46 protein-coding genes (1 of these 46 running past the window's edge) are annotated in these 57,671 nt (G+C 70.0%); 24 read left to right on the top strand and 22 right to left on the bottom strand.

The window, feature by feature from the left end; translation table 11 throughout:
• On the top strand, positions 1–1,401 hold the 3' portion of the coding sequence (locus H5398_RS14755; RefSeq protein ID WP_182800560.1) for a cation-translocating P-type ATPase. Its footprint begins 465 nt before the window's first position; the window shows 1,401 of its 1,866 coding nt (coding positions 466–1,866); the start codon falls outside the window, past its left edge; the stop codon is at positions 1,399–1,401.
• Here H5398_RS14755 and H5398_RS14750 read toward each other — a convergent pair.
• The 3 genes from H5398_RS14750 to H5398_RS14740 all read right to left on the bottom strand — a co-directional run bounded on the left by H5398_RS14750 (position 1,398) and on the right by H5398_RS14740 (position 8,660).
• Positions 1,398–1,667, bottom strand: coding sequence for a hypothetical protein (locus tag H5398_RS14750; RefSeq protein ID WP_182800559.1), 270 nt, complete (start codon positions 1,665–1,667; stop codon positions 1,398–1,400). The genes H5398_RS14755 and H5398_RS14750 overlap by 4 nt on opposite strands.
• 269 nt (positions 1,668–1,936) lie before the next feature.
• Entirely contained in the window at positions 1,937–7,456 is a 5,520-nt protein-coding gene (locus H5398_RS17915; RefSeq protein ID WP_182800558.1) for a carboxyl transferase domain-containing protein, read from the bottom strand.
• 634 nt (positions 7,457–8,090) lie between these two features.
• Positions 8,091–8,660, bottom strand: a complete 570-nt coding sequence (locus H5398_RS14740) for a hypothetical protein (protein WP_182800557.1) — start codon at positions 8,658–8,660, stop codon at positions 8,091–8,093.
• A 304-nt stretch (positions 8,661–8,964) separates the two neighbouring features.
• On the opposite strand from H5398_RS14740, the gene H5398_RS14735 reads away from it, so the two are divergent.
• Both H5398_RS14735 and H5398_RS14730 read left to right on the top strand, forming a co-directional pair.
• Entirely contained in the window at positions 8,965–10,419 is a 1,455-nt protein-coding gene (locus H5398_RS14735; protein WP_182800556.1) for a cell wall metabolism sensor histidine kinase WalK, read from the top strand.
• Entirely contained in the window at positions 10,416–11,081 is a 666-nt protein-coding gene (locus H5398_RS14730) for a response regulator transcription factor (protein WP_182783496.1), read from the top strand. Before H5398_RS14735 ends, H5398_RS14730 begins: the two co-directional genes overlap by 4 nt.
• Positions 11,082–11,093: 12 nt before the next feature.
• Here H5398_RS14730 and H5398_RS14725 read toward each other — a convergent pair whose 3' ends face one another.
• Positions 11,094–11,459, bottom strand: a complete 366-nt coding sequence (locus H5398_RS14725; RefSeq protein ID WP_182800555.1) for a hypothetical protein — start codon at positions 11,457–11,459, stop codon at positions 11,094–11,096.
• A gap of 478 nt (positions 11,460–11,937) precedes the next feature.
• The gene (locus H5398_RS14720; RefSeq protein ID WP_182800554.1) at positions 11,938–13,659 is read right to left on the bottom strand and encodes a fumarate hydratase; all 1,722 of its coding nucleotides are present in this window, start codon (positions 13,657–13,659) and stop codon (positions 11,938–11,940) included.
• Positions 13,660–13,771: 112 nt separating this feature from the next.
• Between H5398_RS14720 and H5398_RS14715 the strand changes: the two genes are divergently transcribed.
• From H5398_RS14715 to H5398_RS14685, 7 genes are all read left to right on the top strand, one after another.
• The gene (locus H5398_RS14715; protein WP_182800553.1) at positions 13,772–14,500 is read left to right on the top strand and encodes an SDR family oxidoreductase; all 729 of its coding nucleotides are present in this window, start codon (positions 13,772–13,774) and stop codon (positions 14,498–14,500) included.
• Positions 14,501–14,528: 28 nt separating this feature from the next.
• On the top strand, positions 14,529–14,945 hold the full coding sequence (locus H5398_RS14710; protein ID WP_182783488.1) for a hypothetical protein: 417 nt from the start codon (positions 14,529–14,531) through the stop codon (positions 14,943–14,945).
• A 188-nt stretch (positions 14,946–15,133) separates the two neighbouring features.
• Positions 15,134–16,813 (top strand): ATP-binding cassette domain-containing protein, encoded by a 1,680-nt coding sequence (locus H5398_RS14705; protein WP_182800552.1) that lies wholly within the window; start codon positions 15,134–15,136, stop codon positions 16,811–16,813.
• Positions 16,814–16,815: 2 nt separating this feature from the next.
• Positions 16,816–17,892 (top strand): branched-chain amino acid aminotransferase, encoded by a 1,077-nt coding sequence (locus H5398_RS14700; protein WP_182783485.1) that lies wholly within the window; start codon positions 16,816–16,818, stop codon positions 17,890–17,892.
• Between the two features lie 281 nt (positions 17,893–18,173).
• The gene (locus H5398_RS14695) at positions 18,174–18,638 is read left to right on the top strand and encodes a hypothetical protein (protein ID WP_182800551.1); all 465 of its coding nucleotides are present in this window, start codon (positions 18,174–18,176) and stop codon (positions 18,636–18,638) included.
• A 66-nt stretch (positions 18,639–18,704) separates the two neighbouring features.
• Positions 18,705–19,859, top strand: coding sequence for an LLM class flavin-dependent oxidoreductase (locus tag H5398_RS14690; protein ID WP_182800550.1), 1,155 nt, complete (start codon positions 18,705–18,707; stop codon positions 19,857–19,859).
• A 150-nt stretch (positions 19,860–20,009) separates the two neighbouring features.
• The gene (locus H5398_RS14685; RefSeq protein ID WP_182783479.1) at positions 20,010–20,603 is read left to right on the top strand and encodes a CE1759 family FMN reductase; all 594 of its coding nucleotides are present in this window, start codon (positions 20,010–20,012) and stop codon (positions 20,601–20,603) included.
• 57 nt (positions 20,604–20,660) lie between these two features.
• Here the strand turns inward: H5398_RS14685 and mshB are convergent, their stop codons facing one another.
• From mshB to H5398_RS14665, 4 genes are all read right to left on the bottom strand, one after another.
• Positions 20,661–21,563: an N-acetyl-1-D-myo-inositol-2-amino-2-deoxy-alpha-D-glucopyranoside deacetylase gene (gene mshB / locus H5398_RS14680; protein ID WP_370586146.1), complete on the bottom strand. Its 903-nt coding sequence runs from the start codon at positions 21,561–21,563 to the stop codon at positions 20,661–20,663.
• 174 nt (positions 21,564–21,737) lie between these two features.
• Entirely contained in the window at positions 21,738–22,370 is a 633-nt protein-coding gene (locus tag H5398_RS14675; RefSeq protein ID WP_182800549.1) for an HAD-IA family hydrolase, read from the bottom strand.
• A 101-nt stretch (positions 22,371–22,471) separates the two neighbouring features.
• On the bottom strand, positions 22,472–23,476 hold the full coding sequence (locus H5398_RS14670) for a Gfo/Idh/MocA family protein (protein WP_182800548.1): 1,005 nt from the start codon (positions 23,474–23,476) through the stop codon (positions 22,472–22,474).
• On the bottom strand, positions 23,473–24,468 hold the full coding sequence (locus H5398_RS14665; RefSeq protein WP_182800547.1) for a Gfo/Idh/MocA family oxidoreductase: 996 nt from the start codon (positions 24,466–24,468) through the stop codon (positions 23,473–23,475). Before H5398_RS14665 ends, H5398_RS14670 begins: the two co-directional genes overlap by 4 nt.
• A 265-nt stretch (positions 24,469–24,733) precedes the next feature.
• Here H5398_RS14665 and H5398_RS14660 point away from each other — a divergent pair, with 265 nt between their 5' ends.
• Positions 24,734–25,363: a cation transporter gene (locus H5398_RS14660; RefSeq protein ID WP_370585769.1), complete on the top strand. Its 630-nt coding sequence runs from the start codon at positions 24,734–24,736 to the stop codon at positions 25,361–25,363.
• An 88-nt stretch (positions 25,364–25,451) separates the two neighbouring features.
• Here H5398_RS14660 and H5398_RS14655 read toward each other — a convergent pair whose 3' ends face one another.
• Together H5398_RS14655 and H5398_RS14650 are read right to left on the bottom strand one after the other, a co-directional pair.
• On the bottom strand, positions 25,452–27,176 hold the full coding sequence (locus H5398_RS14655; protein ID WP_255443790.1) for a DUF5671 domain-containing protein: 1,725 nt from the start codon (positions 27,174–27,176) through the stop codon (positions 25,452–25,454).
• Between the two features lie 16 nt (positions 27,177–27,192).
• Positions 27,193–27,618, bottom strand: a complete 426-nt coding sequence (locus H5398_RS14650) for a hypothetical protein (RefSeq protein WP_182783469.1) — start codon at positions 27,616–27,618, stop codon at positions 27,193–27,195.
• A 91-nt stretch (positions 27,619–27,709) separates the two neighbouring features.
• Here H5398_RS14650 and H5398_RS14645 point away from each other — a divergent pair, with 91 nt between their 5' ends.
• The 3 genes from H5398_RS14645 (at position 27,710) to H5398_RS14635 (ending at position 31,767) form a co-directional block, all read left to right on the top strand.
• Positions 27,710–30,070, top strand: coding sequence for a glycogen-debranching protein (locus H5398_RS14645; protein ID WP_182800545.1), 2,361 nt, complete (start codon positions 27,710–27,712; stop codon positions 30,068–30,070).
• 5 nt (positions 30,071–30,075) lie between these two features.
• Positions 30,076–31,089: a diacylglycerol kinase family protein gene (locus tag H5398_RS14640; RefSeq protein ID WP_182800544.1), complete on the top strand. Its 1,014-nt coding sequence runs from the start codon at positions 30,076–30,078 to the stop codon at positions 31,087–31,089.
• 84 nt (positions 31,090–31,173) lie between these two features.
• The gene (locus H5398_RS14635) at positions 31,174–31,767 is read left to right on the top strand and encodes a DUF4126 domain-containing protein (protein WP_182800543.1); all 594 of its coding nucleotides are present in this window, start codon (positions 31,174–31,176) and stop codon (positions 31,765–31,767) included.
• On the opposite strand, the gene H5398_RS14630 is transcribed toward H5398_RS14635, so the two are convergent.
• From H5398_RS14630 to H5398_RS14600, 7 genes are all read right to left on the bottom strand, one after another.
• A complete protein-coding gene (locus H5398_RS14630; RefSeq protein ID WP_182800542.1) occupies positions 31,764–32,345 on the bottom strand; it encodes a hypothetical protein in 582 nt (193 codons plus the stop codon). The two genes, H5398_RS14635 and H5398_RS14630, sit on opposite strands and share 4 nt — an antisense overlap.
• Before the next feature lie 75 nt (positions 32,346–32,420).
• Positions 32,421–33,416 (bottom strand): phosphotransferase, encoded by a 996-nt coding sequence (locus tag H5398_RS14625; RefSeq protein ID WP_182783459.1) that lies wholly within the window; start codon positions 33,414–33,416, stop codon positions 32,421–32,423.
• Complete coding sequence (locus H5398_RS14620) at positions 33,413–34,534, bottom strand: phosphotransferase family protein (protein ID WP_182800541.1); 1,122 nt, start codon at positions 34,532–34,534, stop codon at positions 33,413–33,415. Before H5398_RS14620 ends, H5398_RS14625 begins: the two co-directional genes overlap by 4 nt.
• A complete protein-coding gene (locus H5398_RS14615) occupies positions 34,531–36,345 on the bottom strand; it encodes an ABC transporter ATP-binding protein (RefSeq protein ID WP_220489527.1) in 1,815 nt (604 codons plus the stop codon). The genes H5398_RS14620 and H5398_RS14615 overlap by 4 nt, the downstream gene beginning before the upstream one ends.
• Positions 36,338–37,462, bottom strand: coding sequence for a glycosyltransferase family 4 protein (locus H5398_RS14610; protein ID WP_182800540.1), 1,125 nt, complete (start codon positions 37,460–37,462; stop codon positions 36,338–36,340). The genes H5398_RS14615 and H5398_RS14610 overlap by 8 nt, the downstream gene beginning before the upstream one ends.
• Positions 37,459–38,664, bottom strand: a complete 1,206-nt coding sequence (locus H5398_RS14605) for a glycosyltransferase (protein WP_182800539.1) — start codon at positions 38,662–38,664, stop codon at positions 37,459–37,461. The genes H5398_RS14610 and H5398_RS14605 overlap by 4 nt, the downstream gene beginning before the upstream one ends.
• A complete protein-coding gene (locus tag H5398_RS14600; RefSeq protein ID WP_220489525.1) occupies positions 38,661–39,860 on the bottom strand; it encodes a glycosyltransferase family protein in 1,200 nt (399 codons plus the stop codon). Before H5398_RS14600 ends, H5398_RS14605 begins: the two co-directional genes overlap by 4 nt.
• Before the next feature lie 154 nt (positions 39,861–40,014).
• Here H5398_RS14600 and H5398_RS14595 point away from each other — a divergent pair, with 154 nt between their 5' ends.
• A complete protein-coding gene (locus H5398_RS14595; RefSeq protein ID WP_182800538.1) occupies positions 40,015–42,084 on the top strand; it encodes an NAD(+) synthase in 2,070 nt (689 codons plus the stop codon).
• Positions 42,085–43,018: 934 nt separating this feature from the next.
• Here the strand turns inward: H5398_RS14595 and H5398_RS14590 are convergent.
• Positions 43,019–43,858, bottom strand: coding sequence for a TM2 domain-containing protein (locus tag H5398_RS14590; RefSeq protein WP_182800537.1), 840 nt, complete (start codon positions 43,856–43,858; stop codon positions 43,019–43,021).
• Positions 43,859–44,001: 143 nt separating this feature from the next.
• Here H5398_RS14590 and H5398_RS14585 point away from each other — a divergent pair, with 143 nt between their 5' ends.
• From H5398_RS14585 to H5398_RS14565, 5 genes are read left to right on the top strand one after another with little or no spacing between them, the layout of a single operon-like run.
• A complete protein-coding gene (locus H5398_RS14585) occupies positions 44,002–45,864 on the top strand; it encodes a hypothetical protein (RefSeq protein WP_182800536.1) in 1,863 nt (620 codons plus the stop codon).
• A gap of 2 nt (positions 45,865–45,866) precedes the next feature.
• Positions 45,867–47,447 carry a class I SAM-dependent DNA methyltransferase gene (locus H5398_RS14580; protein ID WP_182800535.1) on the top strand — a complete coding sequence of 527 codons (1,581 nt, stop codon included), beginning with the start codon at positions 45,867–45,869 and terminating at the stop codon, positions 47,445–47,447.
• Positions 47,444–48,586, top strand: coding sequence for a restriction endonuclease subunit S (locus H5398_RS14575; RefSeq protein ID WP_182800534.1), 1,143 nt, complete (start codon positions 47,444–47,446; stop codon positions 48,584–48,586). The genes H5398_RS14580 and H5398_RS14575 overlap by 4 nt, the downstream gene beginning before the upstream one ends.
• Positions 48,583–49,221, top strand: a complete 639-nt coding sequence (locus H5398_RS14570; protein ID WP_182800533.1) for a DUF4433 domain-containing protein — start codon at positions 48,583–48,585, stop codon at positions 49,219–49,221. Before H5398_RS14575 ends, H5398_RS14570 begins: the two co-directional genes overlap by 4 nt.
• A 3-nt stretch (positions 49,222–49,224) precedes the next feature.
• On the top strand, positions 49,225–50,319 hold the full coding sequence (locus tag H5398_RS14565) for a macro domain-containing protein (RefSeq protein ID WP_220489523.1): 1,095 nt from the start codon (positions 49,225–49,227) through the stop codon (positions 50,317–50,319).
• A 68-nt stretch (positions 50,320–50,387) separates the two neighbouring features.
• Here H5398_RS14565 and H5398_RS14560 read toward each other — a convergent pair whose 3' ends face one another.
• Complete coding sequence (locus H5398_RS14560) at positions 50,388–50,708, bottom strand: hypothetical protein (RefSeq protein ID WP_182800532.1); 321 nt, start codon at positions 50,706–50,708, stop codon at positions 50,388–50,390.
• A 4-nt stretch (positions 50,709–50,712) separates the two neighbouring features.
• On the bottom strand, positions 50,713–51,003 hold the full coding sequence (locus H5398_RS14555; RefSeq protein ID WP_182800531.1) for a hypothetical protein: 291 nt from the start codon (positions 51,001–51,003) through the stop codon (positions 50,713–50,715).
• Between the two features lie 521 nt (positions 51,004–51,524).
• Here H5398_RS14555 and H5398_RS17910 point away from each other — a divergent pair.
• Complete coding sequence (locus tag H5398_RS17910) at positions 51,525–53,264, top strand: ATP-binding protein (protein ID WP_182800530.1); 1,740 nt, start codon at positions 51,525–51,527, stop codon at positions 53,262–53,264.
• Between the two features lie 6 nt (positions 53,265–53,270).
• On the opposite strand, the gene H5398_RS14545 is transcribed toward H5398_RS17910, so the two are convergent.
• Positions 53,271–53,948, bottom strand: coding sequence for a hemolysin III family protein (locus H5398_RS14545; RefSeq protein WP_182800529.1), 678 nt, complete (start codon positions 53,946–53,948; stop codon positions 53,271–53,273).
• A 142-nt stretch (positions 53,949–54,090) separates the two neighbouring features.
• Between H5398_RS14545 and H5398_RS14540 the strand changes: the two genes are divergently transcribed.
• The 3 genes from H5398_RS14540 to H5398_RS14530 all read left to right on the top strand — a co-directional run.
• Positions 54,091–54,558: a hypothetical protein gene (locus tag H5398_RS14540; RefSeq protein ID WP_182800528.1), complete on the top strand. Its 468-nt coding sequence runs from the start codon at positions 54,091–54,093 to the stop codon at positions 54,556–54,558.
• Positions 54,559–54,971: 413 nt separating this feature from the next.
• A complete protein-coding gene (locus H5398_RS14535) occupies positions 54,972–55,397 on the top strand; it encodes a hypothetical protein (protein ID WP_182800527.1) in 426 nt (141 codons plus the stop codon).
• Between the two features lie 169 nt (positions 55,398–55,566).
• A partial coding sequence (locus tag H5398_RS14530) for a type I restriction endonuclease subunit R (RefSeq protein WP_182800526.1) occupies positions 55,567–57,671 on the top strand: 2,105 nt, incomplete at its 3' end.

Below are 57,671 nucleotides of genomic sequence, written 5' to 3'. Positions count from 1 at the left end.
TCCGGGCGGGCGGCGATCGACGAGGCCGCGATCACCGGCGAGTCCATCCCCGCCGAGAAGTCCCCCGGGGACCCACTGTTCGCCGGCACGATTGTCGCGGACGGATTCGTCACCCTGGATGCCACGGGCGTCGGCGCCGACACCACCCTCGCGCGCATCGTCCACCGGGTGGAGGAGGCGCAGGACGCCAAGGCCCGCACCCAACAGTTCATGGAGCGGTTCTCACGCTGGTACACCCCGGGGATCATCGTGCTGGCCGTCGTGGTGGGCCTGCTCACCCGCGACCTCGAACTGGCCCTCACCCTCCTGGTCATCGGCTGCCCCGGCGCCCTGGTCATCTCGGTGCCGGTGGCGCTGGTGGCGGGCATCGGCCGCGCGGCCCGTGACGGCATCCTCATCAAGGGCGGCGAGTTCCTCGAGACGGCCGCCCGCGTCGACACCGTCGCGCTGGACAAGACCGGCACGCTCACCGTCGGCCGGCCCGCGCTGACCGACGTGGTGGCCCGAGGTGACTGGACCGCCGACGAGGTGCTCGGCTGGGCCGCGCGCGCGGAGGCGGGCTCGGATCATCCGCTGGCCCTCCCCATCGTCGAGGAGGCGCTGGCCCGCGGTCTGGACGTGCCTGCCGTCCCCGACGGCGTGCGCACGGTGCCCGGGCACGGCGTGGTCGCGATGGTCGGCGGGCGTGAGGTGGCTGTGGGCACGGTGGCGTTGGTCGCACCGCAGGGCGACGCGTGGGCGGCCCAGGCGGCCGCGACCCTCGCCGACGCGGGCCACACCCCGCTCATGGTGGCCGTGGACGGCGACGTGGTGGGCGCCATCGGCGTGGCCGACGCCGTGCGGCCCGAGGCGGCCGCGCTCGTGGCGGCGCTGCACCGGGTGGGCGTGACACGCGTCCTCATGCTCACCGGCGACCAGGCGAGGGTCGCCGCGGCGGTCGCGGGGACGGTCGGGATCGCCGACGCCCGCTCCGGTCTCCTGCCCGAGCAGAAGCTCGACGTGGTGCGGGCACTCCAGGCCGAGGGCCGCGTCGTCGCGATGGTCGGCGACGGCGTCAACGACGCCCCGGCGCTCGCCCTGGCCGACGTCGGGATCGCGATGGGCGCAGCTGGCTCGGCTGTCGCGGTGGAGACGGCGGACATCGCGCTGATGACCAGCCGGCTGGACCGGATCCCGCAGGCCATCGGCCTGGCGAAGCGCACCGTGAGGGTCATGAGGCAGAACATCGTCATTGCGCTCCTCACCGTCGGAACGCTGCTGGCGGGTGTGTTGTTCGGTGGGGTGACGATGTCGATCGGGATGCTCGTCCACGAGGCGTCCGTGCTGATCGTGATCGTCAACGGGATGCGCCTGCTGCGCCCGGCGCGCGGGAATGGCCGCGCGGTCGCTCACCCGGCTTAGCGGTCGAGCAGGCGGCGGATGTCGCCGACGGTCGATCCGTGGCCGTCGGCCCAGCGGGGTTCGTCGTCGGAGAGCAGCGCCAACATGCCCGTCAACTCATCTGTGGCTAGCTGGTGGAGGCGTTGGAGGGCGGAATGGGACGGCGGACGGGTGGGGAGGGCGGCCTCGACGGTCGCGGCCCCGTCCTCGGTGGTCACGCCGTTGGCGAGGATCCCGGCCCAGAACAGTCTGGTCCGGGTGAGGTCCCAGAGGTCGTCGTCGGTCACGTACAGAGCGTAACGCGGTTGCCGGCCCGCATTCCGACGGCTGAGGTGCCGCGGTGCGCCCCTCGCTCTACCGCTGGCTGAGGTGAGCGCTGCGCCCCTCGCTTAACCGCTGGCTGAGGTGCCGCGCAGCGGCCTCGAAGCCTCAGAAACGTGGGCCGACAAGGTCACTCTTCTGAGGCTTCGAGGCTCGTCGCTGCGCTCCTCGCTCCTCAGCCAGCGGGCGTGGGCTCTTCGCCCTCGCCCGCAGCTGGCTCACCGAACGGGGGAGGTCAGCGGCGGTAGGCCTCGATCACCCCGACGATCGACGGCCGCAGCTCGGCGGCCGTGATCACCCGATCCACCGAACCCACCTCGACGGCCCTGTGGATGTTGTGCACCCCGTCGAACTCCGCCGCGACCTCCGAGATCTTCTCCGCCCGCACCGCAGACCGGACCTCGGCCAACTCCACCTGGATCTCGGCCCGCTGCTCCGGGGAGGCGTCCCGGAGGCTCGCCTCCAACGCCGCGACCCTCGAGTCCGCACCGGTCCGCTTCGCCACGTCACCGGCGAACACCACCGCGGCCGCCGGCGCCCCACCCAGCACCGAGGCGTAGGACCCCTCGAGCGCCAGCACCGTCATGTTCTCGTTCAACCGCTTGGAGAACACCACGAACGCGCCGCCGTGGTAGCGCGAGATGACCACGAACACGATGGGGCCGTCGAAGTTGACGATGCCCCGCCCGATCTCCGCGCCGTACTCCAGTTGCAGGTTGCGCATCGACTCCGGCGAGCCGTCGAAGCCCGACAGGTTCGCGAGCACCACCAGCGGCCGGTTGCCGGATGCCGAGTTGATGGCACGAGCCACCTTCTTCGACGACCGCGGGAACAACGTGCCACCGGTGAACGTGTCCGGGCCGTCGGTGGGGGGGAACCCCGCGCGCGGCACAGGCTTGGACTCGATCCCGACGACGCATACCGAGTGCCCGCCGACACGCGCGTCGATCACCACCGCCGTCTCGGCCTCCGCCATGCCCGCCCAGCGCTCGACGCGCGGGTGGTCCTGGTCGCAGACCGCCGCGATGACGGTGCGGATGTCGAACGGCTTCTTCCGGTCCGGGTTGTGGGTGGCCGAGAAGATCTGCCCGACGGTGGCGAAATCCGTGCCGATGTTGTGTGGGTACTCCGAGACGTCGCGATCCACGGCATCGCCCGTCACCGCACGGCGGGGGCCGGACTCGCCCTCGGGCGAATAGGTGTGGTCGTAGTGCGACATCAGGATGCCCATGGCCGCACCCAGATCCTTCGCCCAGTACTGCGCCTGGCCGTTGGGGCCCATCACGCGGTCGTAGCCGCCGATGCCGAAGTTGTCCTCCGCCGACACGCCGCCCGAGAAGTCCAGCGACTGCTTGCCCGTCAGCACCATGGCCGAATCAGGCGTCATCACGAGGATGCCCTTGGTGTGCATCAGCATGGTCGCCTCGGCGTTCCAGTACGGCTGGGCGCCCACGTTGATCCCCGCGACGACCACGTTGATCTCGCCGCCTCCTTGGGTGAACTCGACGATCCGGCGCAACGCGGCGGCCACCCAGTCCATGTTCTCGGTGCCCGACTCCATCGAGATCCGGGCCCCGGAGCTGAGCGTGAACCACTCCACCGGCACCCCCATCTCCTCGGCCAGGTCGATGGCGGCCATGATCCGCGAGCACTCCGGCTCCGAGACGGCGCCCAGACCCTTCGTCGGATCGCCCGACAGCACGATCCTGGTCACGCCCTCCGGGTGCAGCGCCGTCGGTGTGGTGACCCGAGCGACGATGATGCCCGCCTTGTTGCGGCCAGGGGCACGGTCCACCTCGACGAGGCGGCCCTCGCCGTCGAGATCGAGCTCGACCAGCGAGCCGCCGGGACCGGCCAGGGTCGCGGAGAGCTCGTACGGGTAGACCAGCCCGCGACGGCGGGCGCGCAGCACCTTGGCCGTGTAGTCGTCGAGCGGCTTGAGCGGCTCGGTGGGCGGCGGGGTGACCGTGGTGGTGACGCCCGCGCCCGGCTGCGCGTGGAAGCGGACGGCCAGCGGGATGAGGCGGTCGCCGCGGACGAAGCGGCCCTGGCAGAGGACCTCCTCGATGCCCGCGCCGTCGGACAGGGGGGTGATCCGGTCCTGGAGCGGCTCGACGTCGGAGACATCCAGGTCGATCTCCGGCCAGACGTGCACCCAGACGTGGTTCATGTCCAGCTTCGAGCCGGCCTTGCCTCGGGCGGAACGGGTCCGACGGATGGCCTCCAGGCAGTTGGCGACCGCGCGCTCGGCGTGCGGCAGGCCGATCAGGCCGCCGTCGGCGTCGCGCACCACGGCCAGCTGCCGCACCTGCGCCATCGCCACGAGGCGGCGGTCGTCCGCGTTGGACTTCGCCACGCACTCGAACAGCAGCACGTCGTCGGGGGCGGGCAGGCGCGTGGTGTCGAAGTCGCGCAACCGCCACAGGTCCAGGCGGCGCCCCACCATCGGAGGCAGGCCACGGATCTTCTCGTCCTCGTAGAGCTCACCGTCAGTGAACCGGAACGTGCGGTACTCCACCGCGCCGTCGGCGGTGCACACCGCCACCGCGACCCTCTGCACGGCCGGGTCCCAGGCCCAGGACCGCAGGCGCTCCAGCAGTTCGGCGCCCAGCGCCTCGGCATCCGGGCGCTCCGGCCACAGCACATACATCTCGACCACGGCGTCATGGCCCGGCGTCCGCCCCGCGACCTGCGCGGCAATCAGCGACTCCAGCGGCCCGCCCGCGGCGAGCTCGTCGGCCAGGCCCACCGTCGTCACGAAGCGGCGCGGCCGCCCGTTGAGGGTGTAATCGCCGAGCACGACGGAGCGGTCGGCCACCGTGACGCTGGAGACGTCCGAGAGCCCGTAATCCGTGTAGTACTTCCGCAGCAGCACCTCGAGCATCGGCTCGTGCGCCGGCACCCCGCGACCCAACCGCGTCGCGAGGAAGTTGGCCGTCCACTCCGGGATGTCGGCCAGCCTGGCGATCCGTTCGTCGTAGTCGGGCGCGTCAGGGGTGGCGGCGAGTGCCTCCACCTCGTCACCCACGCCGGCGACGATGGCCGCCCGCTCGGCGTCCACCTGCGGCTGGTCGAACCAGCGGAAGCGGACCGAACGCGCGAGGTCTCCGACGGCGGGGAACCGCAGCTGCGTGGCGCGCACCAGGCGCTCCAGCTGCGCCCGGGCGATCACCGCACGGTCAGCGTCAGGGGCCGGCTCGGCGATCCAGCGGTCCAGGATGCCCAGCACCAGCGGCACGTCTGCGGCCACCCGCTTCTGCGCCAGGAAGATGCGGAACACGGCCGCCTCCAGCTCGGGCGTGCGGTCCAGCGAGTCCACGCCGTAGTGCCGCAGCGCGGCCGCCAGGCGGTCGACGAAGTGGCCGGGCAACCCGGCGCGCTCCACGTCGAGGGTGGTCAGGTAGCGGTGCAGGTGCTCGCGGTCCGAGTGGACGCGCAGCTCGGTGTTGGCCTGCTCGCCCATGGGGCGGTTGCGGCTGAGCTCGGCGAGATCGGCGAACAGGGTGAGCAGCTCGATCTCCGCGGCCACCACATCGACGCCCGCGGACCGTGCCTCCTCGCGCGCCACGAGGTAGCGCGGAAGCGTCTTGGCCGAGGGGTCCACGTCGAAGCCCATGAGGATGGCCGACAGATCCGCCAGCAGGCGGCCGGCGCGGACGGAAGGATCCGCCGCGGGCGGGCAGACAGGAATGTCGATCGGCGCGGACTCCACGATCACCGCGGCGGCGCCGTTGCCGAGCGGCTCCAGGCGCACCAGCGGAGCCATGGACTCCACCTGCGAGCCGGTGGTCACCAGCATCTCCTTCACGCGCGCGGCGAACGGCGCGTAGACGGCGGTCTCCATCTTCATGGATTCGAGGACCACGACGGGGGCGCCGGCCTCCACCTCGTCACCCACCTTCACGGGCGTCGCCACCACGAGCGCGGGGGCGGGGGAGCGCAGGACGCCGCCCTCATCCCGAGACACCCGGTGGGTCACGCCGTCGACCTCGATGAGGTGGATGGGCCCGTGGGTCGCGGTGATGATCCGGTGCCGGTCGCCGCCGACGGTGACCCGCCCGTGTACGTCGTCCAAGCGCTGCAGCTCGGCCTCGGTGGCCTGGTCTCCGACGACGACCCGATAGCGCCCCGGGGCGATCGCGAACGCGGTGACGCTGTGCACGGACCCGCGCAGCTTCAGGTCGACGGCGGCGCCGGACTTGTGCTGGGTCTGCGGCCGGCCGCCGTGCGCGGTGGTGAGCAGCCGGTCGGTCTCGATGGCCGTGGTCTCCTCGTAGGCCTCGATGGCCGCCACCACGAGCGCGACGCCGGCATGCTCGTCGGCGATCAGCCCACCGTCGGCGCGGGTGCGGTCGATCCAGCCGGTGTCGGCCCACGGGATGTCCGCGTCCTGGGGCCCCGCGGCGCGGCGCGCGCCCGCCTGCTTCGGCTGGCGGCCGGTCACCTCGGGCTGGCGGAGCAGCTCGAGGACGAAGCTCTTGTTGGTGGCGCCGCCCTCGATGACGACGGTGGTCTCCGCCATCGCGCGGCGCAGGCGGCCCAGCGCCTCGTCGCGGGTGCGGCCGTAGGCGATGATCTTGGCGATCATCGAGTCGAAGTCCGCGGGGATCGAGTCGCCCTCCGCCACGCCGGTGTCGACGCGGATGCCCGGGCCGGCGGGCAGGTCCAGCCTGGTGATCAGGCCAGGGGCGGGGGCGAAGTCGCGGTCAGGGTCCTCGGCATTGAGGCGGGCCTCCACGGCGTGGCCGAACTCGATGGGGCGCTCGGTGAGGGTGCCCCCGGCGGCGACGTGGATCTGCGCCTTGACAAGGTCAAACTCGTTGGTGACCTCGGTGATCGGGTGCTCCACCTGAAGGCGGGTGTTGACCTCCAGGAACGCGAACATCTTGTCGCCCGGGTGGTAGAGGAACTCCACGGTGCCCGCGCCGCGGTAGTCGACGGCCAGCGCCAACCGTTCGGCGGCGGCCTTCAGCTCGTCGGTCTGCGCGGAGGTCAGAAGGGGGGAGGCGGACTCCTCGATGATCTTCTGGTTGCGGCGCTGGATGGTGCAGTCGCGCACGCCGATGGCCCAGGCGGTGCCCTGGCCGTCGGCGATCACCTGCACCTCGACGTGCCGGGCGCCCGTGACGAGCGACTCGAGGAACACAACGCCGGAGCCGAACGCCCGCTGGGCCTCGTCGCGGGTGCGCTGATAGGCGTCGGTCAACTCCTCGGGGGTGGTGACCTTGCGGATGCCGCGGCCACCGCCGCCCGCCGTCGCCTTCAACATCAGCGGGTAGCCGATGGACTCGGCGGACGCGAGGGCGTCGTCGAGGGTGTCGACGCCGCCGCGCGACCACGGCGCCACCGGCACGCCCACCTCCTCGGCGATGAGCTTGGAGCCGATCTTGTCGCCCAGCTTGCGCATGGCGTCGCCGGAGGGGCCGATGAAGGTGATGCCGAGGCTCTCGACGAGGTCCGCAAAGGACGCGTCCTCGGCGACGAAGCCCCAGCCCACCCAGACGGCGTCGGCCCTGGCGTCGGTGAGGACGCGGGCGAGAAGGTCGTGGTTGAGGTAGGGGCGCTCCGACGCCGGGCCCAGCGGGTAGGCCTCGTCGGCCTCGCGGGCGAACATGGCGGAGCGCTCGGCGTCCGTGTACAGCGCGATCGTCGCGATGGGGTCGCGGTCAGGATGTTCAGCGTTCAGGTCCCGCACAGCGTGGATGAGCCGCATGGCGGCCTCTCCGCGGTTGACGATGGCGATGCGTTGGAACACCTTGCCTCCTCAGGGGTCGACGGCAGCCCGTGGGGGGCTGAGTGTCAATGTCGCACCCTTTAGGCGGCTGCGCGAGTCGGCGCGACGGTTGGCCCCCGATTGGCGGTAGTGAAGGGGTTGCGGCTCAATGTCGCGGGGAAAACATTGTGAGGTTCCCACAAGCTGTGGGCGTCCCCCGCCATTGGGTGGGTCTTGGGTGTTGTGGTCGGGTCCGGCTGCGTGTGGTGGGGGCCGGGCCGCCCATGATGCCGGCCTCGGTCTCGGGTGTTGTGGTCAGGTTCGGCGGCGTGTGGTGGGGGCCGGGCCGCCCATGATGCCGGCGGCGGCGCTTCGCGCGTGGCGCCGTCATCAACGCCCACCCAACCTGCCCCGGCCCCCACCACCCACCGCCTTTCTGGCGCGGTCACCGGCCTCCCGGTGGGTGAGCCGGTCGGGCGCGGAGCGCCGCCGACCGCGTCGAAGCCTCTCTTACACGGTGGCTCTCCGGAGGCGTGGTCGCAGGCCTCCCGGTGGGTGAGCCAGCCGGCGCGAAGCGCCAGCTGCGTCGAAGCCAATTGCGCCCGATGCAGGGACCTGACAAGCGGAACGCCCCGCCGCTGGGGGAGTGCGACGGGGCGTTCGGGTTCAGGTGAGATCAGTCGTCGTCACCGTCATCGTCGTCCGAGTCATCATCATCATCGTCCGAGTCATCATCGTCGTCGTCATCGTCCGAGTCGTCGTCATCCCAATCGTCGTCGTCACGGTCGTCGGAGTCGTCGTCATCGTCATCGCGGCCGTCCGAGTCGTCGTAGCCGTCGTCCGAGTCGTCGCCGCGACCGTCGTCGTCCCGATCATCCCAACGGTCGTCCGAGTCGTCTCGGCCATCGTCGTCATCGTCGTCGTCCCAGCGGGAGTCGCGGTCGTCGCCCAGTTCGACGCGATCATCCCGATCGCGCTCGCCGCCCCTGTCATCGTCACCGGCGGACCGGGTCGAGGGAGCGGCGGAGGAGCTGGGCGTGCTGTCCGCGGTGGCCGAGGGGCTCGCGGAGCCGGCCGGGACCAGAATCGGGGTCGTGTCGTCGTCTCCGGACTGAGCGGGGGCCGAGATGGTCGTCGCCGGGCGGGCGACCTCGGGCTGGCTGACCGCGGAGGCGAAGAGGCCGCCTCCGACGGCGGTCACGCCGAGTGCAGCGGCGGCGAACCAGGTGAGGGGTGAGAGTGCCATGATGGGCTCCTTCGTCGTTGTCGTTGGCACCATTCGACAGCGACAACATGAGGGCGAGAAGTAGTTCGGCGTGAGACCTCTCTCATCCGCGTCGTTCGCGGGCCGGTAGCGGCCCGGGCTCTGCCCACCCACGCGGCTACCGTTCCTCCAGATCGGTTCCCGAGGCCCTGAGGGGCCCGAGACCACGCCTGGAGGAACAGCAACCGCGCACCCCCGAGGCGACCGTCTCCTGCTCCGTCCAGATGAGACGTTTCTCACGCGGCCACGCCCGGCAGATGGCACCGGAGCGGGCAGACTGGAGCCCATGACCGACCCCGACCCCCAGGGCGCCACCCGGGTGACCATCCGGGCCCGCATCATGTGGGCGATGGTGCTGCTGGCCGGGCTGTCCCTCCTTACATCCGGCGCCATCGTCGCCGGGGTGCAGGACCGCGTGATCTCCGCGAACCTGGACGCCCAGCTGGAGCGCTCACGTGACGAGCTCAGGGTCCTGGCCACCCGGGGTGTCGACCCAGCGACTGGCGCTCCCTTCGCTGGCCCCTCAGAACTGCTGCGCACCTACCTCGAACGCACCGTCGTCGGCCCGGGCGAGGGCGAGGTGGCGTTCGTGGGATCACAGGTGCGGTGGGTGGCCTCGGAGGATGTGCCGCTGCGGCCGGAGGACGACGCCGAGTTGATCGCCATCGCCACTCCGTGGGCGACGGGCGACGAGATCATCCTGGAGCGGCTCCGCACGCCCACGGGGGACTATCACCTGCTCCTGGTGCCCGTGAAGTTCCCGACTGAGACCGGGGCCCTGCTTCACGTCGTGGACCGTGGCCTGGCCGAGGCCGAACTCCGCCGCACCATGACCGTGTACGCCGCCGTCGCGCTGGCCACCATGGCGCTCGTGGTCTTCCTGGCCTGGCTCGTGGTCGGCAGGTTGCTGCGCCCGATCGAGGAACTGCGCGAGGCTGCCGAGTCCATCGACGAACGCGACCTCACCTCCCGCGTCCCGCTCCGCGGCAACGACGACCTCACCGCTCTGTCCGCGACCATCAACCGCATGCTCGACCGGGTGCAGCACTCCGTCGAGGGGCAGCGGCAGCTGCTCGACGATGTGGGCCACGAACTGCGCACGCCCATCACCGTCGTCCGAGGCCACATGGAACTCATCGACGTCCACGACCCCACCGACGTCCGGCAGACCCGAGATCTGGTGCTGGAGGAGGTGGACCGGATGGGGGTCCTCGTCAACGACCTCCTCATGCTCGCCCGGGCCGGCGAGAGCGACTTCGTCCAGCCGCGGTGGGTGGACCTGGCCGCCCTGACCGACCAGACGCTGGAGAAGTCGCGCGCCCTGGGGGACAGGGTGTGGCGCCTGGAGCGCATCGCGTCCGCCGAGGCGTGGCTGGACCCGTCACGGATCACCCAGGCCTGGCTTCAGTTGGCGGCCAACGCGGTGAAGTACTCCTCGCCGGGCTCGGCGATCGCGTTGGGGTCGCAGCTCCACCGCGGCGAGGTGCAGCTGTGGGTGCGCGACGAGGGGATCGGGATCGCGCCGGATCAGCTGGCATCCGTGCGGGAACGGTTCGGGCGGACCCGGGAAGCCGAGAGCCACGCGGCCGGCGCCGGGCTGGGGCTCAGCATCGTCGAGACCATCCTCGCCGCACACGGCGGCCGGCTGGACATCGAGTCCGAGCCCGGCGTCGGGTCCACGTTCACCATCAATCTGCCGCTCGGGCCCGAGCGTGCCGTCGAGGAGGCCGACGTCTCATGAGCACGATTCTGATCATCGAGGACGAGGCGCGGATCGCGTCGTTCATTGCGAAGGGGTTGAAGTCCGCCGGGTTCACCTCGCACTCGACGGCGAGCGGCGCGGAAGGGGCATCGCTGGCGATCCACGGCGGCTTCGATCTCGTGGTGCTGGACGTCGGACTGCCGGACATCGACGGCTTCGAGGTGCTCGAACAGATCCGTGGCCAAGGGGTCGCGGTCCCGGTGATCCTGCTCACCGCGCGGTCATCGGTGGCGGACCGGGTAGCTGGCCTCGAGGGTGGCGCGGACGATTACATGCCCAAGCCGTTCTCGTTCGAGGAGCTGCTGGCGCGGATCCGGCTGCGGTTGCGCACGGACGCGGGGTCGACGGCGGGGGACCCGACGCAGCTCAGTCACAACGGGTTGTCCCTCGATCTGCGAACCCGTCGCGCGACGGTGGGAGAGAAGTCGGTGGACCTGTCGGCCCGGGAGTTCGCGCTCGCGGAGACGTTCCTGCGCAACCCCGGTCAGGTGTTGAGCCGGGAGCAGCTGCTGAGCAATGTGTGGGGGTTCGACTTCGACCCCGGCTCCAACGTCGTCGACGTGTACGTGAGATACCTGCGGGGAAAGCTGGGCAGGGAGCGGTTCGAGACCGTGCGGGGCATGGGCTACCGGCTGGTATGACGTGACTGCGCGTCAGTCATCGTCATCGTCCCGGTCGTCGTCATCATCATCATCATCGTCGTCGTCGTCGTCGTAGTAGCTCGGCTTCGGGGCCGCGACGGTCTGGGGCGCCTCGGCCTCGTGGGCGGTCTGGGTCGCGGACGGCGAAGGCGTCGTCGTCGATCCGGACGTGGCGCCCGGGTAAGCCGAGTCGGACGGGGACGGTGTGGGGATGGTCGGAGTGATGGTCGATTCCGGCGACGGCGACCCCGCGGCGGGCACCATCAGGGCCGGCTCGCGAACCGGGGTGCCCGCCGGTGGGACCATGCTCGCCACCGCCCACACCCCTGCGGCTGCCACGGCGACGATCAGCGCCAACCCGGCCAGCGTCCGTTTCATGTCAGACCTCCTCGACCACACCAGTCAACACCGCCAGCATGAGCCGGGAGCGACGCGCGCATGAGAGAACTCTCATCTCCCCGTCGACTATTGGGTAGGTCTGGTGTGGTGTTGGCCACGATTCCTACCGAGTAGGCATTCGGGGAAGGGACGGGCTTTGAGTTGCGAGCGAGGGTGCGGGACGGCAGGGCGGCTGCGCGCGTGCACGCCCAACCCGACCATCACTCGACGGAACACGCCTGAGCAGACCCGGCCCAAGGCCGCCGTGACGGCACGCGCCCGGAAGGGACCACGCCACTGGAAGACGAGTGCAGGGAGACCTGACACGAGGCCCGGGCGGCTTCACTTCCCGACCACAGCCAGGCTGGCAGCAAAACGGCCGACGGTGGACCATGGCCGCCCGGGGTCGTGTCGGGGCTCCCTGCACCGGGCGCAAGGGGCTTCGACTCAGCGGCGGGCGCTGCGCGCCGCGGCTGGCTCACCCAGCGGGCGTTAAGGGTGCCATTCCTTCGCGCTTCGGGATGGTCAGGGCGATGGGCTTGTTGACCTCGGCGAAGAAATCGTTGCCCTTGTCGTCGACGATGATGAACGCCGGGAAGTCCACCACGTCGATCTTCCAGATCGCCTCCATGCCCAGCTCCGCGTATTCCACCACCTCGACGTGCTTGATGCAGTCCTGCGCCAGACGCGCCGCCGGGCCGCCGATGGAGCCGAGGTAGAACCCGCCGTGCTTGTGGCACGCGTCGGTCACCGACTGCGAGCGGTTGCCCTTCGCCAACATGATCATCGACCCACCCGCGCCCTGGAACTGGTCCACGTAGGAGTCCATGCGGCCCGCCGTCGTGGGCCCGAACGAACCGGACGCCATGCCCTCGGGCGTCTTGGCGGGGCCGGCGTAGTAGACGGGGTGGTCCTTCAGGTACTGCGGCATCGGCTCGCCGGCGTCGAGGCGCTCCTTGATCTTGGCGTGTGCGATGTCGCGGCCGACGATGAGCGGTCCGTTGAGCATGACGCGCGTCTTGACGGGGTGCTTGCGCAGCTCGTCGAGGATCTCGGGCATGGGGCGGTTGAGGTCGATGCGGACGGCCGCGCCCTGGCCGGTGCCGGTGATGCCGTCGGTCTGGGCGTCCAGCTCCTCGTCGACGTGCTCGGGCATGAAGCGGGCGGGGTCGAACTCGAGCTGCTCGATGAACACACCCTCGGGGGTGATCTTGCCGAGGCACTGGCGGTCGGCGGAGCAGCTGACCGCGATCGCGATGGGCAGCGACGCCCCGTGGCGGGGCAGCCGGATGACGCGGACGTCGTGGCAGAAGTACTTACCGCCGAACTGGGCGCCGATCCCGAGCTTGCGGGTGAGCTCGAGGACCTCGTTCTCCAGTTCGACGTCGCGGAAGCCGTGCGCCGCCATCGATCCCTCGGTGGGCAGTGTGTCGAGGTACTTCGCGGAGGCGTACTTGGCCGTCTTCATCGCGAACTCGGCCGACGTGCCGCCCACCACGATGGCCAGGTGGTACGGCGGGCACGCTGCGGTGCCGAGCGAGCGGAGCTTCTCCTCGAGGAACTTCATCATCGACGCGGGGTTGAGGACCGCCTTCGTCTCCTGGTACAGGTAGCTCTTGTTGGCCGAGCCGCCGCCCTTGGCCATGAACAGGAACTTGTAGGAGTTCTCATGCCCGACGGCGGTGTCGGCGTACAGCTCGATCTGCGCGGGCAGGTTGGAGCCTGTGTTCTTCTCCTCCCACATCGTCAGGGGCGCGTTCTGCGAGTAGCGCAGGTTGAGCTTGGTGTAGGCGTTGAACACGCCCATCGACAGGGGGCGCTCGTCGGTGCCCTCGCTGAGGACCTGTTGGCCGCGCTTGCCCATGATGATCGCGGTGCCGGTGTCCTGGCACATGGGCAGCACCCCGCCGGCGGCGATGTTGGCGTTCTTCATGAGGTCCAGCGCCACGAACTTGTCATTGGGGGAGGCTTCCTCGTCGTCGAGGATGTTGCGCAGCTGCTGCAGGTGCGCGGGGCGCAGGTAGTGGGCGATGTCGTGCATCGCGGTCTCCGAGAGCAGCGTCAGGGCCTCGGCCGCCACCTTGAGGAATCGTCGCCCCTCGGGTCCCTCCACCGTCTCCACACCTTCGGTGGTGAGCAGTCGGTAGGGCGTCTCGTCATGCCCGATCGGCAGCATGTCAACGTAGCGAAACTCCGGCATGGGACCTCCTAGAGAGCGGTCCGACCAGTTTCTCAGACGGGGTTGCCGCGGCAGGAGTGGGGTCGGCGTTTGGGTCTACTGCTGGGCGCACGGGCGGAGTAGCGTCGTCACCATGGCCATGTTCAGGATCGACGGGAAGCGCGCCCTCGTGACGGGCGCCAGCAGGGGGATCGGGTTCGCGACGGCGAAGGCGCTGCGCGAGATGGGGGCGGAGGTCACCATCGCGGCGCGCAACGGGGCGGAGCTGAAGGCGGCGGCCGAGCGGATCGGCGCCTCCTGGGTGCCCGCCGACGTGAGCCGTGAGGCAGACGTGCTGCGCCTCGTCGACCGGGCAGGCGACGTCGACATCCTCGTCAGCAACGCAGGAGGCCCACCGCCCGGGCTCCCGAGCGAGGTGTCTCAGGAGGCGTGGGCGGCCGGATTTGAGACCACCTTCATGTCCACGGTGCGGCTCGTCGACGGCGTGCTGGCCGGGATGCGGGAGCGGGGCTGGGGCCGGATCGTCGCGATCACCAGCCTCACCGTGCGGCGGCCGGCGCTGAACCTGCCGGTGAGCAACGCCATGCGGGCCGCGGTGACCAACCATCTGCGGACCCTGGCGATGGAGGTCGCCAAGGACGGGGTCACCTGCAACACCGTGGCCCCCGGCTACACCGCGACAGAGCGGCTCAAGCGCCTCCACACTGACGCGGCGGACGCGCAGCGCCTTCAGGCCTCGATCCCGGCGCGGCGGTTCGGCGACCCTGGGGAGGTCGCGGCGGCGGTCGCGTTCCTGGTCACAGAGGAGGCGGCCTACATCACCGGCCAGGAGATCGTCGTCGACGGCGGCTTCACCATCTGAGGGCGGCGTCGTCGTCTAGCCTGGGGGTGTGGCAGAGGAACTCACGGAGCGCCAGAAGGCGGCCAAGATCAGGCACGAGCTCACCGAGGGGCACGCGCGGGCCGAGGCTGCCCGTGCGAAGGTGCTGATCGACGAGTTCATTGTCGCCGCGCGCGCCCAGGGGCTCGAGCCCCGACCCCTGCAGGCGCGGACGCTGAGCGGTCACCCTGTCAAGACGGACAAGGTGGGCTGGTACCTGCGCACCAACCACTCCGTCGGCATCGACACCGAAGGCAACTACTACTCCCTGACCGTCCCCGGCGGGCTGATGGAGCGCCTCCGCGGGGTGAAGCTGGAGCCGACTTTGGCGCCGCTGGTGATCGGGCGCGGGGGTCGCGACGGCGAGACGGGCGACCTGAGGGAGTTCCTGGCGTGGGCGTTGGAGGGTCGCATTCCGCAGGACTGAACGCTCCTCGCGCCTCAGCCCGCTGTGGGTCGGTTGGCCAACGACGGGACGCGTGGCATCATATTTCTGACGTATTCCCTCACGAGGAGAACTCCAGTGACAGATCTGATCGGCACCGCGCCCCTGCGCTGACCCGTCGAGCTGTCCGCTCCGGTCTCAGCGCGTCCCGCTGATCGATCGGAGTTCTTTTGTTTTCAGTCACGTTCAACCGCGTCCGCCTCACCTGGCCCGACGGCACTCCCTGCCTCGATGACGTCACGCTCGCCTTCTCCCCCGGTGTCACGGGGGTCGTCGGCGACAACGGCTCCGGCAAGTCCACCCTCCTGAAGCTCATCACCGGCGAGATCGCCCCGACGGCGGGCACCGTTGTCGTCGGCGGGAGCGTGGGCGTCCTTCCCCAGAACCTGACCCTCCGCACCGACGACACGGTTGCCGACCTCCTGGGCATCCGGGCGCAGGTCGACGCCGTGCGCGCCATCGTCGCCGGGGACCCCGACCCGGCGCACTTCGACGCCGTCGGCGACGACTGGGACATCGAGGCCCGCGCCGCCGAGGAACTGGGCGCCGTCGGCCTGGACCTGGGCCTGGACCGGCCCGTCGGCACCCTCTCCGGAGGCGAGGCGATGCTGGTGGCGCTGGTGGGACTGAGCGTGTGTCGACTCGATGTGGTCCTCCTCGACGAGCCCACCAACAACCTGGACCGCAACACCCGCGTCCGCGTCTACTCGCTGCTCGAACGCTGGCGCGGCACCGCGGTGGTGGTCAGCCACGACGTCGAGCTGCTGCGTCGCGTCGGCTCGATCGTCGAGGTGCGCGACGGCGAGGTCGAGGCGTTCGGCGGCAACTGGGAGGTGTACCGCGAGGCGGTGGGCATCTCGCAGGAGGCCGCCGAGCGCGCACTTCGCGCCGCCGAGCAGCAGCTGCGCACCGAGAGGCGCCAGAAGGTCGAGGCGGAGAAACGCCTGGCCAGGCGCGAGAACGCGGGCAAGCCGGCCGCCGCCCGCGGGGTCAGCAAGGCCGCCCGCGACTTCTACGCCAACCGCTCCGAGAAGGCCGTGGCGAAGGCGCGCGGGGAGTCCGACGACAAGATCGCCGCCGCGCGCTCCGCCGTCGACGACGCCGAGGCCCGGCTTCGCGACGACGAGCGGGTGAGGATCGACCTGCCAGACCCGGGTGTCGGGACGGGCCGCCGGCTGGCGGAGATCGTCGACGCCGCTGGCGCGGTTCACGTCATCCAGGGCCCGGAGCGGGTCGCGCTGGTGGGCCCCAACGGCGTCGGGAAGACGCTACTGATCGAGTCGATGGTGGCGCCGGCTGTTGTCGCGGGTCACGACCCTTCGAGACGGGCCACGCCGCTCCGCGGGTGGGCCCCCTCAGGGAGCGGAGCAGCCGGCTCGATCACCGCCCGCGTCGGGTACCTGCCGCAGCGGCTCGACCACCTCGACGACGCCCGCGCCGTCCTCGACTGCATCCGCGACGCCGCCCCCACCGTCGAGCCTGGCGCCATCCGCAACCGCCTCGCCCGTTTCGGCCTCCGCGGCGACGCGGCCCTCCGCCCCCTGGGCACCCTCTCCGGGGGCGAGAGGTTCCGCGCCTCACTGGCCGCGCTCCTCCTCGCGGAGCCGCCCGCGCAGCTGCTCATCCTCGACGAACCCACCAACAACCTCGACCTCGCCACCGTTGAGGTCCTCGTCGACGCCCTGCGGCAGTACCGCGGCGGCCTCCTCGTCGTCTCGCACGACGACGATTTCCTCGCTCGCCTCGCCGTCGGGAGGCGCCTGGAGCTACACCACGACGGCTCGATCTCGGACGTCGTCGAACCTGTGGACAGGGCGGACGGCGGAAAATCTGGGGTCTACCATCAATGACCATGGCCACGTTCTCGCTTACCCGCACCACCACCCCCACAGCGGACGCCGCTCGCCTGGCGGCTCTCGCGGACCCGGGCTTCGGCCGCTATTACGTGGACCACATGGCGGTCATCGACTACCAGGGCGGCGACGGCTGGCAGGAGCCACGCCTCGTGCCCATGACGGAGTGGGCGCTGCACCCCGCGGCCGCCGTCCTGCACTACGGGCAGGAGATCTTCGAGGGCCTCAAGGCGTACCGCCGCGACGACGACTCCATCTGGCTGTTCCGCCCCGAGCGCAACGCCGCGCGCTTCGTCCAGTCCGCGAAGCGGATGGGCATGGCGGTGCTGCCGGAGGAACTGTTCCTGGACTCGGTCACCCAGCTCGTCGAGCTGGAGCGGGACTGGGTGCCTGTGGGCGAGAACGAGCAGAGCCTGTACCTGCGCCCGTTCATGATCGCCTCTGAGCCGTACCTCGGCGTCCGCGAAGCCCACACCTACCGCTTCGCCGTCATCGCCACGCCGGCCGGCCCGTACTACTCGGAGCCGGTGAAGCTGTGGATCACGCCCAACTACACCCGAGCCGCCCCCGGCGGCACCGGCACTGCGAAGTGCGGCGGCAACTACGCCGCCAGCCTCGTCGCCACGCAGGAGGCTGCGGCCAACGGCTGCGGACAGGTGCTGTGGACCGACGGCGCCGAGCACAAGTGGGTGGAGGAGTGCGGCACGATGAACATCATGTTCGTCACCGCCGACGACGAACTGGTGACCCCGTCGCTGGGCTCCATCCTCGCCGGCGTGACCCGCGAATCCATCCTGGCGCTCGCGGCCGAGCACGGGCTCGAGCCGGTGGAGCGCCCCATCTCGGTCGACGAGGTGCTCGACGGCGTGGAATCGGGTCAGATCCCGGAGGTGTTCGCCTGCGGGACCGCCGCCGTCGTCACGCCCATCACCGGGTTCAACTCGCCGGCTCGGGGCGTGCAGACCGTGGCCGACGGCGTCCCGGGACGCAAGACCCGCGAGATCCGCCAGCACCTTGTCGACATCCAGTTCGGCCGCGCCGAGGACAAGTTCGGCTGGACCCGAAAGGTCTGCTGAGGCGGTGGCATAGTGGCGGCATGAGCGCACCCCAGCCGCCGTCGAACCCTCAGCCTCCGTGGGGCGGCGGGCCTGGTCAGCCGCCCTATGGGCCTGGTCAACCGCCCTACGGTCAGGGCCAGCCTCCTTACGGCCAGGCTCAGCCGCCCTATGGTCAAGCCCAGCCTCCTTACGGTCAGTCCCAGCCATCCGCTCAGTGGCCCGGGCAGCCCGGGGCTTGGCAGCAGCCGGCGAAGCCTCGCAGCAAGCTGGGGCCCATCCTGACCGCCGTCGGCGCGGTGATGCTGGTGGCCGGTGTGGTGCTGGGGTTCTCCGTCGGGCGGAGCTTCATGCAGATCATTCCGTCGGCCAGCCAGAGCACGCCGGTGATGGGAGAGACAGTCGTCACCGTCACAGGTGGTGACTCGCTGGTGCTCTACGCGCCCAGCGGGATCATGCCGGTCTGCGACATCATCGGCCCCACCGAGGCCGTGCCCAACATCGACCTCGGGGGCGCGAGCTATCAGTTCTCGGTCAACAACGTGAGTTACGAATCGATGGCCAGGATCGGCGGTCCGGGCGAGCCCGAGGGCGAGTACACCGTCAGTTGCGAACAGACCGGCCTCCTCATCGCGCCGCCGCTCGACGTGGGGGACATCGTCGGCTCCGTGGGCGGCCTGCTCGGGGTGATCGCGCTGCTCGGCATCGGATTCACACTGCTCGTCGTGGGGTTCATCATGTGGCTGTTCGGGCGACGCCGTCCCTGATCGGGAATAGTTTCATTTTCAACTTGTTTGGTCTATTGTAGAGGTAGCAAACAGTTTGGAGCAGTCATGCAGTTCGGCATCTTCACCATCGGGGACATCACCACAGACCCCACCACGGGGCGCACGCCCACCGAGCACGAGCGCATCCGCGCGACGGTGGAGCTGGCGAAGAAGGCCGAGGAGGTGGGGCTGGATGTCTTCGCCACCGGCGAGCACCACAACCCGCCGTTCGTAGCACCGGCCAACCCGACGGTGCTGATGGCTTACCTGGCGGCCCAGACCGAGCGGCTGATCCTCTCGACGGCCACCACGCTGATCACCACCAACGACCCGGTCCGCCTCGCGGAGGACTACGCCTACGTGTCCCACCTGGCCGAGGGTCGCGTGGATCTCATCCTGGGCCGCGGTAACACCGGGCCGGTCTACCCGTGGTTCGGCAAGGACATCCGCGACGGCATCGCGCTCGCGGTGGAGAATTACGCCCTGCTGCACCAGCTCTGGCGCGAGGAATCGGTCGACTGGGAGGGCAGGTACCGCACCCCGCTGCACGGCTTCACCTCCACCCCCCGCCCGCTCGACGGTGTGGCGCCGTTCGTGTGGCACGGCTCCATCCGCTCGCCCGAGATCGCCGAACAGGCCGCCTATTACGGCGACGGCTTCTTCCACAACAACATCTTCTGGCCCCCGAGCCACACCCGGCGCATGGTGGAGCTGTACCGTCGTCGGTTCGAGCACTACGGCCACGGACGGGCTGACCAGGCCATCGTCGGGCTCGGCGGGCAGGTGTTCATGCGGAAGAACTCGCAGGACGCCATCCGCGAGTTCCGCCCCTACTTCGACCACGCGCCGGTCTACGGCGGTGGGCCGTCGTTGGAGGAGTTCACGCGGGAGACGCCGCTGACGGTGGGCTCGCCGCAGCAGGTGATCGAGCGGGTCCTCGGCTTCCGGGAGTACGCGGGCGACTACCAGCGCCAGCTGTTCCTGATGGATCACGCGGGCCTGCCGCAGAAGACGGTGCTGGAGCAGATCGACATGCTCGGCGAGGAGGTGGTGCCAGTGCTTCGGAAGGAGTTCGCGGCGCTGAAGCCCGCCCACGTGCCCGATGCGCCCACCCACGCCTCGCTCCTGGCCGCCCGCGCCCCCGTCGAGGAGCCGGAGCGCACCGAGCCCTCCGTCGACCGGTGGACCGGAACCCGGGCCGAGGACGACAACCGCCTCTGAGTTGCGCTCGGCGCGGGTCGGGGTTTGAGCAAATGGCACGGGTCAAACCGCGAAACCGGCCTTCTTGAACGATCAAACCGCATCGACTCGTGCCATTTGCTCAAACCCCCTCCAGCCCAGCACGCCCCTTCTGCGAAAGGAACGATCCCCATGTCCCGCATCGTCGTCATCTCCGGCGGCCTCGGCACGCCGTCGTCCACCCGCGTCCTCGGTGACGCCGTGGTGGCGCGCCTCCGCGAGAACCTCCTGGAGCGCGGCGAGAGCGCAGAGGTGACGGTCGCCGAGCTGCGCGAGCTGGCCCACCCCATCGTCGACGCCATGCTCACCGGATTCCCGACCGGTGAGCTCGCCACGGTGGTCGACGCCGTGGCCCGGGCGGACGCGCTGGTCGTGGTGTCGCCCACCTTCTCCGCGTCCATGAGCGGGCTCGTCAAGAGCTTCTTCGACATCCTGGAGCCGGGCACGCTCGCCGGGAAGCCCGTGCTGATGGCCGCCACCGGAGGCACCGAGCGGCACTCGCTGATGCTTGAGTTCGCGATGCGCCCGCTGTTCAGCTATCTGGGCGCGCTGCCAGTGCGCACCGCCGTGTTCGCCGCGACCTCCGATTTCGGCGGTCCCGGCGCCGCATCGCTCGCCAGGCGGGTGAAGGAGGGGGCCGACGAGCTGGCCGCCGCCCTCGTGGCGGCGCCCCGTCAGGCCACAGACGACGGTTTCGTCGAGTTCGCCGCGCTGCTGGCGAGCTAGCACTCCACAAGAAGGGGCCCGCGATGAGCGTCATCGAGGGCCCTTTTCCTGTCCCGGTCAGCCGGCGACGTCGTCGCTCCGCAGGCCGGCGAACAGGCAGCTGGCTAGCCCGTCGCCCTTCGGGAACGGCTCCCCGGCGCCCATGAGGTACGCCTCGCCGGAGCCCGGGAGTTCCTGCATGATCCGGTAGAACTGCCAGAACGGGTGCTCGATGTCCACCTGGCTACGGTGAGAGCCCAGCGCCCGCCGGCACACGTCCAGCCACGGCGCGGTCTCGATCAGCGCCACGATCTGCGCCGGGTCCGGCCCGAAGCTGTCGGCGTCGCGCTCCTGCTCCGGCCACAACTCCAGCCCGCGCTCCTTCGCGATCAAGTACGCCTCTACCCACTTGTCCGTGTTGTGGGTGTTCCAGAGGATGCGGCGGATCTGCCACGGTGCGCCGAGGTCTGGGCGGTGCGACGGCGAGGCCGCCAGCACGCTCGCATACATGAGCACCCGGTGCGCCTGGATGTGATCGGGGTGGCCGTAGTTGCCGTGCGGATCGTAGGTGACGGCCACCTGGGGGCGGCGGCTGCGGATCACCTCGACTAGGTGGTTGGCCGCCTCGAGGAGGTCGGCGCGCCAGAACGCGTTGGCGGGCATCTCGTCCGGCACGGCCGCCTTGCCGTCGGGTCCGGTGGTCATGCCGGAGTCGTGATAGCGGCCCGCGCCGCCGAGGTAGACGTGATCCGTCACGCCCACCTCGCGCAGCGCGGCGTCGATCTCCATCCGACGGTGGTCGCCGAGCTGGGCGGGGGTGAAGTGCTGCCACTCGGGCAGCATGATCTCGCCGAGCTCGCCGAGCGTGCAGGTGACCAACGTGACCTGGGCGCCCTCGTCGAGGTACCGCGCCATGGTCGCGACGGACTGGCTGGACTCGTCGTCGGGGTGGGCGTGGACGAGGAGGAGGCGATGGTTCACGGCCGACAGTCTACGCCGCGCCGCAAGGTAATCCAATCTTCAACTAGAGTGGCCGGGTTCCGGTCGGGGCTCCCCGGGGTCGTGCGGTAGATGTTCCTCCAGGCGGGCGCTCGGGACCCACAGGGCCCCGAGGACCGCTCTGGAGGAACAGCAACCGCGCCGGGCCCCCGACCCTCAGCCTTCCGACAGCCCGAGGAGAGGGCGGAGCTCGTCCAGAGTGGCGACGGAGTGGTCCGCGCGGTCTTCCACCGGCGCCTCCGGCGACTCGAGGGTCGCCGTGGCCAGCCCCGCCGCTGCGGCGGCGTCCGCGTCGATCGGACGGTCGCCCACGGCGAGGCACCCCGCCGGGTCCAGCCCGTGCCGCTGCAGCATCGCGAGGTACATCGCAGGGTCCGGCTTGCGCGGGTACCCGTCGGTGGTGGAAATGAGATCGTCCGCCTCCAGCCCGAGGCCGTCGAGCAGTGACTGCGCGCTTGCACGGTCGCGGTGGGTGACGACGAGGTTGAGTCCGCCGGCCGCCCGCACGTCATGCAGCAGCTGGCGCGCGCCCGGCATCGCCGGAGCCGGATCCAGCCGCCACTGGGCCTTCAGCTCATCCTCCGCCGCCTCGAACTCGGCCTCCGGTACCCCGAACCGAGCGGCGAGTGTCGCGACGGCGTGCCCCGTCGACACCCGGGTCAGCCGCGGCACCTCCCGCACTTCAAGGGCGCCGCCGTGGGCGCGGACCACCGCAGCCAGGGCAGAATCCAGGGCCGGGTAGGTGTCTACCAGGGTGCCGCCCATGTCCCAGAACACGTGTTGGTACATGGGGAGAGCTTACGACCCAGCTGGTTGAGCCGGCTGCGGCGCGCGAGCGGCCCGGTGCCGCGTCGACGCCCCCAGCGGGTGGGGCGAGCCCCACGGGTGGGTCAGGGGAGGGGGTCGCCCATGAGATCGCGGGCCCGCTCCATCAGAGTGATTGTGGACAGCGTCGCGTCCAAGGGCCGGATCGGCGATTCCGTCAGCCCCGCGCCGATGCACCGCGCCACCTCGAGCGCCTCGTGGTAGAGCCCCACGTGCGCCACCCGCTCCTCCTCCCAGCGGAGCAGCTCGCCGTCACGGAACCGCACCTCCACGGGGCCAGGATGGTAGAACGGTCCGTCGAGGACGAGGGTGGCCTCGGACCCCGCGACCACCGCCGTCGTCGGCGTGTCCGCGACCATCGACGCGTGCACCACCGCCTGCCTCGACTCGCCATCAACCAGCAGCGCCGCGAACTGCCCGACGGCGCCCGTCGCGTGCCGCTGCCCGGTGGCCGCCGCGACACTCAAGCCCGGCAGAACCCAGTCCACGAACATCAGCGGGTAGGTGCCCAGGTCGTTCATGGCGCCGCCGGCCTGCGCCGGGTCCATGGCTCGGTGATGGTCGACGAGGTACTCGCCCATGTCGGCGGCCACGGACCGGACCTCGCCCAGCATTCCGCTCTCGAGGATCTGCCGGACGACGTCGTAACGCGGCAGCGCCAGCGACCACACGCCCTCCATGCAGAACAGCCCACGGCTGCGGGCCACCCCCACCAGCTCCTCCGTGTCCGCGAGCTTCGGCGTCATCGGCTTCTCCACCAGCACCGGCTTGCCGGCCTCCAGCGCGAGCCGCGCGTGGGCGAGGTGGTCGAGGTGCCCCGTCGCGACGTAGATGACATCGACGTCAGAGTTCACCAACTCCTCGTAGGAGCCGAACGCGTGCTCGATACCGAACCCGTCGGCGAACTCCCGCGACCGCTGAGTCGTCCGCGACCCCACCGCCACCACCCGCTGGCCCGTGTTGGCCAGCAGCGTGGAGACGAACTGGTGCGCGATCCAGCCGGTGCCGAGGATGCCCCAGCGCAGGCTGGGGACATCGCCGACGGGGCGTGGCTGGGGCAGTGCCCTCACCGATCAACCTCGACGAACCTGCCGCCGGTGTACATCGACTCGACCACGGCCTCCCCCACGAGGGTGGCCCGCTCGGCGTCCTCCAGCGTGGCCACCGTCGACGGCCGACCCTCGCGCACGGAGTCCACCCACTCCTGCAGCTCCAGCCGGTAGGCGTCCGCGAAGCGCGGACGCCAGTCCATGGCGATGGGCGACGAGGTGGCGAAGTTGGCGTTGACCAGCAGCTTCGCTGGCTCGGTGACGGTGAGCACGCCGGTCTCGCAGACAGCGTCGCAGCGGATGTCGTAGCCGTACCGGGCGTTGAGGAAGACCTCGACGGTGCTGAGGGACCCGTCGGCGGTGCGGACCAGGATGAGGAATGGGTCCGCGAGGTTGTTGGCGGTGGAGCTCGGGTGGCCGGCATGCCAGCTGACCTCGGTGACGGGAGCGTCCAGCAGCCACGGAATGAGGTCGAGGTCGTGGATGGCGGAGTTGAAGACCACCGACTCGTTGGTGGCGCCCGGCCCGGAGGACACGCCGCGACCCACGGAGTGGATCATCAGCGGCCGGCCGTGCTGTCGGGACGTGATGGCCGCCTTCATGGCCACGTAGCCGGGGTCGAATCGGCGCATGAATCCGACGGCGGCGCGGGCGTTTCCGCCACCGACGGCGATGCGGTGGGCCGCGACCACCTCGGCGCAGGTTGCCGAGTCGTAGGCCAGCGGCTTCTCGACCAGCACATGCTTGCCGGCCTCGAGGCAGGCCTTGACCTGTTCCGCGTGCAGGAAGTCCGGTGAGGCGATGACGACGGCGTCCACATCGTCGGCCGTGAAGAGGTGGCTCGGGTCCGTGAGGACGCGGGCGCCGGGGATTCCGGCGATGGCCGCTTCGGCGCGGTCTTTGTCCGGATCAGCGATGGCGACGACGTCGGCGCCTGCGATGAAGCGATGGATGTTCTGAGCGTGATCGGCGCCTATGATGCCTGCGCCGATGACCCCGATGGAGAGACTCATTTGTCCTGACCTTTCTTGGGTGATTCCAGCCTACGCGATGCGCGGGTGTCGCGGAAGGACTTCCCCCGGGCTGAGGAGTGAGGAGCGCAGCGACGAGCCTCGAGGCCTCACTGACGTTTGCTGACAGGGTCACTTCTGTGAGGCTTCGAGGCCGCTGCGCGGCACCTCAGCCAGCGGGGGGCGCTGCGCGGCCCTCCGAGAGTGGGGATCCGGGGAGGGTAGACCGGCCCTGGATCCCCACTCTGCGAGGGGTACCCTGTCGGCCGTGCACGAAATCGACCCCACCCGCGTCCGCGCCCTCAAACGGACCGTCCTCATCGTCGCCCTGCTGAACCTGGGCTACTTCTTCGTTGAGAACGCGGTGGCGCTGGCCATCGGGTCGGTGTCGCTGTTCGCGGACTCGGTGGACTTCCTCGAGGACACGGCAGTCAACCTGCTGATCTTCGCCGCACTTGGCTGGCCGCTGGCGCACCGCTCCGTGGCGGGCAAGGTGATGGCCGGGATCATCCTGGTGCCCGCCGTGGCCGCGCTGTGGATGGCGATCGCCAAGTTCCAGAACCCAGACGCACCAGACCCTCTCTCGCTGATCCTCACCGCCGGCGGCGCCGTCGTCATCAACACCATCTGCGCGATTCTGCTTCTGCGGCAGCGTGACCACGGCGGCTCCCTGACCCGCGCTGCGTGGCTCGCCGCCCGCAACGACGTGATCATCAACCTCGGCATCATCGCGATGGGCATCGTCACGCTCACGCTGGTGCCCAACGGCTGGCCGGACCTGCTACTCGGGATCGGCATCCTGGCGCTGAACCTACGGGCAGCCAAGGAGGTGTGGGAGGTCGCGGAGGAGGAGAACCTCGCCGCGAAGGCGCTCGCCGGCGAGGTCGACGACGACTGATCCGCCCCCGGGCGTCGGCGCTGCGCCCCTGCCCCCTGCGCGGCTGTGCCCGGCTCAATCCGGGAGGGCTCAATCAGCGTCGGGAAGGTCAGTCAGGATCGGGGCTCGCGGCGCGACGACCGCTCGGGTCAACCACCACGACCCGATGCCCACCGCCCTCGGCGAGCACCATCACGTCCAGGCCCGGATACAGGGCCAACTCGTCGGCCAACCCCGCGACATTCCAGTCCGCGGACGGGTGGTCCAACCGCCCCCACACCTCGACGTGGGCCCCCGTCGCGCGGGAGACCTCGCGGTCAACCTCCGGCCCGACTGCGCCGATGAGCACCACGGTCCTCGGCCCCCGCGGGCGCGCCGAGGCCCCGGCCACGCGATCGGCCCGGAACACCGCCCCGTGATAGGCCGACACCGCGGCCGCCCCAACCAGGGTCCCCAGCGCGTAGCGCATCGACCGCACGGTGGCCGCCCCGAGGGACCCAGCCACCACGTCCTGCAGCAGGGTGACGGCGGCCGTGATGAGCGCGATCACCGCCGCGACACCAGCCAGCCCGAAGAGCACCACCAGGTAGACCCGACGCGCGGGTGAGGCAGCCTCCGCGGTGGGATCGACGGCGGCGCCCAGGCCGACCCGCCGCCAGAACACCCACCACACGGGTGCTCCCACGACGAGCAGCGTCACCGCAGCCCAAAGCGTGTTGACCACCGGCATGCCCGCGTCGATGCCGGGGGTGAGGGCCTCGATGAGGGTCACCAGCAGGGTGCCGACGCCGACGGCGGCAGCCACCAGCCCGATGCCGGCCACCAGGTATTCGTAGACCCGCTGCGGCTCTGTGCGCGCCAGGCCTTCCTGGCCGGAGGCCAGAACGGAGCGGTGGTACCACCAGATCAGGACCCCTACCAGCAGCGCGGCCAGCTCGAGCGAGGCGCTGTCGAAGTGCACCGACGCCGTCAGATCCTGCCGGTCACCGAAGAACCACACCAGCACGCTCCACAGCAGCCGGCTGCCGGCCACCAGCGCCATCACCAATCCGCCGCCCACCCCGAGCGGCAGCACGAAGGCCAGCCACAGCGGCCGTCGGGGCAACGCAATGGCCCGCGTGGCCCAGTAGCGCACCCAGATCAGCGCCCCGACGAGCAGTGTCGCGGCTCCCTCGCCGAGCATACCCAGCGGGCGGCCGACCGTCTCGGGGCGCAGCAGCAGATCCAGCGAGGTGCCCAACGTGATGACCAGCCCGGCGGTCCCGAAGGAGAGGCCCACCAGCGATCCGAGCAGCAGATGCGCGGTCTGGCGGGGCTCGTCGAGGGTCCGTCGTGCGATCTCCCAGTGGACCCACCAGACGGCAGCCCAAGGGACGAAGGTCGCGGCGGACTCCGCGTCGAGGCGCCCGTCCGAGACCAGCAGGTAGCCCACGTTCTGCACCGACGACGCCGCGACGACCGCTCCGGTGAGCGCGGCCAGCGTCACGTAGGCCACCCACATCGGGGACTCGGCCTCGGAGGGGTCCGCCCTGTGCATGCGGCGCGTCCACCAGGCCAGCAGCAGCGCCAGGGCGCCGCCGACGAACGTGAAGGCCAGCCCCCGCGCGAGTTCAGCCGACGGATCCTGCCACTGGGGCACCTCGGCGCCCAGCAGCCTCCCCAGCAGCTCGTCCACCCCCAATGCCACGACGATCACGAGGGCATACAGCACGGCGTACTGGAAGAATCGGCGCACGCTGCGCGCGTCGACGCCGGGGCCGCGGCGCCTGACTCCCGTCGCGATCAGGGCGATGAGCCCCACCACCACCGCCAGGCTGATGAACCCGGAGACCATCTCAACCACCACCGTCCTACTTGCAGCCGTAGACAGGCCAAGGGTGACCGGTCAGCATCCACTCGCCATCCCGCGCGCGAAGCTCGAACTGTTCGCGATGCTCCCACGTATCGAGCATTCCGCCCTGGGATTCGGTGATATCGGCCACGACGATGGCCTTGTCGCCATCAACGCGGGTGTCGGCGACGGTGAGGCTGGCGCGCAGCGGCCGCTGCACCCCCGGCAGGGGGGCGGAGCAGCCGAGGGACGGATCCAGGTAGCTGACCGCCTCGTCGTCGTCGCCCCTGATGAGGGCAAGGGCGTAGAGCTGGACCACGCCGTCGGGCGTCGACGGATCAAGGTCTGGCTGTTCGCGGGTGGCGGTGAAGACGCCGGCCATGACAGCCAGGAGCGCCACTGTCGCGATCACCACCGCGAGCACCACGTTCGGGCGCGTGTTCATGCCTCCAGCGTCCTCCTGCCGCGACCCGTTGGGAAGAGATCCCGGGCGCTCGTTGCGGCAATCTGGTGGGCGGCGTGTCAAAATCGTCGCCATGACACGCGTGATAGCGCTCGACCGGCGCTCCTGGTCCAAGGCCACCTGGCCGCTGGGCACACACCCCCACGCAGAGGGGGTCACCTTCGCCGTCTACGCCCCGGCCGCGACGCGGGTGCAGCTCGAGATCTACCCGGAGGCGATGGGTGCCTCCGCGCAGCGCACCTATCTCCTCGCCAAGGGCCGCGACGGCGTCTGGCGGGCCTGGTTGCAGGGCCTGCAGTTCGGGGCCCTGATCGGCTTCCGCGCCTGGGGCCGGAACTGGCGGTATGTGAAGGGCTGGAAGCCGGGGTCGGATCTGGGCTTCGTCTCCGACCTGGACAAGGACGGCAACCGGTTCAACCCCAACAAGGTGCTCTTCGATCCCTACGCCCGCGAGGTCACCCACAACGTCTTCACCGACCAGCTGCATGATTACGGCGTCAACGACGGCGTGTTCGGCACCGGCGGGGAACTGGTCGACGGCGTCCCCCGTCGCAACATCGACACCGGACCGTACGCGCCGAAGGGGGTGCTGATCGCCGACTACACGCCCGTCACGCCGAAGCCCCGCATCCCGAGCGAGAAGAACGTCATCTACGAGGTGCAGGTGGAGCAGCTGACCGGCCATCCGTCGGTGGCGCGGCTGTCCGAGCTGCTCAGCCGCGAACCGGGCTTCGAGGGCGTCGTCGACATCCCGCCGGAGTTCCAGGGCACCTACAAGGGTGCCGGGATGATGGCGCCGTACCTCAAGGCGTTGGGGGTGACCACCGTCGAGTTGCTGCCGGTGCACGAGACGAACGCGTCGGAATCCGCCCGCCACGGCGCGGTGAACGCCTGGGGTTACATGACGCTGTCCTTCTTCGCCCCGAACCGGCAGTACGCGGCGGACAAGAGCTGGTGCGGGCCCACCCGCGAGTTCAAGGAGATGGTCTCCGCGTTCCACGACGCGGGCCTCGAGGTGTACCTCGATGTGGTCTACAACCACACCGCCGAGGGCGGCAACTGGAACGGTGACGTCAACGCCACCGGCTTCACCAGCCTGGGCGGGTTCGCCTGCGCCGAGTACTACCAGATGACGCCAGACAAGATCCTGGTCGACGGCGCCACGGGCACGTCGAACCAGATGAACTACTCCTCCGAGGCGGCCAGGAAGCTGGTGCTGGACTCGCTGGAGTACTGGACGCAGGACATGCAGGTGGACGGCTTCCGGTTCGACCTGGCCACCGTGCTCGGCCGCCTGCCCGGTGAGGCCGCCGCCGACGACTGGGCCAGGCAGAAGCGGTTCTTCTCGGACCACCCGTTGCTGGTGGACATCGCGGCCATGGCGAAGGCCGAGCACATCGACGTCATCGCCGAGGCGTGGGACCTCTGGGGCTACGAGGTGGGCAACTTCCCCCGCGGCTGGGGCGAGTGGAACGGCCGCTACCGCGACGCTGTGCGCCGCTTCACCAAGGGTGACGCCAACATGGTGGCGTTCACGGACATGTTCAACGGCGACTACCACCACTTCCACGACAGCGGCGGCGCGCAGAAGACCATCAACTTCATCACCGCCCACGACGGCTTCAACATGGCGGACCTGGTGTCCTACCAGGAGAAGCAGAACCACCAGCCGCCGCCGTTCGGTCCCTCCGACGGCGGGTCGGACGACAACCTGTCGTGGGATTCGGGGGGCTCCCAGGCGCTGCGCCGCCAGCGGTTGCGCAACCTCTGGACCATCCTGTTCTTCTCCCGTGGGGTGCCGATGATCGTGGCCGGCGACGAGTTCGGCCGCACCCAGAACGGCAACAACAACCCGTGGGCGCTGGACTCGGTGGCGATGCGCAACAACTACGCCATGATCCCCACCAACGCCCCGCAGCGGGTGCCGGTGGCCGACGGCGTCGACGAGCCGTACCACGACAATCTTGGGCAGTACGAGACGCCCCCGCACGTCAACGGGCAGTTCCGCTTCGCCACCTTCCTCGCCAACCTCCGCCAGCGGCACGAGGCGCTCCAGCAGAGGCGCTGGGGGGACATGGTGGCAGACGACAAGGACGTGTCCTACCTCTTCCACACCCCGTCGGGCGAGGGGTTCCCCATGGAGGGGGACCGGGCGGTCTCCATCCAGATCGACTCCCCGGGGGACGACTTCTGGGTGATGATCAACATGGCCGACCACGAGATCGAGTTCAAGGTCCCGCCGCCCCTGGAGGGCTACGTGTGGCGGCGGCTCATCGACACGTCGACCTCCGCGGAGCCTGCCTGCAACTACTGGAACGAGGGTGAGGGCTTGATCGTGTCCGAGACCGCGACCGTTGCGGCCTGGTCGGTCATCGTGTGGCAGGAGCAGCCGAAGCCCGACGGTTCGCGGGTCATCCCCGTCTGGAAGGACTGACTGACATGGCTGAGGCAAGCGGCGGGTCTGTGGCATCGGGCGAGGCGACGGGGGCACGCGGCCGGCGCGCCGCCGTCGTGTTCAACCCCACGAAGGTTGAACGTGCGGGGCTGGAGAAGGTGGTTGGTGCGGCCGAGAAGACGGCGGGCTGGGGTCCGTCGCTGTGGCTGGAGACCTCCGCCGAGGATCCGGGCACCGGCATGGCACGGCAGGCCGTCGACGAGGGGTGCGCGGTGGTGCTCGGGGTCGGCGGTGACGGCACCATCCGGGCCGTGGCCGAGGGCCTGCGGGGTAGCGGGGTGCCGCTCGGGCTCTGTCCCCAGGGCACGGGCAATCTGCTGGCCAGAAACCTGGAACTGACGTTGGACAACCTGCCCGAATCGGTGAAGGCCGCGTTCGAGGGCGTGGCGCGGCCGGTGGACCTGGGGATCGCCGCATGGACGCGGGAGAGCGGCGATCGCGAGGAGCGCACCTTCGTCGTGATGGCCGGCATGGGCCTGGACGCCCAGATCATGTCGTCGGCGGATGAGAAGCTGAAGAAGAAGTTCGGCATGGTGGCCTACGTGAAGGCCGGTCTGGAGTCGCTGCGCAAGAACCACCGGATGCGTCTGCAGTACCGTCTCGACGACGACGCCCCCCAGCGCGCGCGGGTGCACACGGTGCTTGTCGGCAACTGCGGATCCATCGGCGGGAACGTGCTCCTCATGCCGGATGCCGCCGTCGATGACGGGGTGCTCGACGTGGTCGCCGTCGAACCGCAGGGCCGTTTCGGGTGGGTCCGCGTCGCGTGGAAGGTGCTGGTGGACAACGCCATCTTCCGCGGCAGAAAGCGCAGCCAGGGCGGGAACCGCGAACTGAGCTACCAGCAGTGCCGCCGCATCGAGGTCTGGCTGCGCGAGCCCGAGGAAATCGAGCTCGACGGCGACCACTTCGGCGAGGTGACCTCTGTGTCGGTGACCGTTGAACCGAAGGCGCTACAGGTGATGATGCCCGCCGGCTGGGAGCCCTCCGCGGCCTGACGCCGCCGTCGGCCGGGCCTGCCAACCGCATCCTCCCCGCCCGGGACCAGCGCGCGGCCAGGCGGGCTCGTCATAATGGGCGCCATGGAACTGCTCCCCATGACGTTCGCCTCCGGGTGGGCCTCAGGCCTCAACGCCTATGCCACGGTGTTCATCCTCGGCCTGCTCGGGCGCTACGCGGGCACCGGCGGCGTGCCGGAGGGGTTCATGCGCACCGACGTCCTGATCATCATGGGGGTCCTCGCGCTGCTCGAGGTGATCGCGGACAAGATCCCCGTCGTCGACTCCATCTGGGACGTGCCCTCGACGGTGATCCGCCCCATCGCCGGCGCCGTCATAGGCGCGCTCATCGCGGGCGCCCAGGGCGACCTGCTGACCATCTCCCTGGCCGCCGTCGGAGGCGTGACGGCGCTGCTCAGCCACCTCTCCAAGGCCGGCATCAGGCTGGCGATCAACACGTCCCCTGAGCCGGTCTCCAACGTCGCGGCCTCGGTGGCGGGCGACGTCGGGGTGGTCAGCGTCACCACGCTGGCGGTGCTTCTCCCGGTTGTCGCGGCGAGCATCGCCCTGGTGCTGCTCATCATCATGATGTGGCTGGCGTGGGTGTTGATGTCGCGGATCAAGCGCGGGTGGGAGTGGTTGAAAGCTCGGTGGGGCGCGGCGGACACACCCGTCTAGCGACGCCTCACGAACCACACCGCGACACCGACGGCCACCAGTGCGGCGATCAGCCCGGCTGCGACGGCGGGGTCTGCCAGCAGGCCGACCCCGGCCGACGGTGTCCCGGGCGACGGCTCCACCGGTGAGGGTTCGACGGGCGTGGGTTCGCCGAGGTGGGCGGTCAGGTCGGCCGTGATCCCTTCGGTGACCGGGCCGGAGCCGCTGCACAGGTTGGACCGCCAGGCGGCACCGTCGGGCTGGGCGAACAGGATGATCTCCATCCCCTCCTCGATGCCCTCCCAGCCGCAGCTGGCTCCGTCGACGGCGGTGAGCACCTCGACGGTGCCGGGAGGATCGCCCTTCCACGCCTGCGTCAGCTCGACGGTGTAGGTGGCGTCGTCGAGGCTCGACGTCGGTCTCGCGGGCCGCTCGACCAACACCACGGTGCCGCGCGCCACCACGTCGGCCATGTCGGCCTGTTCCGCGGGCGTGAGCGCCACGCAGCTGCACGCGACCGCTCGGGGTGCCTGCTGCCAGCTGACCATGAGGGTGGCGGCGAGCATCGCAAGCACCACCAGGAGCGCCTTGACCTTCATCCCTCCAGGGTGCCACCGCGACCCTGCTGGGTCATCCCCGAGGCGGTAACCGTCGCCGAATCGTGACCTCGGCTGTCAGCCTGAGAGGGGTGCGTGGGTGAGGGTGCGGTCCACCCAGGCGTCGAGCCAGCGCCCCGCGGAGGGCCGGAACGAGTAGACGAACGCCAACCGCAGCCGCGCCGCCGCTCCGTAGGTCGCCAGCCGCTCCGGGCTGATCCGCAGCTCCTCGACGACGCCGGCGAGGGCCTCGCGGACGGGTCCTGGCTCCCGAAGCGATCCCTGAGCGTGCCGCAGGTCGACGTGGGTGAGCAGGTTCGCCAGGTCCAGGGCCGCCTCGCCCCGGGCCGCGGTGTCCAGATCCAGTAGGGCGAGCGAATCCCCGTCCCACAAGGCCTGTTTGTCGTGCAGGTCGCGGTGCAGCGTCACCGCGGGGTCCGGTGCGTCCGCGAGCCCCCCGCACGTCCTGTCGACGGCGCGGGCCAGCTCCGCCATCCGCGGCAGGGACCCGAAGAGCTCAGCGTGCCCCAGCCACTGCCGCAGCACCGCGACCTCGGCGGCCGCGTCGTGGGCCGGCACGTTCACCGGCTGCCGTGCCAGCAGAGGCCACCGGGCCGCGAGCTCGCGCCACCCGTCGAGGCCGTCGTCGCCGAGCTCATGCAGGGTCCGGCCTGGGAGCAGCTCGAACTCCAGCCGATCCTCCGCCACGGCCCGCACTGCCGCGGCGCCCAGGCCGGCCCGTCGGCACGCCTCGCCCATCTGCGACGACACCGCCGCGACCCCCGCCGCCCGCCCGGGCCGCAGCACCTTCGTCGCCCGGTCCGGGTGCAGCACCACGGCCCGCCTGTGCAGCCGGTGCACCACCAGCCGCCCTCCCGACGGCGTCAGCCCGGGGAGACGAGGGTCGCGGCGGTGCCCGGCGAGCCGCAGCCCACCGTCGGCGGACAGCCGCCCGGCCAGAAGCGACGCGTCGCGCACCACCTCGACGGTGAGCGAGCCGTCGCTCGCCGGCCACGCGCGCCTCACCCCTGGCAGCTCCCGCAGCGCGGACAACGCCCGCGACACGCCCGTCACACCAGTTCCTCGAGGATGTCCAACCGCCCCGCGACACCCGCGCGCCACCCCGGATCGGCCCGCCGCAGGGGATCGACGGCGCCCAGCAGCACCGCTCGCGCCCGACCCACCCGCAGCTCCGCATCGCCTGGGATGCTGCCGCCGCCCGCGCGGTACCCATCGAGCAGGGCCTCCCCGAGCCCGGGGGCGGCGGAGGCCAGGTAGGAGCCGAGGTCCGCCGCCGGTGCGCCGACAGTGGCCCGGTCCAGGTCCGTCAGCCACACCCGCCCGGTCTGCCGCTCCAGCAGCACCTGGTCCGGGGAGAAGTCGCCGTGCAGCAGGGCGCCCCCGCGCCCGACCCGCGCCCACAGGGCCGCGACCCGATCGGTCAGGACGGAGACCCGGGAGGCCAGGCCTGCTTCCAATGGCGCCAGGATCTCCGCGTGGGCGCGGCCCTGCGCCGCCAGGTCCGGCTGCCGAGCCGCCAACCAGCCTGCGACCTGCACCGGTACCGCCCCGACGGCCCCGTGCAGGAGAGCCAGCGCGACCCCCGCCGCGCGGGTGCCGGCCACGTCGGGGGTCCGCTCCAGGTCGGTGTCGCCCACGAACCGCTGGATGCGCACCCCCCGCCGCGACCCGTCGTCGATCCGCCCAGGCACGGGCACCCCGGCTGCGACCAACGCCGTGTCCAGCGCCAGCGCCGTCGGGTCCGCCTCGTCGGCCACCCGCACCGTCGTCGCTGCCCGGCGCACCACCAGGCGCCGGGCAGGGTTGTAGCGCAGCACCGGATCGTCGACCCCCAGAACCCCGGCCACGGCAGCGCCCCGCAGTGCGCCGGCGAGCACCGGGTCCGCCCACACCTCACCGCTCTCCAGCACCAGGTCGCCGTCCAGCGTCCGCAGGCGGTACCGCTGGCCGCGCCGGACTGCCCGTTCCTCCGCCTTCTCCGTCTTGGCCCGGCTCGCCGGCCACAGCACCCGCGCCCACCCGTCGACCTCCCCCGTCCGCGCGTCCGCCAGCGCCGCCACCACGGACACCCCCGGTTTGATCCGCAGCCGCGACACCACAGCCTCGCGCCCCGTCAGCTCCGAGATCGACGGCGGGTCCAGCAGCAGCGCCACCACCTCGTCGGTCCTCATCGCGTGCCCATCCGGATCTCGTCGGGGGTGCGGCCGCTGGCCTCCACCCAGGCCCGGAACGAGGGGTCGTCGGCGAGCAGCGCCGCCGGCGAGCCCTCGCGCAGGATCCTGCCGTCCTCCAGCCACACCACCCGGTCCGAGCGGAGCGCCATCTCGACGTCGTGGGTGACGGCCAGGGTGGTGCGGTGCTCGACGAGGGTGTCGATCGCGTCGAGGACCAGCCGGGCGGACTCCGGGTCCAGGCCGGTGGTGGCCTCGTCGAGCACCACGACTGGGGCGTCGCGCAGCAGCGCGCGGGCGATGGCGACGCGCTGCCGCTGCCCGCCGGACAGGGTGCCGCCGCGCTCGCCGACGACGGTGTCGTAGCCGTCTTCGAGGTCGAGGATGAACTCGTGGGCGTGCGCGGCGCGCGCCGCGATCTCGACCTCCACGTCGGTGGCGTCCTGCCTTCCCAGCCGGATGTTCTCCCGGATGGTGCCCGTGAACAGCACCGCCTCCTGGGCCAGCAGCGAGACGTTGGCCCGCAGGTGCCCCAGGTCCAGCTCCCGCAGCGGATGACCGTCCAGGGTCACCTCGCCGAGCTGGGGGTCCAGCGCCCGCACCAGCAGCGAGACCAGCGTGGACTTGCCGGAGCCGGACGGGCCGATGACGGCCACCTTCTCGCCGGGGCGGGCCGTCAGCGTCACCCCGCGCAGCACCGTCGTCCTCCCGTAGCCGGCCACCACGGAGTCGAACCGCACCCAGCCCCGCACAGCCCGCGGGGTCACTGAGCGCCGCGGGGAGACCACCTCGGGGGCGATGTCCATCAGGTCCGCCACCCGCTCGCCCGAGGCGCTGGCCCGCGCGATCCGGCCGGTGTACTTCGCCATGTCGCGCAGCGGTTTCATGGTGGTGCGCAGGTAGGTGGTGAACAGCACCAGATCGCCCGGCGTCATGGCGCCGTCCAGGACGCGCAGGCCGCCGCCGACGAGGACGACGGCGGTCGCGAGCCCGACGATGACGTCGGTGCGGCGCTCCAACCCGGCCGCCAGCCGCCGGGACTTCACGCCCTCCTTGAGCGAGCGGTGGTTCGCCGACGAGAACCGGCCGGCGATGTGCTCCTCCAGGCCGTACGCCTGCACGATCCGGATCGACGAGAGCGACTCCTGCGCAGTGTTGGCCAGCTGCCCCTCGCCCTTGCGGGTCTGGCGTGAGGCCACCGCGATCTTCTGCGAGGTGCCCACCGAGCCCACGAAGAACAGCGCCATGGCCGCCACCACCACCAGCGACAGCAGCGGGTCCAGCACCAGCATCACCACCAGCATCACCGCCAGCGTGAGCAGGTTGGCCACCAGCGGCAGACCCGCGGTGACGGCCACCTCCTGCATCCGGCCCACGTCGCTGACGAGGCGCTGGACCGTGTCGGCGCTGCGGTTGCGGGAGTGGAACTGCTGCGACAGGCCCTGCACATGACGGAACACGCGTGCCCTCAGCGTCGTGGCCACCCGCGACCCCACCAGCGCGAACGCCACCGTTGCCAGGTAGTTGCTGAGCGCCCGGAGCCCCACGATCACCACCGTCGCCACGCCGCACCAGACGAGCAGGCCGACGGTGGCGGGGGCCTGGCCCGCGCCGAGGTCGGCGCCCAGCGAGGCACTCACCGCGTCGACGACGAACTTCATCGGCCACGGCTCCAGCACCCGGAACACCACCTCGAGCAGCAGCACCCCGGTGCCGCCGAGCATCAGGCGCCGGTGGCCGACGAGGTCGGGGCGCAGCAGCGCCAGGGTGCGGGCCATCGCGGAGCGGTCCAGCCGCGTGCGGTCACTCATCGCCCGCCTCCGCGAGGGCCAGGATGCGATCCACCACGCCGGCCCAGCTGTGCCGCTCGACGGCGTGCGCCCTGGCCAGGCGGCCCATCCGCGACCTGAGCGCGGGGTCGGCGGCCAGGCCATCGAGCGCGCCCGCCAGGGCGGCCGGGTCCGACGGCGGCACCAGGACGCCGTCGCCGTCGAGGATCGCGGGCAGCTGCCCGACGGCCGATGCCACCACGGGCAGCCCGGCCGCGAGGTACTCGTAGACCTTCAGCGGCGAGAAATACTGGTCCCCGTCCGCCGGCGATGCCGGGTAGGGCGCCACGCCGACGGCGGAGCCGGCCAGGTGTCGCGGGATCTCGGCGGGGGCGACGGCGCCGCGGAACTCCACCTCGACGCCCAGCCGGGCCGCAAGTCCCTCGAGGGCGCCGCGCTCCGGGCCGTCGCCGATGATCCGCAGCCGCCAGGGCACGTGGGCCAGCGCGGCTGCCTCCACCAGGTCCGAGACGCCGTGCCAGGGCTTGAGGGTGCCGACGAACGTCACCACCGGCGCCCCGTTCGATTCCGGCTGGGGCGCGATGCGCTGCACGCCCACCCCGTTGGCGACGGTGTGCACCCGGCCGCCGTCGGTGTGCCGCCGCACCCAGGCCCGCACCGGGTCCGAGACGCACACGGTGGCCGAGGCCGCCTTGACCTGCGCGCGGAGCGCTGCCCAGGCGAAGGGCGCGTCGACGAGGTCACGGTGCCGGCGCTGCTCCTCGATGAGGGGGGCGTTGACCTCCAGGACCGTGCGGGCGCCCAGCGACGCGCCGACGCGCGCCAGGGCCGTGCTGAACAGGGAGTAGCGCTCGTAGACCAGGTCCGCGCCGCCGTCGATCACCTGCCGGGCGATCATGTCCGAGGCGGTGCGCTGGGCGCGCTCGCGGGCGGCAGGATCGCCCTTCGCGACGCCGACGTGCACCACGTCGAGGCCGGCCAGATCCTCGGGCACGTGCTCCCCGATGCGGGTGGCGTAGACGGTGACGTGGTGGCCGCGGGCGCGGAACTCGCGGACCACCTCCTGGATGTGCACGGAGGCGCCCTTCGTGCCGAACACCGGGATGCCGGGGTCCACGGACACGTAGGCGATCCTCATCGGGCGGCTCCGTTCTGCCAGGCGCTGAGTGTCGCGGCGTGGCGGCGGCTGTCGAAGCGCTCCTCGATGAGGGCGCGGGCGTTGGCCGACATCGCCGCGGCGGGTAGCCGGCCGGCCGCGAAGGCGGACAGGGCATCGGCCAGGCCGGACACGTCGCCGGGCTCCAGGAGCACGCCGGTCTCGCCGTCGAGGACCACCTCCGGTAGGCCGGTGACGGCTGTGGCGACCACGGGCGTGCCCACGGCCATCGCCTCCAGGACGACGGTGGGGAGGCCGTCGACGTTGCCGTCGTCTGCGGGGATGCAGGGGGCGGCGAACACGTCGGCCTCCTCGATCAGGGTGCGGATCTGGGTCTGGGTGCGGGGGCCCTCCAGGCGGACGGTGTCGCGGAGGCCGAGCTCGTCGATCCGGGCCTGGAGTGCGGGCGCGAGCTCGCCGTCACCGGCGATGGTGACCCGGAGTGGAAGCCCGGCGGCGGTGGCCTGGGCGGCGGCGTCGACGAGGTCGGCGAACCCCTTCTTCGCCACCAGCCGGCCGACCGCCGCCACCTTGAGCCGCTGGCCCGGCTCGGGGAGGTCGCGGTAGGGGAAGCGGTCCAGCTCCAGTGCGTTGTACTGCAGGGTGATGCGGGCTCCTGTCCCGTCGAGGACGCGCTCCAGGTGTGCGAGGTTGAACCGGCTGATGGCGATCACCCGGTCCGCGTCGGCGGCCAGGCGGCGCAGCCAGGCGAGGTCCACGGACTCGTGGAAGATGTCCTTGGCGTGCGTGGTGAGCGTGAACGGCACCCCGGTGAGGCGCGAGGCGATCCACGCGGCGCGCCCGGCGAGGGTGGCGAAGTGGGCGTGCAGGTGCGTGATCCCGTCGGCGACGACGGCCTGCGCCAGCTCCACTCCCTGGGCCACCTCGTCGCCGGGGAGGTCCGCCAGATGCGGGAGGGTCGCGGCGAAGCGGTCCCGCATGGCGGGGTCCTGGACGCCGTCGGCGATCCGAGCCCACAGGTCCGCGCCCTTCGCGTACCGGGAGATCCACGTCACGTTGGCCTCCACGCGGGCGATCTCGGGGTGGAAGCGGGCGTCGGTGGTGGGACGCAGGGCGTAGATGGAGAGGTCGTCTCCGTGGGCCTCGCGGGCCAGGATCTCGGTGACGATGAACGTCTCCGAGAAGCGCGGATAGACCTTCAGGACGTAGCCGATGCGGGTCATGCCCCCACCCCCACGAGGTAGCGGGAGCGGTCCGCGTTGAGCAGGGTCGCCGCGTAGCCGGCGGTGACCGCCAGGCCGTCGAGGCGGATGCCGGAGCGGTCGACGCGACGGTGGACGGCGTCGGCCGCCCAGGAACCCAGCGCGGCGGGGGTGGCGTGTCCGGCCCGGAGGAGGTCAGCGGCACCCGCGCGGGCCATGGAGCGGGCGCGGATCAGCTGCTCTGTGCGGGGCTGCTCGCGAGGCACCAGGAGCGCCGGGGTGGCGGTGGCGAGGACCTCGCACACCGTGTTGTAGCCGGCCATCGCGATCACGGCCGAGGCGGCCCGGATGTGGTCCGGGAGGCCGGGAAGGTCGCGGTGCACGTCGGTGAGCGGGCCGGCGGCCGCGGCGATCTCGGCGTGGGCGTCGTCGTCGAGTTGGGGCCCGGTCACCACCAGGTGCCGGTGCCCGGGGGGAACCTCCATGGCGACGGCGGCGCGCAGCAGCTCCACGCCGTCGGAGCCGCCGCCGGTGGTGGTGAGGATGAACGGGGGATCGGCGGCGAGGGTCGCGGCGGGGGCGTCGGCACGCCCCTCCGCCAGATAGCCGGTGAACCGGATCCGGTCGATCAGCGCGGGGGGAGCCTCGCCGGAGGCGATGGGATCGTGGATCCGCGGGTCGCCGTACACCCACACCTCGTCCACCAGGTCGCGCAGCTTCATCGGGTTCTTGAGCCGACGCCACTCCGCCGCGACCACGTCGGGGGCGTCGAGCACCTCCCGCAGCCCGAGGACGACGCGGGTGGTGGGGCGCGCTGCTCGCAGCCGGCGCAGGGGGCGACGGAGCTCCTTGCGGACGCCGTAGATGTGGCGGTCGATCACAACCAGGTCCGGCGCGAAGCCGAGCAGCGCGGCCTCGAGCACCGAGGAGCGGAGCTGGATCAGGTCGTCGGTGCCGGCGTCCAGGTGTCGCGGGTGATACTCGCCGCCGTCCTTCGCGATGCCGGGGATGGTCAGCCAGTCGAAGCCGGCCGGGAGCGGGAACGCGCTGGCGCGGGGGAGGCCGGAGACCAGCAGGCCGGAGACCGGCCGGCCGGTCAGCGCGGGGAGCTCGGCGGCGAGGTGGTGCGCGATGGCGAGGTTGCGACGCACGTGGCCGAGGCCCTGCGAGTCGTGGCTGTAGAGCACCACTTTGGTGGGTGAGCTGTCGTCCGGCATCTCTGCTCCAGTCCCTCGTCCGCCGGGTGTCGGCCCGGGCCGCCGGTCCCAACCGGCCGGTGAGATGAGCCTGCCGGGCGTCGGTGAGGCGCCCGTGAGCCGTCGATGGGAGAACTCTCATGAAGCCGCCGTGGTGCGTGCAAGACTGACGCCCATGGAGTTCTCCTCGCTGTACCGCCACGGGTTCGCGCGGGTCGCGGCCTGCACGCTCCCGGTGATCATCGCCGACCCGGCCGCCAACGCACATGCCATCGCCGTCGAGGTGAAGGCCTGCCACGACGACGGTGTCGCGGTGGCGGTGTTCCCCGAACTGTCGCTGTCCGGCTACGCCATCGACGACCTGCTGCTGCAGGACGTGCTGCTGGACGCCGTGGAGCTCGCCGTCGTCCAACTGGCGGAGGCGACGGCCGACCTGCTGCCGCTGATCGTGGTGGGGGCGCCGCTGCGCGCCGGCAACCGGCTGTACAACTGCGGGGTGGTGATCCACCGCGGGCATGTGCTCGGCGTGGTTCCGAAGGCGTTCCTGCCCAACTACCGCGAGTTCTACGAGAAGCGCTGGTTTGCCGACGGCGCCGACCTGGACTTCGGCACCCTCCACCGGCCCGGGTGGCCGGCCGAGTTCGGCGAGGTCCCCTTCGGCACCGACCTTCTCTTCGAGGCCCGGGACGTGCCCGGCCTCACCGTCCACGTCGAGGTGTGCGAGGACATGTGGGTGCCGGTGCCGCCGTCGTCGCTGGCGGCCATGGCGGGTGCGACGGTGCAGCTCAACCTGTCCGCCTCCCCCATCACGGTGGGCCGCGCGGAGGACCGGCACCTGATGGCCCGCTCCGCCAGCGCCCGCAACAACTCCGCCTACGCCTACGCCGCGGCCAGCTTCGGCGAGTCCACCACGGACCTGTCCTGGGACGGCATGACGATGGTCTACGAGATGGGCGATCTGCTGGGCCAGACCGAGCGGTTCCCGCACGCGGCGCAGCGCACCGTCGTCGACGTGGACCTGGACCGCCTGCGCCAGGAACGGATCCGGCAGGGGTCGTTCGAGGACAACCGGCGGGCTGTCGGGGTGGGGGAGTACCGGGGCATCGACTTCGCGGTCCGGCCACCCTCGGGCGATCTCGGACTCCGTCGCCCGCTGGACCGCTTCCCGTTCGTGCCCGACGACCCGGCCAGGCTGCACCACGACTGCTACGAGGCGTACAACATCCAGGTCTCCGGGCTGGAGCGGCGGATGAAGGCCATCGGGGGAGGGGATGCGGCCAAGTCGCCGAAGATCGTCATCGGCGTCAGTGGAGGGCTGGACTCCACGCACGCCTTGATTGTCGCGGCGAAGGCGTGCGATCGGTTGTCGCTGCCCCGCACCCACATCCTGGCGTTCACGCTGCCCGGTTTCGCCACGTCGTCGCACACGAAGAACAACGCAACCCTGCTCGCCGAGGCGCTCGGCGTCACGTTCGAGACGGTCGACATCACAGCCATGGCCACCCAGCTGCTCAAGGACCTCGGCCATCCCGCGGGCGACGGTGAGCCGGACTACGACGTGACGTTCGAGAACGTACAGGCCGGCATCCGCACGGACTTCCTGTTCCGCGCGGCGAATCAGCGCGGCGGGATCGTGCTGGGCACCGGGGACCTGTCCGAGCTGGCGCTCGGCTGGTGCACCTACGGTGTGGGTGATCAGATGAGCCACTACGGCGTCAACGCGGGAGTCCCGAAGACGCTCATGCAGCACCTCATCCGCTGGGTGATCAGCACCGGCCAGTTCGAGGAGAGCGGGGTCAACGAGACCCTCTCGTCGATCCTCAACACGGAGATCTCGCCGGAGCTGATCCCGGTGGGGGAGGGACAGAAGCCGCAGTCCACGGAGGACTCGATCGGGCCGTACGCCCTGCATGACTTCACCCTGTTCGGCGTGCTGCGCCGCGGCTACCGGCCCAGCAAGATCGCGTTCCTGGCGCACCATGCGTGGCGGGATGTCGACGCGGGCCACTGGCCCTCGGGGTACCCGGAGGCGGACCGTACCGCCTACGACCTGGCCACCATCAAGAAGTGGGAGTCGGTGTTCCTGCGTCGGTTCTTCGCCAACCAGTTCAAGCGTTCGGCGATGCCCAACGGGCCGAAGGTGCTCTCGGGTGGGGCGTTGTCGCCGCGGGGGGATTGGCGGATGCCGTCGGACGTGTCGGCGACGGCGTGGTTGGCCGAACTGAAGGACAACGTTCCGGACTGAGGCGTCATTCTCGTTGGCTGAGGTGCCGCGCAGCCCATTCCCGCTGGCTGAGCCGCCCGCAGGCTGTCCCGTTGGCTGAGTGCCGCGCAGCTCTCTCCCGCTGGCTGAGGTGCCGCGCAGCGGCCTCGAAGCCTATGAAACGCAGGCTGACCAGCGGATGGGGACCCGCTCAGCCGGTGCGCGGACCCGTGAGTCGACGCCCGGGCGGCCGTTGTGCGTGGTCTGCCTTGGGGGTTCAGTCTTCGCGGTGGCCGGGTGGTGAGGCCGCCCGGGCCTCGTCTCCCGTCTCCACGCACTGGTCTCCGTGTGGCGTGGTTGGCTTCGGGCGCGGTTCGCCGGGACGGCCCCTGGTGCGGGTCAGTCCAGGCGGGACGCCAGCTGGGTGATCGTCGGGTTGGGCATCACTGCGCCGCGCCGCCCCCGTCGATCCGCTCCCAGCGGACCACGACGCCTCCGTATTCCTGGCCCCGCCGGGGCTGAGTCCTGGGACGGCTCTTCTGCTGGCTGAGCGCTTGAGACGAGCGGCCTCTCCCGGTGGCTGAGGTGCCGCGCAGCTCTCTCCCGCTGGCTGACTTGAAAGAACGCTCTTTCCCGCTCCACGGGGGCCGCCCGGCCCCGGACACTGAGGTGCCGCGCAGCTCTCTCCCGCTGGCTGAGGTGCCGCGCAGCGGCCTCGAAGCCTATGAAACGTAGGCTGACAACGAACGTCCCTTGAGTCCCTCTAAGACTCGTCGCTTCGGGATGGGGGCGGCGACCCCTCTCAGCTGGGTGAGCCAGCCGGCGCCCGGGGCTGGGACCCGCCCCAGGGCCGCCGACGAGCCGGGTGCCCCCCAATTCACCAGGCTCGCCGGCGGCTGCTCGTGGGGTTGGCGTGCCTCACCGCCCGTCTTGGGCCGCACATCTGCACGAGGCGTGACGGACCGCAGGCCCCGCTTCAGGAGGTGGCGATGGTCCAGGCGCCGTCGGCCTTGACGAGCAGCAGAGACGGGCCGGCCATCAAGGGGACGCTGCCCTCGTAGGCGCCGATCTCGTTGATCAGCAGGCTGGGCCAGGTGCCGTCGGACTGCTGGAGGACGAAGTTTGCACCGCCGTCGTGGGTGACGGCCGCGACCGCCGCCCCACCCTCGTACTTGAACACGGCGTCGCCGGCCCCGCTGAGTTGTGCCGGTGCCACGGGAGCAGCGGTGACGGGATCGATCTGGACCGTCCAGGAACCGTCCGCCGTGATCTGCAGCATGGTGGGCTCGCCACCCATGAGCCCGTAGGAGACGGTGCCGGAGTAGGTGCCGATCTCGTTGACGAGCAGGTCATCGAGCTGGTTCGAGCCGTCAAGCGTCTGGAGGACGAAGTTGGCGCTGCCTTTGTGGGTGGCGGTGACCAGAGCGGCCTCGGCTTCGGCCGGCAGCTGAATCACGGAGTCCCCGGTGCCGCTCTGCGTGATGGTGGCGAAGGCGCCGAAGCGCTCGGCGTAGGGGTCGGCTTCTGGCGCCGGGGATTCCTCCGGCTGTGTGGCGGCGGTGCTCGACGGGGCGCTGCTGGCGGCGGGTGATGCAGCAGGACTCGACGGACTCGTTGCAGGGGCGGAGCTGGAGGCGGGGGCGGCCACGGGTGCCGCAGTCTCGGCCGGATCCGAGAAGGCGCCGCCGATACCGGCCAGCACCAGGAGGCCCGCAGGGATCAGTACGCGCTTCTTGCGGTACCACGGCCTGGTGAGCGGCGGAGGGGTGGGCATGGGTGCGCTGGGCTGTTGTTGCCACTGTGGCGTGGTGGTCACGGTGTCTCCTTGGGGTCGACGATGGATCCACGATCCCAAGGCTTGCTTCTCATGTCGCCACAGCATGCGATAAGGGGGATTATCGCCGAGTAAGACCCCAAGTGGCGATGCTCGGCTACTGTGATCGCCGAGGGGAGGGCGCCATGCTCATCACAGCTACCGACGTGTCGATGATCGCGCGCGTCCGCCGCCCCGTCGTCTCCATGTGGCGCAAGCGCTACGCAGGGGCCGACGCCTTCCCTGAGCCTGACAGCGCAGGGCTGTTCGACGCGGAGCGGGTCGTCGGCTGGCTGACGGAGCACGGGCGCGGGAACAACCCGCAGCCTGAGCGTGCGCTGCCGCTGCTCGGCATGCTCGTCGAGGCGCGCACGGACGTGGCGCGGGCGATGGACCTGTCCGCCGTGCTCGCGTTCCGCGCGGCGTATGGCGAGGAGCTCGTCGACGATCTCGCCGCTCACAGAGGCGCCGCTCTCGGCGGACTCGACGCGTGGGACAGGCTCCACTGCTTCGGCAGTGAGGTCCTGGCCCTCGGCGACGGCCTGACTGAGACGGCTGCAGCGGTAGACGCCTTCCTCGACGAACGCTTCGGGGCGGCCGACGCTATGCGGTGGCTCGCCGACGACTGCCTCGTCCGCCACCTCCCGCCCTTCGCCGCCGCAGGGCTGTCTGACGCGGCTGCAGGACTGGTGGCCCGGGCCGCCGTGGGGCTCGCGGACCTCTCCCCGCAACCCTCTCTGCTCGATTCGGCCGGCACCGGCTTCTCCTGGCTGCAGCACCTCCCCCCGGAGTGGCCCGCGCCGGTGGGGATCCGGATCGACGAGTCGCCGGTGGGCCGCCACTCCCGGCGGGTCCTGCAGGTGGGGGAGTGGGACGCGCTGGCGGTGCCCGACGAGCGCGGCTGGGCCGTCGCCGTCGACGCAGCCCTCGATGCAGACCCTTCGGAGCTGTTCGCGCGCGCCGCGCTCGGCGACGACCGCCAGGTCCGGCTGGTGCTCGGCCCCGCCAGGCTGCTCGCCGATCCCGCAGGGGATCTTGTCGCCCGCGACGCACTCCTCCGCGACGGCGTGCTCCGCGCCGTCGTCAAGCTGCCGGCGGGATGCCGCCCGGCCCACCCGCGCGAGGCGCTGGCGCTCTGGCTGGTGGCGGAGCGCGACGAGCTGCCGTTCGAGCAGCACCGCACCTTCGTCGCGGACCTCACCGGCGTGGACCTGCCGCAGGTGACCGCCGACCTTGTGGTGGACCTGACGGTCGCCGCGCAGGACCTTCCCGCCCAGCAGCACCGCGCGTGGCGGGTGCTGCGCCCAGCCCTCACCCGGCACCTCCTCGCTCGCCGCGGCTCCCTTGTCGCCATCTCCCAGGCGCCAACAGGACGGCGCGCGCAGGCCCCGACGCCCGCGGAGTTGGAGGCCAAGGCCGAGGCGGTGGGGTTGGGCACGCTCCCGCTCCCACGCAGCTCCGGCGCCCGGAGGACCCGGTCCGAGATCACCGCCCAGACAGGCCTCGATGACGGCTGGCTCAGGCTTCTCGCCGGCTCCCGGATCTCGCCCGATCAGCTAGGCGAAGGCGACCTCACCGTCTGGACCGCCGACGGCGGCCGCCTCGCCCGGACCGTCCGCGTGGACCGGTTGGCCGCCCTCGGCCGCCCGCGCACGTGGCTGACGCAGCCGGGCGACGTGATCCTCGGCCCGGGCCCGACCGCCGTCCTTGACCTCGACGGTGGCTCGCTCGTCGCCGCCCCCGCCCGGGCGTTGCGCCTCACCACTGACGCGCCCGTGACCGCCCAGCAGCTGGCCCGCGCCGTCGCCACCGCGGCGCGCGGCACCAGACCGCCACAGTGGCGACTCACCCCGCTCGATCCCGCCCAGCGCGCCGCACTGTCCGCGGCGGCTGACAGGATTGGGCAGCGTCGGGCCGAGCTCACAGCCCAGCTCGACGCCCTCAACTCGTTCGAGGACTCGCTCCTCGACGCCTGCGAGACCACCACCCTCACCCTGGAGACCCGCTGACCATGGCCAGAACACCCGCCTCCCCCGCCGCGCCCAGCACCGCGAAGGAGCTCAAAGACCTGCTGTGGAAGTCGGCTGACAAGCTGCGCGGCTCGCTGGACGCCAGCCAGTACAAGGACATCGTGCTGGGGCTGGTGTTCCTCAAGTACGTCTCCGACGCGTTCGAGGAGCGCCGCGAGCAGATCCGCGAGGAACTCATCATCGAGGGCTACGACGAGGCCACCGTCGCCGAGACGCTGGAGGACCGCGACGAGTACACCGGCTCGCAGGTGTTCTGGGTGCCGCAGGAGGCCCGGTGGTCCTACCTCGCCGCGCACGCCAAGGGCACGCCGGACAAGTCCACCGGCGAGCTTGTCGACGACGCCATGCGCCGCCTCATGGAGGAGAACAAGTCGCTAGCGGGCACGCTGCCCATGGTGTTCAACCGGTCCAGCGTGGACATGCGCCGCCTGTCGGAGCTGATCGACCTGCTCAACGGCGCCCGCTTCACCGGCGCCGGCGCCACCAAGGCCCGCGACCTCCTGGGCGAGGTCTACGAGTACTTCCTGGAGAAGTTCGCCCGCGCCGAGGGCAAGCGCGGCGGCGAGTTCTACACCCCCGCCGGCGTGGTGCGGGTGCTCGTCGAGGTGCTACGGCCGACGTCGGGCCGCGTCTACGACCCCTGCTGCGGGTCGGGGGGCATGTTCGTGCAGGCGGAGAAGTTTCTCGAATCGCACCACCGCTCGCCGGGCAGCATCTCCGTCTACGGGCAGGAGCTCAACGAGCGCACCTGGCGGATGGCGAAGATGAACCTGGCCATCCACGGCATCCTGGGCAACCTGGGCCCCACCTGGGGCGACACCTTCGCCCGCGACCTCCACCCGGACCTCAAGGCCGACGTGGTCATGGCCAATCCGCCGTTCAACATCAAGGACTGGGCCCGCCGCGAGGACGACGCCCGCTGGGCCTACGGCGTCCCCCCGGCCGGGAACGCCAACTACGCCTGGTTGCAGCACATCCTCAGCAAGCTCACTGCGGATGGCCAGGCGGGAGTGGTGATGGCCAACGGCTCGATGTCGTCCAACAGCGGCGGCGAGGGCCAGATCCGCGCCGAGATGGTCGAGGCGGACGTGGTGAGCTGCATGGTGGCACTGCCCACCCAGCTGTTCCGCTCCACCGGCATCCCCGTGTGCGTGTGGTTCCTCGCCAAGAACAAGGGCCCCACCCCCGACGCCCTCACTGACCGCCGCGGCCAGACGCTGTTCATCGACGCCCGCAACCTCGGCCACATGGTCGACCGCGCCGAGCGTGCCCTGAGCGACGACGACATCGCCAGGATCGCGGGCACCTTCGCCGCCTGGCGCGGCATCGAGGGCGAGTACGACGACGTGCCCGGCTTCTGCCGGTCCGTCCCGACGGCGGAGATCAAGGCCGCGGGCTACGCCCTGACTCCGGGCCGCTACGTCGGCACCGCGGCGGTCGAGGCCGACGGCGAACCCCTCGACGAGAAGATCGACCGGCTGACCAAGGAGCTGTTCGAGGCGATGGACGAGTCGGCCCGCCTCGATGCCGTCGTCCGCGAGCAGTTGGGACGCCTGTCGTGAAGCTCGCGGACGTTTGTGATGCAGTCGTTGACTGCGAGCACAAGACTGCCCCCACCGATCCAACGGGAAAGTTCTTCGCAGTCGGAACCCCAGCTATGCGCCAGAACGTCATCGACTATTCACAAGCGCGTCGAATCGGCTACGAGACCTTCCGCGCCTGGACTCGCCGACTACAGCCTCAGCACGGGGATCTGCTCCTGGCAAGGGAGGCGCCTGTCGGACCGGTGGTCTCTATCCCGCGAGAGGAGAATGTCGCCCCGGGACAGCGCACGGTGCTTCTGCGGCCCAACGCCGCGATGTGCGAGTCGCGATTCCTCTTCTACTACCTTGCGATGCCATCCACACAGGGACGCTTGAACGATCTGGCGGCTGGGTCCACGGTCGCGCACCTCAACGTCGCGGACGTACGCGACTTCGAAGTGGAGTTACCGGACCTCGCCACCCAAACCGCCATCGCCGACGTCCTGGGAGCGCTGGACGACAAGATCGCCGCCAACGAGCGGCTGGTCACAGCTCTGGACTCGCTCGTGAGGACCGTGGTTGAGCGCAGCACGCAAGGCGAGACCGTTCGTGTTGGTGACGTAGCGAGCTTGGTCTCCTTGAAGTCCAACGGTGGCGGTCCCGTGGTTCCATATCTCGGCCTCGAACACCTCCCAAGGCGTCGGCTGTGGGCGCAGGACTCCGGGCTGTCTTCGGAAGTCATCAGCCAGAAGTCAGTGTTCGAGGAAGGAGACCTGCTGTTTGGCAAGCTGCGTCCCTACTTCCACAAGGTGGTCGTGGCTCAGCATGCAGGCGTCTGTTCGACGGACATCCTTGTCGTGCGTGCGATCGATGAAGAACTGCGGGGGTGGATGTGGGCTGCGCTGGCAAGTGACGATGTGGTTGCGGCCGTTACTGCGAGTTCCACGGGTACCAGGATGCCCAGGGCCAGCTGGGGCGATCTTGCAGAGGTCCAAGTGCCTTGGCCTGGCCGATCGGAGGCAGCGAGAGTCTCTCGCCAGATCGAGTCACTCAATGCCCGAGCCGCGGCCGCCGTCGCTGAATCACGGCACCTCGCCGCGACCCGTGACGCCCTCCTCCCAGAGCTCATGTCCGGGCGGCTCAACGTGAATGGCATCGCGGAGGGGGCAAGGGAATGATCCACTCAGGCGTCTGGGGAGGTGAAGCGACCCCGGTGTTCCACTTCACGCATATCGACAACCTGGCAACGATCGCGGCCGGCGGGCTGCAATGCGACACACGCATCCAGGCGACCCGCGTCCTGCAGCAAGAGGTCGGCAACCAGGACATCAAGTCGATGCGACGCGCCCGGGAGGTTCCCATCCCGCCGGGTGGCGTGGTCGCAGACTACGTGCTGTTCTATTTCGCGCCGCGGAGCCCGATGATGTACGCCATCCACATGGGGAACGTGCCCACGTACGTTGACGGCTGTGACGAGATCGTCTACTTGTGCTCGGCGTTGGGGCGTCTACGGGACACAGGCTCAACCCTGGTTCTGACAGACCGCAACGCGGCCTTGGCGCACGCCTCATTCGCATCCCACGCCGCGGATCTGGACATCGACTGGCCGCTCATGGGCGAGCGTTATTGGAACAGCACGCCCGAATACCCCGACCGCCGTGAGAAGCGCATGGCTGAGTGCCTCGCGTATGAAGTCGTGGCGCCTGGAGCCATCGAGGCCGTTGCGGTCAAGTCTCAGGCAGTCGCCAACAAGGTGACTAGACTTGTCGGAACACCCTGGCCCGTTACTGTCAGTCCGGGCTGGTACTTCTAGGACATGGAGACTGCAGTGATTGTGCGCGGCGAGGGCAACCTCCTTGAAGCGCAGGTCGATGCGTTGGTCAACACTGTCAACACCGTCGGCGTGATGGGCAAGGGCATCGCCCTGCAGTTCAAACGCGCCTACCCAGAGATGTTCGAGGACTACGCACGGGCAGCAAAGGCCGGCGAGCTCGCGGTTGGAACGATGCACGTGTGGGCGACGGACGCGGCTCACGGTCCGCGGTACGTCATCAACTTCCCCACCAAGCAGCACTGGAAAGGCCGCTCCAAGCTGGAGTACATCGAGGCTGGCCTGCGTGATCTTCAGCGGGTCGTGCGGGAGCTCGAGATCGAATCTGTGGCGTTGCCTCCACTCGGATGTGGAAATGGTGGCCTGCGCTGGGAGACCGTTCGCCCCCTGATTGAAGAGGCCTTCGCCGAGAGCCCGGTGGCCGTGACGTTGTTCGAGCCCTCCGGCGCTCCTGAGGCGGCGCGGATGCCCGACAGGCGCACGAGGTCCAGGATGACGCCCGGCCGCGCCGTGCTCCTCCGCAGCATGCAGCGCTACGTGGATTCGGCGCTCGAGGATCCGTCCCACTTGGAGTTGCAGAAGCTTCTGTACTTTCTCCAGGAGGCGGGCGAGCCGCTGAAGCTTCGCTTCGCGAAGGCGCGCTACGGTCCGTACGCCGACAACCTGCGCCACGTGCTCGTCGAGCTTGAGGGCCACTACGTCGATGGCTATGGAGATGGCACAGACCCCGTTACCGAGTTTCGACCCATCCGGCTCCGGTCTGATGCCGTCGCCCCGGAACCCACTCCCGAATCTGCGGAGCGTCTAGACCGCACCATGGAGCTCTGCTCGGGGTTCGCGACGCCCTTTGGCATGGAGCTTTTGGCAAGCACCCACTGGGTTGCCACTCACGAGGCTGCTCAAGGCCTTGAGGACTGCACAGCTGCCCTATGGCGCTGGAACCCGCGGAAGCGAGACCTGTTCACCGCCCACCACATCGAGACGGCGTGGACCGCCCTCCATGCCCAGGGATGGCTGGATCAGCCCGCCAGCGGGGAAGTGGCAGCTGGTGCAACAGCCGATGCGATACAGCGAACCTGAGTCTCGAGCTCACTGAACATGACTCCTGCTCACTGAACAACAGTGATGTGCAGTGACGAAGAGTGAGGTCACTCCTGCTGAGCGTGGGGGCCAACTGAGTCGGGGTGCGGCCCGATGGTGACGATCGTGATGTGCCCCTCGTCTGGGCCGTAGATCCAGAAGATGCGCCTTGCCCCAGGCGTGTGATTTTCGGTGTACGACTCCCACAAGTCCGAGCCGTCCACCGACTTCAACGATTGGTACTTGTGGGAGTTGAGCCCGTGGTGCCGCGGGTTCTGCTCCAAGAGAGCCAGGGTCTTGCGCATCTTCTTCAGCTTCACCGAGTAGTTAGGCGAGTCCTCGAGATCCCTCAAGACCTTGGTGGCCTCCCCGGTGAACCGCAGTTCCACCGGGCTAGTCCTCGACGTCCTCGTCGGCGTACTGAGCCAAGCTGCCGAGGCTCTCGGTCTGGCCTGCCGCCGCCTCCGCCAGGCCCCGCGCCAGGGACTCGCGCAGCATCTGGTTTTCCCACACGATCAACTCGCGGCGGGGGATCGAGACCAAGGGGGTGAGCAGGATCTGCCCGTCGTCGTTGACCGCTACTGCGTACCGATCGTCCTTGCGAACGCCGGTTTTGGCCATGGGCAGGCGTCCGCGCTCGTCAGCGAGTGCTTCGCCGACGCTCTTGAAAACGTCCGTGTTCATGTGAGTCCTTCCCCTCCGCGAGAAATGTAACACTTGACCCGCGGTTGCATTGCCCCAATGGGGCATTGCCCACGGAACGCCTGTCTGGAGGCCCGTTCAAGTTGATGGTGATGATTGTGGATAACTCGAATCAGGCCATGTCGGGTTGATGGGTGCGCCGACTCGCCGACGGACTGAAACCGACGACCTTCCCGGGTCTCGCTGCGCGACGGACGGGGACGCGAGCAGGACGGTTCCCGAGACCGAGATGTTGAAGGCGACCAGGTGCCTCAGGGTGTTGAACCGCTCGTCTGGAAGACGGATGCTGCCGTCCCCGCCTCTGATAGCGGTATTCACGCGCCGCCTTCCGCGGAGTGACTGTGCGGGTGGGGTCCCGTCCTGACGCACGCGGCTGCAGATGACGAGTGATAGAGAGTGAAGAACACTGAGGATCCCTTCTTTCTCACTGTTCGCCACTTCCCTTCACTGTATACAGTGAGACACTCAGTGATATACAGTGATCCGGAACAGAGGAGGCGACTGTGGACGTCGAAGCGACCGTCGCGCGGCTACGCCGCCAAGGGAGCGACGACGCTGCCGTGGAGGCGAAGAGCTCGGTCGGTAAACTCCCCAAGGATGTGTGGAACACCGTCAGCGCCTTTGCCAACACCGATGGTGGACTCATCCTGCTGGGACTCGATGAGGCGGAGGGCTTCGCCCCGGCCACCGGTTTCAGGGCGCAACCGATCATCGACGCACTGACTGCGGGGATGCCTGTCTCGCCCAACAACGCTTCTCCTCGAGTCGAACCGGTGCCTGACCATGAGATCGAGAGGGTCGAGGTTGATGGGCGGCAGGTTGTTGCTGTCCGAATCGAGCCCCTGCGCAGCGATCAGCGGGCCCCGTGCTTCGTCGTCGACAAAGCCCTGGAGAACGGATCATTCAGGCGTCGCGATGACCAGAACGAGCATCTCTCCACGTATGCGATCTACCTGCTCCGGCACCGCAACGAGTACCTCCGGACTGACCGCCAGCCCGTTCCTCAGGCTCGCGTGGAGGATCTCGACTCCCAGGCCATCGAGCGGTTGCTCGCCAATATCGGTCGGGCCCAGTCGCGGGCAGTGGCCGGGACGACGTCCACCACCGAGGCCCTGCGCCGGCTCAACATCCTCGATCCCGGCGGTGTCCCGACCCTGACAGGGCTTCTGGCTGTCGGCACATACCCTCAGCAGTTCTTCCCGCAACTCTTCGTCGACATCACCGTCCATCCCGGCAACGCGAAGGCCGCAGTCGGCGAGGGAGTCCGCTTTTTAGATCGACGCGAGGCAGATGGGGCCATACCGGACATGGTTGCCGAGGCGGTGTCCGCGACGCTCGCCAACTTGAAGACCCGACGGGTAGTTAGGGGGGCCGTCGGCCAGGACGTGCCGGAGATTCCCCCTGAGGTGCTCCGTGAGGCGATCGCCAACGCCCTCGTCCACCGCGACTACAGCCCTCAAGCGGTCGGGCAGCAGGTTGCCGTCGATGTGTATCCGAATCGCGTTGAGATCAGCAGCCCAGGGGGGCTCTGGGGAGGAGTGACCACCGATAACATCCACAGTGGCCAGTCACGCTCACGCAACGACGCCCTTGCCAAGCTTCTGACGCGGGTTCCCTTGCCTGGTGGTGGGGTGGTGGTCGAGAACCAGGGCTCTGGTGTTCCCTTGATGCTCAACGCCATGCAGAGTGCAGGATTGCCTAGGCCGGAGTTCACCGCAGCAGTCGACCGCGTGACCGTGACGTTGTTCCGGCACGGTCTACTGGACGAGGACACAGCCCAGTGGCTCAAGGCCCAGGGGGCTTCAGGGCTTACCCCGCATCAGCAGATGGCGCTGGTGCTTGCCGAGCAGTCTGCAGTGGTGACGGTGGGGGAGCTCAGGCGCCAGGTGGGCATCGACAGTGATGACGCTCGCGCGGACCTCCAACACCTGGCGGCCCTGGGGCTCCTGGTCGAACTGGGAACTGACAGGTACTCGCGCCCGACGCCAGTTTTGGCGCCCCGTCCCTGGTCTCCGACACAGCAGGACATCCTGGCTGCGATGAGCGCATCAGAAGGTCCTATTTCCGTGCAGTACCTCAGTGAGAAGACAGGCCGGCCTGTCGGGACACTTCGCACTGCGCTCCGTGGCCTCGTGGAGGCCAAGGCAGTGCTACCGACCGCCCCTCCGAGCAGCCGGTTGCGCGCCTACCGCTTGGGTGACCAGCCATCACTGTTCACACTGGACCTCAGTCAACTGCAGTGAGCCAGGTCACGCTGGCAGCACGTAGAGGTACATCAAGAGGTAGTGGAGGAACGCCGCCACGGCCACGAGCACGTGCCAGATCTCGTGAAAGCCAAATATGCCTGGCCACGGGTTCGGCCGCTCAATCACGTAGATCACGAAGCCCGCGCTGTACACCAGGCCGCCCGCCGCCAGCAGGACGAGTGCGGTCGGCGGGAGCGAGACGTCTGCGCCCAACAGAGCGATGGTCATCCACCCGAGCGTGATGTAGAGGGTGTTGGTGACGTACTTCGGGACCCGTCGCCACACGGAGCGGAGCACGATCCCCAGGATCGCGACGGCCCACACCGCGCCGAACACCGCCCATCCGTAGACACTGCGGAAGAGCACCAGCACGAGGGGAGTGACCGTGCCGGCGATCAGGGTGAAGACCGACGCGTAGTCGAGCGTCCGTAGCGCCTCGTTGATTCGGGGGCCTCGATCGAGTCCGTGGTGGAGCGTGCTCGCCGCGAAGAGTGTCATGAGCGCCAGCCCGTAGATGCTGAAGCCGACGATCTTCCACGGGTCTCCCTGGTCTATGGCCTGAGAGACCAATAGGACCGTCCCCAGGACGGAGAAGCAGAAGGCCACCAGGTGCGAGAGGGTGTTGAACCGCTCGTCGGTCACATGGACGCTGCCGTCCCTGCTTCTGATAGGGCTGTTCACAAGCCGCCTTCCGCCGTGTGGCCGTGCGTGAGGGGGGTCCCGTCGTGACGCAGTTTACCGGGGCGAAACTGTCGTACCTGCGCCCTAGCGTCGGAGTCAGGAGTCGGCACTCGGGTCGGCTCGCGAACGGTTGGAGGTCCTCATGGACGACGTGATCGATCTGGACGCCACGGTGGAGGCGTCGTGGGGCAGGTTCGAGCAGGAGTACGCAGCCGCGGTGCGGGAGCTGCGGCCAGGGCAATACCTGCTGGCGAGTATCGACGACGGCTATGTAGACGATGACGACGAGGACGGCGGATACGGGATGGAAGCCACCCCCTCCGTCATGACCCTCGCCTGGGAGGGCGAGGTCGGCGTCATCGTGGAGGGCAACGATGTCCTGGCCTGCGCCTATCGCCTGACCCGGGCCGAGATGTCTGCGTTGCGGAAGTGTGGGTTGCGACGCTTCAGCAGGCACACCTCGGCGTATCGGCTGGTGCTCCCCGTCAGCGAGGCGTCGCACGCCGCGGCCGTGGCTGCCTCCGTGCTGCGCGACGTGTTCTCCGTGATCCACCCGGCGTTTCTCAAGGGCGGAGGATTCTCGGTCGGTGGCCTGGCTCGCAGCGAATGACCTTCTGCGCTCATCGCCCAGCTGCGAGCCGCACGGCAGTCAGTCGCCGGACAGGGAAAGCGTTGACCTGAGGGATGTTCACCTCCCTCCTCGACACCTCGGTCCTGTGGCCTAGCTCTCAGCGCGACTTCCTACCCAGCCTTGCGATCGAAGGCCTATACCGTCCGACCTGGTCCCACGCGGTGTACATCCGTCCGCAATAGTGGGAGTTGGTGGTCCGGCTATTCCTGGCCCGATCCTTGGACGCAGTAGGTTAACCTTCATTCGGGAGGGCAATGATGCCCTCGTCAGATTTGGGGGAATCTTCTATGAGACGCGCAGCGACCATATTCACGCTCATACTGGTCAGTACCGCAGCCCTGGGCCTTGCTGGATGCTCTGGTTCGGCAGACGCAACCGTCGAACCCACTACCGTGGCGACGACGACCACCTCGGAGCCCACCGAGGTGGTGGTCACTGAAGAGGCGGACGTTGATGAGGAAGCCCCTGCCGTCGATCTGTCCCTCGTGAATGCCTGCCTGAGTCTGACTGAGCCGCTCCAGAAGGCCAACTTGGCGATGCTTGAGATCTCTGCAGCAGCGAACAATGACGCGCAGTCGGCCGTGGATTCGTGGCGAGCGCTATCTGTCGCGTTTGAGGAGTTCGGGGTGACTGCCGCCAATCCAGAGGTGGCGGCGTTGTCAACCGCTGTCGGCGAGACCGGTCACGCTCTGACCGACGCTTTGGAGAAGATCTACGTCAACCAGGAAATGGATGCGGTGGGGGAGTTCACCGAGACGAACGATGCTTTTTTCAAGGCGTATCAGGAACTGCTCAACCTGTGCAACACCGCCGAGTAGGTGCATGGCATCGATCGATGCCCCCATTCGCCCTGCAGGTTGAGTGGGGTTTGCATCGAGCGTTGATCTACTCGCAATGGGTTGCCGGTTGTTCCTGTGGGCTACGCGATAACGGGTCTTCTCGCAAGCCGCGCCGGATGCGGACGGACATGCGGGCAGACTAGGGCTCATGCTCGAAGACGACCTCGAACTCCTCGCCCACGACTACCTGGGCGAACTCGGGTGGCGTCCGGTTCACGGCTCCGAGCTCAACGCCCGCCGCGCCTCGGCCGCGGACCCGGTGCTCGTCGTCGACTTCCGCGCGGCGCTGGCCCGGCTCAACCCGGCGGTGCCCGCGACACTGCTGGACCAGGCCGTCACAGAAATCCTCACGCCCGCGTCGCAGGACGCCGCCTCGGAGAACCTGCGCCTGCACGAGCTCATGGTGCACGGCTACCGCGGGATCAGCTGGCTGGAGCCCGACGGCACCGAGCGCACGCCCACGTTGCGGCTGATCGACCCGGACCCGTCGGCCAACGACTGGTTGGCCGCGCGCCAGGTGATCGTCCGCGACCGCGACGCCCACCGTCGCTTCGACCTCGTCCTCTACTGCAACGGACTGCCCGTCGGCGTCGTGGAGCTGAAGAACGCCGGAGACCAGTCCGCCACCGTCGCCACGGCCCACGCCCAACTCGCCACCTACCTGCGCGAGTTCCCGATGGCGTTCCGCGCGTGCGTGGTCACGCTCATCAGCGACGGCGTGGTGGCCAAGTACGGCAACCCGTTCGCCCCGCTCAACCACTACGCCGAGTGGAACGTCGACGACGACGGCCTCCCGCTGGCCGAGCAGGCGCCCGCGCTCGAGTCGCTGCTCGACGGCGTGGCCAACCTTGAGCGCTTCGGCCAGCTCATGCGCAACTTCACCGCCTTCGCCGAGGGGGAGGGCGGCATCCTCAAGCGCACCGCCAAGCCGCACCAGTACTTCGCCGTCACCAAGGCAGTGGGGCGCACGGTCCAGGCTGTCGAGAGCGACGGCAAGGCCGGCGTCGTGTGGCACACGCAGGGTTCAGGCAAGTCGTTGGAGATGGAGTTCTACACCAACATCCTGCTGCGCACCCCGCGGCTGCAGAACCCCACCGTCGTGGTGGTGACCGACCGCACCGAGCTCGACGGTCAGCTCTTCGACGGCTTCGCCGCGTCCAAGCTGTTCCCGGAGAAGCCGGAGCAGGTCTACACCCGCGAGGCGCTGCGCACCGCGCTCACCGAACGCAACTCCGGCGGCATCCTGTTCACCACGCTGCAGAAGTTCGGCCGCACCCAGCAGGAACGCGAGGCCGGGCGCGAGCACCCGCTGCTCTCGGGGCGCCGCAACATCGTGGTCATCGTCGACGAGGCGCACCGCAGCCACTACGACGACCTCGACGGCTACGCCCGCCACCTCGCCGACGCCCTCCCCAACGCCACGCTCATCGCGTTCACCGGCACCCCGATCAGCTTCACCGACCGCAACACGCGCGAGGTGTTCGGCGACTACATCGACATCTACGACCTCACCCGAGCCGTCGCCGACGGCGCCACGGTGCCCGTCTACTACGAGCCGCGGCTGGTCACCGTCGGGTTCGACGACGGCGTCACCTCCGAGCAGCTCGACGCCGCCGCCGACGAGCTGACCCGCGACCTCGACGAGACCGAGCGGGACCAGGTGGAGCGGTCGGTGGCGGTGATCAACTCCATCTACGGCGCGCCCGAGCGGCTGCGCACTCTGGCCGCGGACATCGTCGAGCACTGGGAGAAGCGGCGGGCCCGGGTCATCACCGAGATCGAGGGGCCGGGCAAGGGCCTCATCGTGTGCGCGACTCGCGAGATCGCCGCCAACCTGTACTCGGCCATCGTCGAGCTGCGGCCGGACTGGCACTCGGATGCCATCGACGGCGGCCGCATCAAGGTGGTCTACTCGGGCACCGCTTCGGACCAGCCCCCGATCAGCGACCACGTCCGCCGCGAGTCCGAGAACAAGGTGATCAAGAAGCGGCTCGCCACCGCCGAGGACCCGCTGGAACTGGTCATCGTCAAGGACATGATGCTCACCGGCTACGACTCGCCGCCGCTGCACACCCTCTACCTCGACCGTCCGCTCAAGGGCGCACTGCTCATGCAGACCCTCGCCCGGGTGAACCGCACGTTCCGCGGCAAGTCCGCCGGCCTGCTGGTGGCCTACGCGCCGCTGACCGACAACCTCGCCCACGCCTTGGCTGAGTACACGCTCTCCGACCAGCGTGAACGCCCGATGGGGCG

It is taken from the genome of Tessaracoccus sp. MC1679 (genome assembly GCF_014164775.1).
Taxonomy (GTDB): Bacteria; Actinomycetota; Actinomycetes; order Propionibacteriales; family Propionibacteriaceae; genus Arachnia.
Note: the sequence above shows the minus strand (reverse complement) of the source record. Positions and strands in the feature narration are given on the sequence as shown.

Bases quoted from the DNA above. Each gene is read 5' to 3' on its own strand.
- H5398_RS14740 (WP_182800557.1), bottom strand. From the start codon at position 8,660: ATGGCACTCTCACCCCTCACCTGGTTCGCCGCCGCTGCACTCGGCGTG.
- H5398_RS14540 (WP_182800528.1), top strand. From the start codon at position 54,091: ATGGACGACGTGATCGATCTGGACGCCACGGTGGAGGCGTCGTGGGGC.
- H5398_RS14715 (WP_182800553.1), top strand. From the start codon at position 13,772: ATGGCCATGTTCAGGATCGACGGGAAGCGCGCCCTCGTGACGGGCGCC.
- H5398_RS14595 (WP_182800538.1), top strand. From the start codon at position 40,015: ATGGAGTTCTCCTCGCTGTACCGCCACGGGTTCGCGCGGGTCGCGGCC.
- H5398_RS14640 (WP_182800544.1), top strand. From the start codon at position 30,076: ATGGCTGAGGCAAGCGGCGGGTCTGTGGCATCGGGCGAGGCGACGGGG.
- H5398_RS14615 (WP_220489527.1), bottom strand. From the start codon at position 36,345: ATGAGTGACCGCACGCGGCTGGACCGCTCCGCGATGGCCCGCACCCTG.
- H5398_RS14645 (WP_182800545.1), top strand. From the start codon at position 27,710: ATGACACGCGTGATAGCGCTCGACCGGCGCTCCTGGTCCAAGGCCACC.
- H5398_RS14725 (WP_182800555.1), bottom strand. From the start codon at position 11,459: ATGAAACGGACGCTGGCCGGGTTGGCGCTGATCGTCGCCGTGGCAGCC.
- H5398_RS14650 (WP_182783469.1), bottom strand. From the start codon at position 27,618: ATGAACACGCGCCCGAACGTGGTGCTCGCGGTGGTGATCGCGACAGTG.
- H5398_RS14690 (WP_182800550.1), top strand. From the start codon at position 18,705: ATGCAGTTCGGCATCTTCACCATCGGGGACATCACCACAGACCCCACC.
- H5398_RS14570 (WP_182800533.1), top strand. From the start codon at position 48,583: ATGATCCACTCAGGCGTCTGGGGAGGTGAAGCGACCCCGGTGTTCCAC.
- H5398_RS14720 (WP_182800554.1), bottom strand. From the start codon at position 13,659: ATGCCGGAGTTTCGCTACGTTGACATGCTGCCGATCGGGCATGACGAG.
- H5398_RS14695 (WP_182800551.1), top strand. From the start codon at position 18,174: ATGCTGGTGGCCGGTGTGGTGCTGGGGTTCTCCGTCGGGCGGAGCTTC.
- H5398_RS14675 (WP_182800549.1), bottom strand. From the start codon at position 22,370: ATGTACCAACACGTGTTCTGGGACATGGGCGGCACCCTGGTAGACACC.
- H5398_RS14585 (WP_182800536.1), top strand. From the start codon at position 44,002: ATGCTCATCACAGCTACCGACGTGTCGATGATCGCGCGCGTCCGCCGC.
- H5398_RS14730 (WP_182783496.1), top strand. From the start codon at position 10,416: ATGAGCACGATTCTGATCATCGAGGACGAGGCGCGGATCGCGTCGTTC.
- H5398_RS14685 (WP_182783479.1), top strand. From the start codon at position 20,010: ATGTCCCGCATCGTCGTCATCTCCGGCGGCCTCGGCACGCCGTCGTCC.
- H5398_RS14620 (WP_182800541.1), bottom strand. From the start codon at position 34,534: ATGAGGACCGACGAGGTGGTGGCGCTGCTGCTGGACCCGCCGTCGATC.
- H5398_RS14635 (WP_182800543.1), top strand. From the start codon at position 31,174: ATGGAACTGCTCCCCATGACGTTCGCCTCCGGGTGGGCCTCAGGCCTC.
- H5398_RS14600 (WP_220489525.1), bottom strand. From the start codon at position 39,860: ATGCCGGACGACAGCTCACCCACCAAAGTGGTGCTCTACAGCCACGAC.
- H5398_RS14665 (WP_182800547.1), bottom strand. From the start codon at position 24,468: ATGAGTCTCTCCATCGGGGTCATCGGCGCAGGCATCATAGGCGCCGAT.
- H5398_RS14655 (WP_255443790.1), bottom strand. From the start codon at position 27,176: ATGGTCTCCGGGTTCATCAGCCTGGCGGTGGTGGTGGGGCTCATCGCC.
- H5398_RS14605 (WP_182800539.1), bottom strand. From the start codon at position 38,664: ATGACCCGCATCGGCTACGTCCTGAAGGTCTATCCGCGCTTCTCGGAG.
- H5398_RS14700 (WP_182783485.1), top strand. From the start codon at position 16,816: ATGGCCACGTTCTCGCTTACCCGCACCACCACCCCCACAGCGGACGCC.
- H5398_RS14630 (WP_182800542.1), bottom strand. From the start codon at position 32,345: ATGAAGGTCAAGGCGCTCCTGGTGGTGCTTGCGATGCTCGCCGCCACC.
- H5398_RS14610 (WP_182800540.1), bottom strand. From the start codon at position 37,462: ATGAGGATCGCCTACGTGTCCGTGGACCCCGGCATCCCGGTGTTCGGC.
- H5398_RS14565 (WP_220489523.1), top strand. From the start codon at position 49,225: ATGGAGACTGCAGTGATTGTGCGCGGCGAGGGCAACCTCCTTGAAGCG.
- H5398_RS14555 (WP_182800531.1), bottom strand. From the start codon at position 51,003: ATGAACACGGACGTTTTCAAGAGCGTCGGCGAAGCACTCGCTGACGAG.
- H5398_RS14580 (WP_182800535.1), top strand. From the start codon at position 45,867: ATGGCCAGAACACCCGCCTCCCCCGCCGCGCCCAGCACCGCGAAGGAG.
- H5398_RS14735 (WP_182800556.1), top strand. From the start codon at position 8,965: ATGACCGACCCCGACCCCCAGGGCGCCACCCGGGTGACCATCCGGGCC.